The organism is Paenibacillus sp. sgz302191 (assembly GCF_057749925.1).
In genome coordinates this window covers 230,686-288,356 of the sequence record NZ_JBYLHY010000009.1, presented here as the reverse complement: position 1 = coordinate 288,356, position 57,671 = coordinate 230,686, and the positions used below count along the sequence as shown (strand labels likewise).

General features: G+C 54.2%; 49 protein-coding genes and 2 riboswitches (2 of these 51 only partly in view). Of the genes, 15 read left to right on the top strand and 34 right to left on the bottom strand.

What is annotated here, in order from left to right; all coding sequences use genetic code 11:
* The 3 genes from AC3G2T_RS15980 to AC3G2T_RS15970 all read right to left on the bottom strand — a co-directional run.
* Positions 1-437, bottom strand: the 5' portion of a protein-coding gene (locus AC3G2T_RS15980; RefSeq protein ID WP_488436120.1) for an ABC transporter ATP-binding protein. It extends 1,384 nt beyond the left edge of the window; only the first 437 of its 1,821 coding nucleotides appear in the window; its start codon is at positions 435-437; its stop codon lies off the left edge, out of view.
* Positions 409-903 (bottom strand): TlpA family protein disulfide reductase, encoded by a 495-nt coding sequence (locus tag AC3G2T_RS15975; RefSeq protein WP_488436119.1) that lies wholly within the window; start codon positions 901-903, stop codon positions 409-411. The genes AC3G2T_RS15980 and AC3G2T_RS15975 overlap by 29 nt, the downstream gene beginning before the upstream one ends.
* Positions 904-1,389: 486 nt before the next feature.
* The gene (locus AC3G2T_RS15970) at positions 1,390-2,055 is read right to left on the bottom strand and encodes a helix-turn-helix transcriptional regulator (protein WP_488436118.1); all 666 of its coding nucleotides are present in this window, start codon (positions 2,053-2,055) and stop codon (positions 1,390-1,392) included.
* Positions 2,056-2,232: 177 nt separating this feature from the next.
* Between AC3G2T_RS15970 and AC3G2T_RS15965 the strand changes: the two genes are divergently transcribed.
* Together AC3G2T_RS15965 and AC3G2T_RS15960 are read left to right on the top strand one after the other, a co-directional pair.
* Positions 2,233-2,430, top strand: coding sequence for a hypothetical protein (locus AC3G2T_RS15965; protein ID WP_474684234.1), 198 nt, complete (start codon positions 2,233-2,235; stop codon positions 2,428-2,430).
* A 125-nt stretch (positions 2,431-2,555) separates the two neighbouring features.
* Positions 2,556-2,750, top strand: a complete 195-nt coding sequence (locus AC3G2T_RS15960) for a transposase (RefSeq protein ID WP_474684233.1) — start codon at positions 2,556-2,558, stop codon at positions 2,748-2,750.
* A gap of 762 nt (positions 2,751-3,512) precedes the next feature.
* Here AC3G2T_RS15960 and AC3G2T_RS15955 read toward each other — a convergent pair.
* Genes AC3G2T_RS15955 through AC3G2T_RS15945 form a run of 3 tightly spaced genes read right to left on the bottom strand, consistent with a single transcriptional unit; the run spans position 3,513 to position 6,623 of the window.
* On the bottom strand, positions 3,513-4,049 hold the full coding sequence (locus AC3G2T_RS15955) for a 3'-5' exonuclease (protein ID WP_488436117.1): 537 nt from the start codon (positions 4,047-4,049) through the stop codon (positions 3,513-3,515).
* Between the two features lie 10 nt (positions 4,050-4,059).
* The gene (locus AC3G2T_RS15950; protein ID WP_488436116.1) at positions 4,060-5,763 is read right to left on the bottom strand and encodes an ATP-binding cassette domain-containing protein; all 1,704 of its coding nucleotides are present in this window, start codon (positions 5,761-5,763) and stop codon (positions 4,060-4,062) included.
* A complete protein-coding gene (locus AC3G2T_RS15945) occupies positions 5,760-6,623 on the bottom strand; it encodes an ATP-binding cassette domain-containing protein (protein ID WP_488436115.1) in 864 nt (287 codons plus the stop codon). Before AC3G2T_RS15945 ends, AC3G2T_RS15950 begins: the two co-directional genes overlap by 4 nt.
* 120 nt (positions 6,624-6,743) lie before the next feature.
* On the opposite strand from AC3G2T_RS15945, the gene AC3G2T_RS15940 reads away from it, so the two are divergent.
* Complete coding sequence (locus tag AC3G2T_RS15940; protein ID WP_488436114.1) at positions 6,744-7,355, top strand: biotin transporter BioY; 612 nt, start codon at positions 6,744-6,746, stop codon at positions 7,353-7,355.
* Positions 7,356-7,627: 272 nt separating this feature from the next.
* Here the strand turns inward: AC3G2T_RS15940 and AC3G2T_RS15935 are convergent, their stop codons facing one another.
* The 4 genes from AC3G2T_RS15935 to AC3G2T_RS15920 form a co-directional block, all read right to left on the bottom strand.
* Positions 7,628-7,717 carry a putative holin-like toxin gene (locus AC3G2T_RS15935; RefSeq protein WP_488436113.1) on the bottom strand — a complete coding sequence of 30 codons (90 nt, stop codon included), beginning with the start codon at positions 7,715-7,717 and terminating at the stop codon, positions 7,628-7,630.
* Between the two features lie 379 nt (positions 7,718-8,096).
* Positions 8,097-8,186, bottom strand: coding sequence for a putative holin-like toxin (locus AC3G2T_RS15930; protein ID WP_474684228.1), 90 nt, complete (start codon positions 8,184-8,186; stop codon positions 8,097-8,099).
* 818 nt (positions 8,187-9,004) lie between these two features.
* Positions 9,005-10,120 carry a hypothetical protein gene (locus tag AC3G2T_RS15925; protein ID WP_488436112.1) on the bottom strand — a complete coding sequence of 372 codons (1,116 nt, stop codon included), beginning with the start codon at positions 10,118-10,120 and terminating at the stop codon, positions 9,005-9,007.
* A 180-nt stretch (positions 10,121-10,300) separates the two neighbouring features.
* On the bottom strand, positions 10,301-11,029 hold the full coding sequence (locus AC3G2T_RS15920) for a ThuA domain-containing protein (RefSeq protein WP_474684226.1): 729 nt from the start codon (positions 11,027-11,029) through the stop codon (positions 10,301-10,303).
* A 207-nt stretch (positions 11,030-11,236) separates the two neighbouring features.
* Here AC3G2T_RS15920 and AC3G2T_RS15915 point away from each other — a divergent pair, with 207 nt between their 5' ends.
* Complete coding sequence (locus AC3G2T_RS15915) at positions 11,237-12,181, top strand: helix-turn-helix domain-containing protein (protein WP_488436111.1); 945 nt, start codon at positions 11,237-11,239, stop codon at positions 12,179-12,181.
* A 77-nt stretch (positions 12,182-12,258) separates the two neighbouring features.
* Here AC3G2T_RS15915 and AC3G2T_RS15910 read toward each other — a convergent pair whose 3' ends face one another.
* The 3 genes from AC3G2T_RS15910 to AC3G2T_RS15900 form a co-directional block, all read right to left on the bottom strand.
* A complete protein-coding gene (locus tag AC3G2T_RS15910; RefSeq protein ID WP_488436110.1) occupies positions 12,259-13,014 on the bottom strand; it encodes a hypothetical protein in 756 nt (251 codons plus the stop codon).
* A gap of 165 nt (positions 13,015-13,179) precedes the next feature.
* Positions 13,180-14,403 (bottom strand): multidrug effflux MFS transporter, encoded by a 1,224-nt coding sequence (locus AC3G2T_RS15905; protein WP_488436109.1) that lies wholly within the window; start codon positions 14,401-14,403, stop codon positions 13,180-13,182.
* Positions 14,404-14,689: 286 nt separating this feature from the next.
* Positions 14,690-17,653 carry an OmpL47-type beta-barrel domain-containing protein gene (locus tag AC3G2T_RS15900; RefSeq protein ID WP_488436108.1) on the bottom strand — a complete coding sequence of 988 codons (2,964 nt, stop codon included), beginning with the start codon at positions 17,651-17,653 and terminating at the stop codon, positions 14,690-14,692.
* A 209-nt stretch (positions 17,654-17,862) separates the two neighbouring features.
* Here AC3G2T_RS15900 and AC3G2T_RS15895 point away from each other — a divergent pair, with 209 nt between their 5' ends.
* The 3 genes from AC3G2T_RS15895 to AC3G2T_RS15885 all read left to right on the top strand — a co-directional run bounded on the left by AC3G2T_RS15895 (position 17,863) and on the right by AC3G2T_RS15885 (position 19,993).
* Positions 17,863-18,411 carry a hypothetical protein gene (locus tag AC3G2T_RS15895; protein WP_488436107.1) on the top strand — a complete coding sequence of 183 codons (549 nt, stop codon included), beginning with the start codon at positions 17,863-17,865 and terminating at the stop codon, positions 18,409-18,411.
* Between the two features lie 169 nt (positions 18,412-18,580).
* Positions 18,581-18,829: a hypothetical protein gene (locus AC3G2T_RS15890; RefSeq protein ID WP_488436106.1), complete on the top strand. Its 249-nt coding sequence runs from the start codon at positions 18,581-18,583 to the stop codon at positions 18,827-18,829.
* Positions 18,830-19,720: 891 nt separating this feature from the next.
* Positions 19,721-19,993, top strand: coding sequence for a hypothetical protein (locus AC3G2T_RS15885; RefSeq protein ID WP_488436105.1), 273 nt, complete (start codon positions 19,721-19,723; stop codon positions 19,991-19,993).
* On the opposite strand, the gene AC3G2T_RS15880 is transcribed toward AC3G2T_RS15885, so the two are convergent.
* The 8 genes from AC3G2T_RS15880 to AC3G2T_RS15845 form a co-directional block, all read right to left on the bottom strand.
* A complete protein-coding gene (locus AC3G2T_RS15880) occupies positions 19,990-22,176 on the bottom strand; it encodes an alpha-galactosidase (RefSeq protein ID WP_488436104.1) in 2,187 nt (728 codons plus the stop codon). The two genes, AC3G2T_RS15885 and AC3G2T_RS15880, sit on opposite strands and share 4 nt — an antisense overlap.
* A gap of 22 nt (positions 22,177-22,198) precedes the next feature.
* A complete protein-coding gene (locus AC3G2T_RS15875) occupies positions 22,199-23,020 on the bottom strand; it encodes a carbohydrate ABC transporter permease (RefSeq protein ID WP_488436103.1) in 822 nt (273 codons plus the stop codon).
* Positions 23,020-23,886 carry a carbohydrate ABC transporter permease gene (locus tag AC3G2T_RS15870; protein WP_474684217.1) on the bottom strand — a complete coding sequence of 289 codons (867 nt, stop codon included), beginning with the start codon at positions 23,884-23,886 and terminating at the stop codon, positions 23,020-23,022. The genes AC3G2T_RS15875 and AC3G2T_RS15870 overlap by 1 nt, the downstream gene beginning before the upstream one ends.
* Before the next feature lie 87 nt (positions 23,887-23,973).
* Positions 23,974-25,236, bottom strand: a complete 1,263-nt coding sequence (locus AC3G2T_RS15865) for an ABC transporter substrate-binding protein (protein ID WP_488436102.1) — start codon at positions 25,234-25,236, stop codon at positions 23,974-23,976.
* A 268-nt stretch (positions 25,237-25,504) separates the two neighbouring features.
* Positions 25,505-26,527, bottom strand: coding sequence for a LacI family DNA-binding transcriptional regulator (locus AC3G2T_RS15860; protein ID WP_488436101.1), 1,023 nt, complete (start codon positions 26,525-26,527; stop codon positions 25,505-25,507).
* A gap of 127 nt (positions 26,528-26,654) precedes the next feature.
* Entirely contained in the window at positions 26,655-26,858 is a 204-nt protein-coding gene (locus AC3G2T_RS15855; RefSeq protein ID WP_474684214.1) for a polysaccharide deacetylase family protein, read from the bottom strand.
* A 21-nt stretch (positions 26,859-26,879) separates the two neighbouring features.
* Positions 26,880-28,064 carry an MGDG synthase family glycosyltransferase gene (locus tag AC3G2T_RS15850; RefSeq protein ID WP_474684213.1) on the bottom strand — a complete coding sequence of 395 codons (1,185 nt, stop codon included), beginning with the start codon at positions 28,062-28,064 and terminating at the stop codon, positions 26,880-26,882.
* Positions 28,061-28,834, bottom strand: coding sequence for a phosphatase PAP2 family protein (locus AC3G2T_RS15845; RefSeq protein WP_488436100.1), 774 nt, complete (start codon positions 28,832-28,834; stop codon positions 28,061-28,063). Before AC3G2T_RS15845 ends, AC3G2T_RS15850 begins: the two co-directional genes overlap by 4 nt.
* 500 nt (positions 28,835-29,334) lie before the next feature.
* Between AC3G2T_RS15845 and AC3G2T_RS15840 the strand changes: the two genes are divergently transcribed.
* Positions 29,335-29,910 (top strand): BsuPI-related putative proteinase inhibitor, encoded by a 576-nt coding sequence (locus AC3G2T_RS15840; protein ID WP_488436099.1) that lies wholly within the window; start codon positions 29,335-29,337, stop codon positions 29,908-29,910.
* A gap of 227 nt (positions 29,911-30,137) precedes the next feature.
* Here the strand turns inward: AC3G2T_RS15840 and atzF are convergent, their stop codons facing one another.
* Genes atzF through AC3G2T_RS15820 form a run of 4 tightly spaced genes read right to left on the bottom strand, consistent with a single transcriptional unit; the run spans position 30,138 to position 37,019 of the window.
* A complete protein-coding gene (gene atzF / locus AC3G2T_RS15835) occupies positions 30,138-31,955 on the bottom strand; it encodes an allophanate hydrolase (RefSeq protein ID WP_488436098.1) in 1,818 nt (605 codons plus the stop codon).
* Between the two features lie 21 nt (positions 31,956-31,976).
* A complete protein-coding gene (gene uca / locus AC3G2T_RS15830; protein ID WP_488436097.1) occupies positions 31,977-35,615 on the bottom strand; it encodes an urea carboxylase in 3,639 nt (1,212 codons plus the stop codon).
* A 5-nt stretch (positions 35,616-35,620) separates the two neighbouring features.
* A complete protein-coding gene (locus AC3G2T_RS15825; protein ID WP_488436096.1) occupies positions 35,621-36,271 on the bottom strand; it encodes an urea amidolyase associated protein UAAP2 in 651 nt (216 codons plus the stop codon).
* A 28-nt stretch (positions 36,272-36,299) separates the two neighbouring features.
* Positions 36,300-37,019: an urea amidolyase associated protein UAAP1 gene (locus tag AC3G2T_RS15820; protein ID WP_488436095.1), complete on the bottom strand. Its 720-nt coding sequence runs from the start codon at positions 37,017-37,019 to the stop codon at positions 36,300-36,302.
* Positions 37,020-37,091: 72 nt separating this feature from the next.
* Positions 37,092-37,203, bottom strand: a riboswitch (guanidine-I (ykkC/yxkD leader).
* A 194-nt stretch (positions 37,204-37,397) separates the two neighbouring features.
* A riboswitch (guanidine-I (ykkC/yxkD leader) is annotated at positions 37,398-37,498 on the top strand.
* A gap of 67 nt (positions 37,499-37,565) precedes the next feature.
* Between AC3G2T_RS15820 and AC3G2T_RS15815 the strand changes: the two genes are divergently transcribed.
* The gene (locus AC3G2T_RS15815) at positions 37,566-38,921 is read left to right on the top strand and encodes an APC family permease (RefSeq protein ID WP_488436094.1); all 1,356 of its coding nucleotides are present in this window, start codon (positions 37,566-37,568) and stop codon (positions 38,919-38,921) included.
* A 52-nt stretch (positions 38,922-38,973) separates the two neighbouring features.
* Here the strand turns inward: AC3G2T_RS15815 and AC3G2T_RS15810 are convergent, their stop codons facing one another.
* Entirely contained in the window at positions 38,974-39,447 is a 474-nt protein-coding gene (locus tag AC3G2T_RS15810) for a VanZ family protein (protein ID WP_488436093.1), read from the bottom strand.
* Between the two features lie 200 nt (positions 39,448-39,647).
* Between AC3G2T_RS15810 and AC3G2T_RS15805 the strand changes: the two genes are divergently transcribed.
* Positions 39,648-39,740 (top strand): putative holin-like toxin, encoded by a 93-nt coding sequence (locus AC3G2T_RS15805; RefSeq protein ID WP_474684204.1) that lies wholly within the window; start codon positions 39,648-39,650, stop codon positions 39,738-39,740.
* A gap of 185 nt (positions 39,741-39,925) precedes the next feature.
* Here AC3G2T_RS15805 and AC3G2T_RS15800 read toward each other — a convergent pair whose 3' ends face one another.
* Positions 39,926-41,065: an N-acetylmuramoyl-L-alanine amidase gene (locus AC3G2T_RS15800; protein WP_488436092.1), complete on the bottom strand. Its 1,140-nt coding sequence runs from the start codon at positions 41,063-41,065 to the stop codon at positions 39,926-39,928.
* Between the two features lie 576 nt (positions 41,066-41,641).
* Between AC3G2T_RS15800 and sdaAB the strand changes: the two genes are divergently transcribed.
* From sdaAB to AC3G2T_RS15785, 3 genes are all read left to right on the top strand, one after another.
* The gene (gene sdaAB, locus AC3G2T_RS15795) at positions 41,642-42,313 is read left to right on the top strand and encodes an L-serine ammonia-lyase, iron-sulfur-dependent subunit beta (RefSeq protein ID WP_488436091.1); all 672 of its coding nucleotides are present in this window, start codon (positions 41,642-41,644) and stop codon (positions 42,311-42,313) included.
* A 13-nt stretch (positions 42,314-42,326) separates the two neighbouring features.
* The gene (gene sdaAA / locus AC3G2T_RS15790) at positions 42,327-43,202 is read left to right on the top strand and encodes an L-serine ammonia-lyase, iron-sulfur-dependent, subunit alpha (RefSeq protein ID WP_488436090.1); all 876 of its coding nucleotides are present in this window, start codon (positions 42,327-42,329) and stop codon (positions 43,200-43,202) included.
* Between the two features lie 280 nt (positions 43,203-43,482).
* Entirely contained in the window at positions 43,483-43,719 is a 237-nt protein-coding gene (locus AC3G2T_RS15785) for a hypothetical protein (RefSeq protein WP_488436089.1), read from the top strand.
* A gap of 439 nt (positions 43,720-44,158) precedes the next feature.
* On the opposite strand, the gene AC3G2T_RS15780 is transcribed toward AC3G2T_RS15785, so the two are convergent.
* The 5 genes from AC3G2T_RS15780 to AC3G2T_RS15760 form a co-directional block, all read right to left on the bottom strand.
* Positions 44,159-45,253, bottom strand: a complete 1,095-nt coding sequence (locus tag AC3G2T_RS15780) for an S-layer homology domain-containing protein (RefSeq protein ID WP_488436088.1) — start codon at positions 45,251-45,253, stop codon at positions 44,159-44,161.
* Between the two features lie 265 nt (positions 45,254-45,518).
* The gene (gene galU, locus AC3G2T_RS15775; RefSeq protein ID WP_488436087.1) at positions 45,519-46,418 is read right to left on the bottom strand and encodes a UTP--glucose-1-phosphate uridylyltransferase GalU; all 900 of its coding nucleotides are present in this window, start codon (positions 46,416-46,418) and stop codon (positions 45,519-45,521) included.
* Between the two features lie 23 nt (positions 46,419-46,441).
* Positions 46,442-48,481 (bottom strand): ArnT family glycosyltransferase, encoded by a 2,040-nt coding sequence (locus AC3G2T_RS15770; RefSeq protein ID WP_488436086.1) that lies wholly within the window; start codon positions 48,479-48,481, stop codon positions 46,442-46,444.
* A gap of 209 nt (positions 48,482-48,690) precedes the next feature.
* On the bottom strand, positions 48,691-49,986 hold the full coding sequence (locus AC3G2T_RS15765; protein ID WP_488436085.1) for a S1C family serine protease: 1,296 nt from the start codon (positions 49,984-49,986) through the stop codon (positions 48,691-48,693).
* A gap of 41 nt (positions 49,987-50,027) precedes the next feature.
* Positions 50,028-50,192, bottom strand: a complete 165-nt coding sequence (locus AC3G2T_RS15760) for a hypothetical protein (protein WP_474684195.1) — start codon at positions 50,190-50,192, stop codon at positions 50,028-50,030.
* Positions 50,193-50,516: 324 nt separating this feature from the next.
* On the opposite strand from AC3G2T_RS15760, the gene AC3G2T_RS15755 reads away from it, so the two are divergent.
* The gene (locus AC3G2T_RS15755; protein WP_488436084.1) at positions 50,517-51,557 is read left to right on the top strand and encodes an LLM class flavin-dependent oxidoreductase; all 1,041 of its coding nucleotides are present in this window, start codon (positions 50,517-50,519) and stop codon (positions 51,555-51,557) included.
* Between the two features lie 97 nt (positions 51,558-51,654).
* Here the strand turns inward: AC3G2T_RS15755 and AC3G2T_RS15750 are convergent, their stop codons facing one another.
* Both AC3G2T_RS15750 and AC3G2T_RS15745 read right to left on the bottom strand, forming a co-directional pair.
* On the bottom strand, positions 51,655-52,848 hold the full coding sequence (locus AC3G2T_RS15750; RefSeq protein WP_474684193.1) for an MFS transporter: 1,194 nt from the start codon (positions 52,846-52,848) through the stop codon (positions 51,655-51,657).
* A gap of 312 nt (positions 52,849-53,160) precedes the next feature.
* On the bottom strand, positions 53,161-53,604 hold the full coding sequence (locus tag AC3G2T_RS15745; protein ID WP_474684192.1) for a MarR family winged helix-turn-helix transcriptional regulator: 444 nt from the start codon (positions 53,602-53,604) through the stop codon (positions 53,161-53,163).
* A gap of 331 nt (positions 53,605-53,935) precedes the next feature.
* Here AC3G2T_RS15745 and AC3G2T_RS15740 point away from each other — a divergent pair, with 331 nt between their 5' ends.
* On the top strand, positions 53,936-57,671 hold the 5' portion of the coding sequence (locus AC3G2T_RS15740; protein ID WP_488436134.1) for an NTTRR-F1 domain. 269 nt of this gene lie beyond the right edge of the window; 3,736 of the gene's 4,005 nt are visible here — the first part of the coding sequence; it begins with the start codon at positions 53,936-53,938; its stop codon lies beyond the right edge, outside the window.

The following is a 57,671-nucleotide window of genomic DNA, read 5'->3' as shown; positions in this document are numbered from 1 at the left end:
TGTAAATTATTCAGAAAGGACGGGTGTTCTCGATCGATTAATGGCATTCCGCTTATAATGGTAAGAATTTTATCTTCTTTGTATATATTGAAGTCTTCACTCCATTTTTGAAAAAAATATCTAGTGATAAGCCCCGATACTTCCTCGATAAACTCTAAAGTTAGTAATATGACAACAAATATCATTGCCTGTTTAAACTGTGATGCTGTCAAATTATCGATTATGTATTTATTAATATATACCGTTAGGTTTGCTTGAAAAGCAAAATAGAAAGTCGTGAAGACCGTGATAATGACATACTGCGGCTTGTATTTCCAAATAAATGAGATTGAGTAGATTATTAATGACAGTATAGATGAAGCTTTGTTGATTATACGAGAGAAGGAAATTTTTTTTTTCATAAGCTGCTTATTTAGTTTTCCAGTTATAGAAAACATTAAGTAAAGGCCACATTTTCTCTTCAAGCGAAACGATATCATTATAAAAATTACCGCAGGAGATGACTTGTCCCTTTTTGTTTAGCACGATGACGAAAGGGATTAGGTCGAACTTAAAAACCCGTCTAATCTCAGTAAGATCTGAAGCTACAACCGAAAACCTGAAGGAATGCTTACTTAGAACATTATCTATCGATATTGAAGTACCACTTAAAAACATAAAATACGAAAAGGCCGGATACTTTTGAACAATTTCTTCTATTGCTTCATATCGGCATGCCCCACAACCCTCACTCATTACAAAAATGACAGTTCCACACGGTTGATGGGCTACCCATTCAAAATCAATCGGGTCTTGACCTTCAAAAGCTCTAAGTTTCAACGGATACTGAAATCCGATCTCATAGGACCATTGAACCGGAGTTTTTAGAAATTTACTTCGTAAGTTTCTCTGTTCTACGAACATATATCTTCACCTCAAACCATCCTAGTAGAAAGGCGCTCGATAAGAGCGCCCCTCCCAATTCATGACAGTTACTAATACTTGATTAGCACTTGCCTTCAAACTCTGTTTTGCAATACTGATTAGTGCCATCATAGCAAACGCTGTAAACATGGCGATACCATTGTTTACGATCAGCGTGGCAATAATATTTTTTAACTCCATTTTGTTCAGGCGGGTCGTATGCCCAACCTGAAGCTCCACCAGGACATGTAACTTGGCACATAGAATAAAACCTCCATTTAAATGAGTTCGAATATTGGAACGTTGTAGAAGAGGTTCTCGGCTTTTGATTTACGGTCTAACAGTAATGTACCTATTCCATGGATATGCGCGCATTAGGTTACCTTACTCTCTTGGACTATAAAACTCTGCTTCGAAATATAGATACATCAAGCCCCTCTTCCCATAAATATCATATCATACCCATATTTTGTGTCAATCACCCAGTTATGGTATTTTACGATTGCTCTCTAACTTTTTTATTAGATCAATTTTATTCCTCACACCCACTTTGGAATATATTTTTTTAAGATGTGTGCGTACGGTCTCGACAGAAATGCACAGTTGAACTGCAATTTCTTTTATCGGTATGTTCTCATACAATAATTGGGCGATAACTACCTCTTTTTTTGTCAGTTTATATGTATGGAGTCTAGTACATACCCCCTGTTCAATTTCATTAGATGCTACTAATTTCTCTATACTTTTAGCTAAAGTTCTCAACATCATTGTCAAGATGTGCTCTTGATCCTTTGATTCATATGCTAGGCAGATATACAACTCTTGGGAGTCTAACAAAATAGGGCAGCATTGCAATACCCACCCCGCTCTGCTCTCTTTTTGACCTACGAACGCTCTAGTCGATAGTTGACCATCCGCCATGTTAATTGCTTTATATTGTTCCAGTGTATACTTTTTTTTTATTAGCAAGTCCTGGCCAATAATCCCATGAGTTGGGTATACTGTGTTGTCGTATACTAGATCACCCTTTCCATTTATAATCAGAAATAAATATTCACCATCTACTTCTTGGTAGTTCTCTATTATTTCGTTAATAAACAAATTAATGTATTGATAAGTGTTCAAAGAGTCTCTAGAATCAAATGATAACATTGTATCCCTACCCCAATTTATTAATTAAATTAAAGAAAGAAGATCACCAATAACATTATTAATTAAGTTTTATACGACATAAATATAGAGGCTGCGTCGCTATAGTCCATGGCTGAGGTCTGTTTAATGGAGGTATTGTCAATACTGCCGAGTAAGAACATTACTAGGGCGGGATGAATGATGTGGACCTCATTAAGCAGCAAGGATAATCTGATTTACGAAATGTTTAAAATAGCGCTCCAGATTGAGGAACCGTGGAAATTAATGCACGTGGAATTCGACGACAAGGAAGACGCCTGGCACTTGTTTATCGACTTCGAATGCGGATCGACGTTTGCTTGTCCGGTTTGCGGAGCCGACTGTACCGGCTGGTGAACGAAGCCGTGGACGATGTGCGAATCACCGAGCAAAGCAAACACCGGAACTCAAGCACACGAAATACATTTGGCTTAAGAACGAGTTAAACTTAAAAGCAGAGCAGAAGGAAACGCTGACGCGGGTTGAAAGATAGCAACCTGCAGACGGGCCGCGCGTATCGCTTAAAGCTGGCGATGCAGGATTTCTGGACGACGCCGCATATTCTCGCGGATGTGTACCTTCGGGAGTGGATTGGTTGGGCGAATCGGTCACAGCTTACACCTATTGTGGATCTGGCGAAAACGATAAAGAGGAACGAGGAAGGCATCTTACGATAGTTCCACAGCAAAATGACCAATGGCTTTTGGAGGGCATTAACGGCCTCGTCCAAGCGGCCAAGCGCAGAGCGCGTGGCTAACGCGACGTCGAGAATTTGATCGCCATGGTGTACATGACGGCCAATAAGCTTCGTTTGCCCGTGCTTGAAGCACGGCGGTCACATTAACCATATACCCAGACACGAAAAAAGAACTGGCAACAGCACGGAGCCACGCATCGCTCACATCTGTACCAATTCCCTTTTCCAGCAACAAGTCTGTCCATTTAGGCACCTTTTTATGCTACAACAGAAGGTGAATGCGGAGCGAAGCATCTATACCAATTCCCTTGTCCGATTTTAAACATATCGCTCTATCTAGGTGGTGATTACCCACCTAATAGAGCGAAGAGACAAATAAAGATAATCACTCTCCTTTAATTTCATACTTTTACTATATAAATTATTATATACAATAAATGGCGAATAAATGCAATATCTACCGAATTCACCATCAATTAAAGTGGCTGATGACAATATACGAGTTATTTGCATTTACCAACTTAAATAAAAGGCACTATTGACGATTGCATATCTTTTAAATAAACAAGTGCTCGATAATCTCTATTTGGGTTGCCTAAAATGCAGCGAAATCATGGGCGGCAAATTAAAACATGGTGTATTTAATTCTATTTTAGAAGTTGCTTAGGAACGGGGAATATGGCTATTTTACAGACTCTCCTATCATTCCCGCTAGCTCAAGTTACTGTCGAACCAAGGAATTCTATTCAAATTTTAATCTATCAAAAATGTTCACGAAAATTTTTGCAATGTTTCGGGCATCGTCAATTCCTCTATGATGAGTGCCTTCATGTACAATGCCCAGTTGTTGCAAGGCATGCCCCATGCCTACTCCCTTTTCAACTCCGATCATTTTCCCGTGCTGATGTTTGATGCTGATATGCTTGTTCGTCCACCCGGCATTGATTTTGTTCAATTCACAATCCTTTTTCAGCTGAGTTTTATCGTAAAATCCCCACGAACAAAGAAAGTAGTCTTCTTTCCCGATCCAATCCCGAAAAGCCTCCGCCGCTTGCGGAAAATATGGCGCTGCAGCGACATTTTCCTGTTGTATGGAGGTAAGTTTTTTGCAAAAATCCGAGAGAACGGGATTTAATTTGGGCTTAATGAAAATTTGAAATTCATCAATAATGTGCAAGTTTTCATTAATTTTTACCGCACCGATTTCAATAATTTCGTTTTGCTTCATTCTGTCATTTTCCCAACATGTAGCTTCCAAATCAAATACGATGTAATTCATTTTCTCCTCCTTAACTCCGCCACACGGCCAACAATCCGAAGCATATAGCTCCGGCGAAGACCGCGAGTGTGTCCCTTCTAGTCCAACTGAGCAAATTTCGCTGAACGGTCAGCGGCTGGCCGCCCATTCTTTTCAATTCCATCGCGATTGTCATTTCTTCCGCTTTGTAAAATAGCGCGAGCAGGAGCGGTACGATCAACGCGGGGATGTCTCGCATTCTGACGGCGCCCGGGCGCAGCGAGGCTTTGCCTCTGGCCCGTACGATTGCCGAGAACCGCTGCCATTCACGCAAAATGAGCGGCAAAAACCGGAAGATCAAAGAAACGGCCAGCGCAAACGAATCAACCGGAAGCTTGAGCTTTTTGAAATATTTGAGCGCCCAGCCGAGGCCCTGCACCATTTGGCCGTACGGCGTCGTCGCCGCAAACCAATAGCCCGCAAGGATAACGATAAAAAGGCGCGATACGTTCAGCATTGTGTCCAACGCCCGCGGCGCGTTAAATCCTACGGCAAACGGCCCCGGGCCAGCCGAAAACTGTAAACCCGCCAGCACAACGGACAAAAGCATAAAGCAGCCAAAAGACCGGGCCACTTTGGCTCCGCCCCGGATAGCCGCGCGCGGGAGACCCGCGAAGCCGAGCAGGACGGGGACGGCTGCGGCGGCAAGCCCCGTCCATTGATGCTGCAGCATCGTTGCGATGACCAGCAGCAGGTAGAGCAGCCACTTCGCGCGCGGGTCGATGCGGTGCCATGCCGCCTGCGGGAGCTGCGCGGCTGCGGCGGGCCGCTCCGCGGCGTACGGCACAGCGGCCGCCTCCGCGCGCGCGAACGCCGCCGGGCGCGGAGGCGGCGCGGGCGCGGAGGCGGCGCGGGCCTCCAGCGCCTCGGCAATCGCGGCTGCGGCGCGCTCAGGCGTGAGCGCATCCGGCGGAATCCCGATTCCGCCGATGCGCCTCATCGCCTGCGCCACTTCCACGCAGCCGGGCAAGCCCACGCCGGCCTGGAGCAGCAGCTCCGGCTGGCGGCAGATCGCCTCCGGCGTGCCATCGGCTGCGATGGAGCCGCCGGCAAGGACAATAACACGATCCGCCAGCGGCAGGAACGTGTCCAAATCATGGGTGGCGATAACGAAGCCACCCCGGGGCCGCGCGCTCCGGCGGATGAGCCGGAGCAGCTCACGCGCCGCCGCCGCTTCCATGCCGGCGGTCGGCTCATCCATGAGCAGCCAGTCGGGTGCGGCTGCGAATGTCGTTGCCAGCGCAAGGCGCCGCTGCTGGCCGCCGCTGAGCGTGAAAGGCGAGCGATCCATGGCGAAAGCGCCGGGCGGATCGAAATCGCCGCAAGCGGAGCGAATGCGGCGCTCGCGCTCCTCAGCGCCTAGCCGATACGGGCGCAGCGAGTAGTTGAATTCCTGCTGTATGCTGCGGGCGAACAACTGCTGCTCGGGAAACTGAAACGTCAGCCCGAGCCGGAACATGAGTGCATGATCGACTTTCCCTTTGTTCCACATCGGCTGTTCATCCAGCAGGATCGAACCGGACGAAGGCTCAATGATTCCCGCGGCGGCCTGCAGCAAAGTCGACTTGCCCGATCCCGTATGGCCGACTAGCAGAGTAATGCTTCCGTCGTGCAAAGTCAATTCGATATTTTTCAGCAAAAAGCTGTTCTTGTCATCCGGTGCGGTTACGCAAATGTTCTGTAAACGGATCGTCATCCGGCATTCACCGCCTCTGCGAGCTCGTCAGCGTGCAGCGGGAGCGGATCGAGCCGCAGCCCCCGCTGCCGCAGCAGCAAAGCGGTCCGCACGACGAACGGCGGCTCCAGCCCTAGCCTCTCGCACGGAGAAAGCGTGCTTTCCCCGAACGCCTCAATGCTGCCCGTATCCGCCGCCGAGGCCTCTCCGTAGAAAAAATCCCGCGGCGGCCCGTCAAAAGCGATCCGGCCCCCATAAAACGCCAGCACGCGGCTGGCCTCGGCCGCTTCCTCCAATCGGTGCGTGATCCACACGATGGTCATCCCGCGCGCGTGCGCTTGCCGCACAGCACGCAGCACCTCCTGCCGGGCTGCCGGATCGAGCATCGCTGTCGGCTCGTCGAGCACCAGCAAATCCGGCTTCGCCGCCAAAGCTGCGGCGATGTTCAGCAACTGCTTCTGTCCGCCGGACAAGCTGCTCAGCGTTCGCCCCGGCGGCAGCGACAGGCCGACCCGCCCAAGCGCCGCCGCATAGAGCTCCGCCCGCACTTCAGGCACAAGATCGGGAGCCTGCGGCACATGCTGCAGCTCCTCCTCCACCGTATCCCCGACGAATTGCGCATCGGGGATTTGCAGTACACCTCGGGTGACCGACTGCTCCCCCCCACCGCGAATAAGCTGACCGTCCGAGAGCGGGCATAGGCCAAGCAGCACGCTGGCCAGCGTGCTTTTGCCGCTGCCGTTCGGTCCGGCGACAACGATCCATTCCCCTGCGCGAATGTCGATGTTAACATTGGTCCACACCTGCCGGACTTGCCCCGCCTCGGCTCTATAGATGACAGACGCCTTTTGTAAAGAGGCTGCGATGCTTGTATTAGACATATGAAAAAAGTTCCTTTCACTTTCTGAAAGCTTGTGCTATAATCCTGAATTGTTAACCAAACATTCGTAAATTTGGTTGACAATAAGTTAAGAATACCAGAATCGGGAGAGATGAACAATATGAAACTCACACTTCGAGGCATAGTTTTTAGCGCATTGTTTGCCGCACTTCTTGTATTATTCAGTTTTGTAAGCATCCCGCTCGGTTTCACCCCCGTGCCGATCACACTGCAGACTTTGGCTGTGATGCTGGCGGGCGGCCTCCTCGGTGCCCGGTACGGATTTTTAAGCATGGCTTTGGTCGTGATTTTGACCGCGATCGGCTTTCCGATGCTCCATGGCAACGGCGGAATAGGCGTACTGACCGGGCCTACGGGCGGGTTCATCTTCATGTGGCCCTTCTCGGCCCTGCTGATCGGCCTCATATTGCCGCGCATCCGCATGAAAGGGATTATGGGATATTTGGGCGCATTTCTCGTTCTTGAAGTATTTGGTTCCTTGATCCTATACGTCTCCGGTGTACCGTGGCTGATGTACAAAGTGCCGACACTTACGTTCTCCAAAGCCATGTTCAGCGCCTGCTATCCGTTTCTGCCCGGAGACGCTATCAAAGCGGCTGTCGCCGCACTGATTATCGCGCCGGTGCGTCAGGTGTTCCCGCATGAAAGGCTGACAGGCGCGTCTGCGCGCGGTGTTGTCCGGCAATCGCAAGACAGTGGCGCGAAGGCGTAATACGGCAGTGATGAAATTCGCACCGCACGCAGCTCCCAGCGCGCAGTGTTGCGCTGCATGACGGCGGTCGGTCGACCACCCATTAAGCCAAGGCGAGCTTGGAGAATATTGGCGTAAGGTGGTTGCACGTATAAAGTGTTAGTATTATAATGAAAATAAATAAAGGGGGGTCGGTTGCACCCGTCCCCCCTGCGCAATAGCCGCTTTTAAGGGCGGTTGGCTTTTAAAGGTGAAACAGTCAAGAATAGACCGCTACCTTTGACCAGGGCGGTCTATTTCTTTTTCATGTAGGTAAGCAGCGCAAGAATAAACATTCCGAATAGGAACATTAACTGGATCGCTTGAAATACCTCCACTGGCATCACCTCCCTTCCGGGAGATTAGCCGACCGCCCATATCAGCCGTTCTATTGTGCAAGCCATATTATAGCACGATAGGCCCTCTGCCTGAAGGCCTATTTTTCGTCAGATTGAATCTCATACTGTCTTTTCAATATTTCCGCCATAATTATTTGCAGCTTCATCAGAATAGCGTTCAAACCCGGCGTGCCGTTCGGCCAAGCTGAACGTAGAGGGTATTTTGTATAAGGTAGTTGCGCGTATAAAGTGTTGATATTATAATGAAAATAAATAAGGGGAGTCGGTTGCAGCCGTCTCCCCTGCACGATAGCCGCTTTTAAGGGCGGTTGGCTTTAACAAAAGGTTGATCCGAATGGACCGCTATCCTTTGCGAGAGGGCGGTCTATTTCTTTTTCATGTAGGTAAGCAGCGCGAGAATAAACATTCCGAATAGGAACATTAACTGCATCGCTTGAAATACCTCCACAGGCATCACCTCCCTTCCGGGAGATTAGCCGACCGCCCATATCAGCCGCTCTATTGTGCAAGCCATATTATAGCACGATAGACCCTCTGCCTGAAGGCCTATTTTTCGTCGGGTTTGATTCCCATATCAAGTCTAAAACTTCAGGCTTCCCGAGAAAGTCGCGGTACTTTGTTAGGCAGCCAGAGATAGCCCTGATCGGGGGGCAGCCACTCATAAAGCAGCTACAACCCGAAAAACCTGCAATTGTGCTTTCTTCGTAAAAGCAGCTTAGTTTGCCGAAAAGCCTGCGATTGTGCAGGAATTTTCAGTGAAAACGGGTCTGAGCCCAGATGCTCGATGAAAAACCTGTATTTTTGCAGGAATGTTTCGTTATTAGCGTATGAGCCTACAAAAAAACTGCACTTTTGCAGGTATTCTCCGTACTACGAAGCAGATGCGCTGCCCTGGTGGGGGATTTTGCAACTGTCTCACTTTTTTACGAACTAGTTTCCAACTGTTACGCTTTTAAAGCTTGAAACTATAGCAGTAGAACTGATTATTTTCAATCTGTGTGGGGACGTCCACGGGTCGTGCGGGTTTTGCGGGTCGTGCGGGTTTTGCCGGTTTCGCGGGTTTTCTCTACGTTGTTACGTTGTTAAGCAATGCGCTGTCTCCTAGCAAGCAACTGGAAGACCGGCTGCCAACGAGAACAAAATCAGGTCTGCACGTTCAAAACTATCACACAATCACCCATATTTCAGGCCTGATGCTGGGCTAGCGCCCCCCCGATCAGCCTGCGTGGTTCCCATCAAATCCCAGGCCGCCTTATCATTATTTCACCATATTTACTCGCTAGCCTTACCGGAATAGCGCTCTAGCAGCTGATGTATGCCCGTTGGCAATTGGCCCGCTTCCTCGATATCCATTACGGCTCCGGGACTTAATTTGTAGCTTAAATTCCGCAAATCCTTCCCTGTGGCGATGCCTTCGATTTCAGTAAAGACGAAGGACTTAAACTGATACTTCTCCATCGAATCCGGATAAATCGGACTTAGGGCATTCGGATCGGCGTTGAACCAGCTTACCGTGTACTTGTCCCCTTGTTCTGTAGTGCCTTCGCCATAAATTTGAGCAACGGACAGGTTGTTTTCCTCAAATAAACCTTTCAATCCGCTCGGAATCCCCGCTTTATCAAAAGTAATCGCAAACGGAATGTTTACATCCGGCGAAGCCAGATTAATCAGCCGTTTCCTTTCTTTCTTGAATTGCTCCAGCGCCTCTTTGGAATCAATTTTCATGTAACTTTTCACTTTACTACCCTTGATGAAAGCCTCTTCCGCTTTGCTGGTAAAGAACCCGCTATTATTGGACGTATCGTCTGTGTTGCGGGTTTTGAAGTCGAAAGCTTTCAACTGCTTCCACTCTACGCTGGCAAGCGTATCTTCGGTTTTTGTCAAATCGTTGACCGTGCCGTTTCCGGGCTGCACAAAGCGCTGAAGCGACTGGAGGGTAATGGCCGGGTTATCTTTTTTGCCGCCCGCGTAAGCCCATGAAGTGGAAAACGTGTAGGACTTGTCTTCGGTAAGTTCCTTGCCGTCCAGGGCCGTTACTTTGATTTCGACCCCCCGGCCGTCGTCCACCAGTTTTTTGTTAAATTTCGCGCCTGGCAAATTAGTCACCACGACTAGGGGCTGCAGCAGGTCGGAGCGGCCTGCGATCACTTTTAATGCAGGCACGTAAAATCTCCGGTTGGAAATGCCGAGTTGCTCCCTGCTCCATTGCACATCGGCCGATGTGTACAAGTATTTATCATCCGCTTGAACAGCTTCCAGATGCCCATTGGCAGGGCTGTCCCAATTCGTCTTGTCCCCGTTTGTAAAATCCATCTTACTGGCAGAGGCGGACGTCGCCACAAACAGCTGCATCGCCAAGATCGCTGCAATCGCTTGCCATTTCCTCATTAAGTGAATCCCTCCCTCCACCAGAGTAACATTATTTTCCTTTCCGTACAAGAAAACGAAGTACTCCGCACGGTTGGAAGCTGCACACGGCGAAATAGCGGCTGCTAAAAGAAACAGCCCCGCGGCGTTCTGCACAAGGCAGCTGCCGCAGGGCTAATCGTTTTTTTAAGATCGAACTTCCTAAGCTTTCGCTTTGATCGTTTCCAGCGGCTTGTGGTTGCCGTATTTCGGATATTCGCGCGTCGTCGGAGCCGCCCAGTGCGCAGCATTGCGAATCACACGGCGAACTTGCTCGTTGTAGTAAGTAGGGTACGTTTCGTGTCCCGGGCGGAAGTAGAAAATTTTGCCCTGGCCGCGATTGAATGTGCAGCCGCTGCGGAACACTTCGCCGCCTTCGAACCAGCTGACCATGATCAGCTCATCAGGCTGCGGAATATCGAAGTGCTCGCCGTACATTTCTTCTTCTTGCAGCTCGATGTACTCGCCGATGCCTTCGACGATCGGATGTCCCGGCGCTACGACCCAGATGCGCTCCTTCTCGTCGGCTTCGCGCCATTTGAGGTCGCAGCTTGTGCCCATCAGCTTTTTGAACACTTTGGAGAAGTGTCCGGAATGCAGCACGATAAGCCCCATACCATGCAGGACGCGGTTTTGAACGCGGTTTACGATTTCGTCCTGCACTTCGTCATGCGCCTTATGTCCCCACCAGATCAATACGTCCGTATTGTTCAGCACTTCCTCGGTCAGCCCGTGCTCGGCATCATCAAGCGTTGCATACGTAACTTCCACATCGCCAAGACCTTCGCCAATGGCCGTATGGATGCCGTTCGGATAAGCCGCGCGGACGATTTCGCTTTCTTTTTCATGACGGAATTCGTTCCAAACTGTAACTTTCAGCTTCTGGCTCATTTGCAAATTACCTCCATGGGGTAGGAATTGATTTATTACCTTGAGTATAGGCTTCCGGCTGCCGAATAAAAAGGCGTGATCCTGCCTATTTCTTATTCAAAAATGTCTATCCGCTAAAAAGCATGCTATACTTGTACTGGGAAATCCCCGTTTGTTGCCGTCTTTCTTCTATTCAAAATTGTCTTTCCGTTAGCGAGGTATGTACCTATGACGAGTGCCGCGAGTACATTTACAGAGCTTGTCAATGAGGAAGTCGTTTATCAGAATCCGCTGCTATTTTTGAAAGTATGGGAAATCGCCAACGAAACGGCCGACTGCGGCATCCGCCATCCCTGGCCCTGGCATTACCATAAGCAGGTTGAATTTCTGGCCGTCACCCACGGGCATCTGGGCATTCAGACCAGGAACGATTTTGCTGTTCTCGGCCCCGGCGATGTGATCGTACTGGGCTCTTCCCAGCCGCACCGCACTTACAAGCACACCACAGATCCGCTCTCTTACGTCGTGTTCCAGGTCGATCTGTCGCAGCATTTTGACCCCAGCACCATGCCGTATTTGCACTGTTTTTCCGAGTTGACGCAGCCGCTCGAACTGTTTAATTATTTGTTTCGGGAAAATGCCGCGGTCAAGCAGTCGGCCTACGATCTCATTATGGACATTTTCGAGGAGTCCCAGTCGCGCAAGCTGGGTTACGAATTGGCCATTACCGCATCCATCAAAAGACTGCTGCTGCTGCTTATGCGCAGCGATAACCGCAATCTGATCGGCACCGCCGAGGAAACCGGGCTTATCCGGCTCCGTCCAGCGCTTGACTACATCGAGACGCATCTGAGCGATAAAATCGCCGTCGAGGACGTATGCTCCCTGCTCAATCTGAGCTATCATTATTTTATCAAATATTTCAAAAAAATAATGGGTATGTCCTTCGTCGATTACGTGAATTACAAAAGAATAAAAAAAGCCGAGCGCCTGCTTCTGACCGGCGATCTCAGCATGATGGACGTGAGCTTTGAAGTGGGCATTTCAAATATGGCGCAGTTCTACAAGCTGTTCAAGCGCCATAACGAATGCTCGCCCAAGGAATTCAAGCGGCGCATGAGAAGCCAGCGCGCCATCGGCTCGGCGCTGCAAGCGCCAGGCGGCACGCCGTAAGCCCGGCCCGCCCGCCAACAAAAAAAAGGTTGTCCGACAGTCTGCAAAAGACATGCCGGAGCAACCTTTTTTCGGGTTTATGGCGTCGCCGTTGGAGCAGGCGTGGCGCTTGGGGCAGTGCCGCTGTCCGCTTTTTTCGCATGCGGCCCGCCTTTGTGCTCAACGAACTTTGTAAGCTGATCGGTCAGGCTGTCTTTCAGCTTCGCAATCAGTTGATCTTCGCTGATGCCTTTTTCCGCGGCGATGTCGGCGATGGATTTGCCGGCTTTGCGCTCTGCCGCCAGCTCTTCCTTGGTAATGCCGAGCAGGCTCGCGATTTTGTCCGGGCTGCCCCACTTGGCGGCCTGCTGCTTGCCTTTGAAAGCCATCGCCTTCGGCTTGCTTTCGACAAGTTTTTTCAACCGGTCGGCGAGCCCGGATTTTTGCTTGTCGGCTTGTGCTTGCGTAATTTTGCCGGCGCTGAGGGCGTCGTCGATTTTTTTCGTTTGCGCATCGGTCAGCTTTTGCAGCACCGCATCCTCGCTGAGCCCTGCTTTTTCCTGTGCGATTTGTGCGATGGTTTTGCCCTGCTTGAGCTCTTCTTTGAAAGTGCTTTGGTCAATGCCAAGAACCGCTGCTGCGTCTAAATAGCTTTTGCCGAGAGCGAAGCCGCCGCGGAATTGATGATGGCTGGCCAAATGTTTGGAGTTGTTGGAAGCCGGCTGATTCGCAGTTGTCGAAGTTGTTCCCGCCTCATCGGCAAAAGCCTGATTGTGCTGCGCCACGATTCCGCCGCCAATCATCAGCCCGGCTGCCAATGTGCCTGTGAGCATTGCTTTGTGAAGTTTCTTCATGAACCTTGTCTCCTCTTCAATGAATTCGACTACGATTCAAAGTATAGGAAATAAATGTGAAGGAACTTTGACGCAAGGCTTAATACAGCTTAAATGTTTGATGAAATGAAAATAAAGGGAGCCTGAACGGCTTAACCGGAAGCCGCCGCTCTCCCAGCCCAGGCCCTAGCTCCGCTGTCTGGCCAGCAGCAGGAAGGATGTGACGGCTCCCGCTTCCATAAGCGCTATAATAATCCCGAGCGGTACGGCGGTCTGGCTGCCGCCGATTCCGACAAGCGGCGCGACAATGCCGCCGATAATGAACATCAGCAAGCCCAGCAGCGCGGACGCACTGCCCGCCGTTTTCCCCTGATTCTGCAATGCGAGCGAAGATGTCGAGGTTGAGACGAGCCCGACGCTGGACACGACCAGGAAAAGCGCCGGCAAAATAACGTGCAGTCCGGCACCGGCCAAAACCGCAACAAGCAGCAGCAGGCTGCCGGTGGCCGCCATTCCCAGCCCCCAGGCAAGCATCTTGCGCAAGTCGACTTTGCCGGCCAGCCGGCCCGTAATTTGACCGGCAATAATAATGCCGAGAGCGTTGATGCCGAACAGCACGCTGAACATTTGCTCGGAAACGCCGAAAATGTTTTGCAGCACAAAGGGCGACCCGGATATGTAAGCAAACATAGCGGCCATCACCAAGCCCTGTGTTAAGGCATACCCCATGAACGAGCGATCCGTAAGCAGCACGCGAAAAGTGGCCAGCGTATTGCCAAGCCCGCCCTTGGAGCGACGATGGGCCGGCAGCGTCTCGCCGAGGCCGAACAAAACGGCGATCAGCATCGCGACACCGATCAGGCTCAGCGCTACGAAGACGCCCCGCCAAGATGCGAATTGTAAAATTTGCGCCCCTAAGATCGGTGCCAAAATCGGGGCAGCGCCGTTAATCAGCATGAGCAGCGAGAAAAACCTGGTCAGTTCCACACCCGAGTACAAATCGCGGACTATCGCTCTTGAAATGACGATCCCCACCGCTCCGGCGAGCCCTTGAATGAAACGCAGTGCGATGAAGACCCAGATCGATGAAGCAATCATGCATAAAATCGAAGCAATGGCATAGACGACAAGTCCCAGGAGCAGCGGCTTGCGCCGTCCCCGCACATCGCTGACCGGCCCTGCGGCCAATTGTCCCAGGGATAGCCCCAGCATGCAGGCCGTCAAGCTCATCTGGGTGAGCGAGGTGCTCGTATGCAAATCGTCGGCCAATACGGGCAATGCGGGCAAATACATATCCAGCGACAGCGGTCCGAATGAGGCAAGCGCTCCTAAAACGGCCGCAGTTCCCAGCCGCCGCGACGGACTCAAAGAAGCCGGAGCCGCTGCGTCGGCATGATTGTGTTTATTCATCGTATATCACAAACTTTCTGTACTTTTTTTGCTGCTACTATTCCACTGTCGAAAAATAGTTGCTACGGCAACTGTTTCTCATCCATCCTACCATTTGACCGGCTTGTCTGTCCAGCACCAAACAACCTAATCCGAGCATGTTTTCTTGTCTGGATAGAGCGCTTTCAAACAGGCCGGATTTCATCAAAGATCCCAGCATGCCGCGATGCCCCGGGCAGCCTTTCAGACAACCCAAAAAGCCCGGCATCGCGGGCTTCTCGGGTACTATTTTTACAGCAGCATTGCCTTACTTCAATCCGTTTAAAATCGCTTCAAGAATAGTCTGCACCAGTTCTTTCGAAGCTTCGGCATTGATGCTGCCCTTCGAAACTTCTCTGTTTACGGAGACTTGCAGTTCCACCATTTTGCCAAACGACTGATCCAAATGACCTTTATTGTACTGATCTTCGGCCTGATTCAGCTTCGCTACGATAGAAGTGTAGGTGCCTTCATTTTTGAAGAACCCGCCATCATGCAGCTGTTTCAAAATTTCCCTGATGATATCGAAGATGCTTCTCACTTTGAACGTTTGGCTTTGCTCGGCTTTATTTCCCGCTGCATCCGTAACCGTATACTGTACCGTATGTGCGCCTAAGCCCAGTTGCTTCGCTTTGATGCTTTGACCGCTGGCGATTTCTTTTCCGTCCAGGAGCAGCTTTTGTGCCGCTACCCCCGATACTGCGTCGGAAGCGGACAGCGTGAAATTCAGCGTTTCAAAAAATGACACATCATGAACCGGCTTGCCCGATTGCGTCAAAGTGACGGAAGGCAGCGTCTTGTCGAGCTTGAATGACAGGGATTGCACCGCTTCCGCATTTCCGGCGGCATCGGTCGAATAGTACTGGATCGTATGAGTGCCTTCCGTTTGAATAACCGCAGGTGCCGTATAAGCCGTCCATGCGCCGCCGTCCAGGTTGTACAAAATCGATGCCACGCCGCTGCCTTCATCGGATGCGGTCAATGTCAGCGTCTGATCTTGGTTGAACCAGCCCTCTGTGTTCGGAGTTCCCGACAGTGCAGCTTTCGTCACCGGCGGAGTCGTATCCGCTGGCACCGCAAAATCCGATAAGCCGCGAGGTTTCAATTGATAAACACCTTTGAAAATCGATGCTACGCCCGTAATCGTTACAACTTTTCCCTCTTGATAAGGGAATTGAGTCAAAGTCAAGCCTGTGCGTCCGTCCACGCGAATATGGTTGCTTACCGAACCGGTTGCCGCGTCGAATTCGAAAGAACCTGTCGGTGTCGCGCTAACGATATTGTGAATGGTGACGGAGTCAAGCTGCACCAGCTGCCCTTGGTTGGCGTCATTTACCGCCGCTGCCGATACGGCTTGCGGAACGGCCGCTGTGCCGGTTTTGGCGATTTCAACCGGGTTGGTCAGCTCCAGCTCCGTGTTGTAAAGCGCCGTCGACGCGGTCACTTTCACCGTATCTCCCAGGTGGAAGCCGCTCTGGCTTTGGAAAACATAAATGCCGCCTGTCGCATCCTGCAAATAAAACGCCTGACCGCCAAAAGCGCCCGGCTCGGTCGTAACGGCGCCTTCCAGCGTCACAAGCGATCCTTCGGCTTTACTGCGCGCTTCTGCGACAGTAATTTTGGCCGGGATCGGCGATTCCTCTTCCGGCAGCGGTTCGGCCGGTACGCTTGCGATCGTCACCGCTTCTGTTTTCAAGTTGCCGCCGTTTTGTCTGAGCCGCAAGCTCGCCGCACCGCTTGTACCGGGCTTGATGCGGAATGTCAGATCTTTGGAGGCGTGGCCCTTGAAGTTGGAAGTCACGCTGAAAGCGGAGCTGTAGCCGTAAGCCGTCGGCCATGTGCCGTCGGCGTTTTGCACCATCGCGACCTGCGTGCCTCCGGCCAGATAGATGCCCGCGCTGAAGCCTGAAACAGTCGTGTTCGCAGGCAGATTATCGACGGTGACGCGAACCTGGAAGTCCTGCGCGTTCGGCAGCGTCGCCTGGTGAACCAAACCGTACGTCGCGCTCGCCGTAGCCGCCGGACCGCCGTAGGAGCCCGCTTTGAACGTAGAGCGGTCCCACCACTTGTAGCCCGCATCCGGAGCGGCCCATGGCTCAGGCTTCGGCTCCGTGGAAGCTGCCGGCTCTTCAAAAGGCAGCAGAGCCGTCGGCTGGTCAAGCTGCAGCCCGTCTACTTGCGTCAGGCTCGTGTAGCTTTCCTTTTGCCCCAGCCAGTTGACGAGGTTCACGAGCAGTTTGCCGTCATTCTGTTCTTTAAAGCCGTCGTAAGTCGTTTTCTTCTGTCCGTTGTCTTCGCGCACATATTTCGGAGTGGCGTCCTCTACCGGCGAAGAATCGCCGATAAATGCCGCTTTGCCCGCGCCCGCCTTGGCGATTGCGACATACGGCCCTTCGGCGATGCCACCGCCGTTGTACACGCCCTGATCCACGGCGTTCGCCCAAGCCTCATTCGTCTGCGGCAAATAGACGATGCCTTTCGCTTTCGTCGGATCGACGATTGCTAGCGTAGAGCCCGCGTGCATGGCAACGTTGTATACGGAATCCGTAATGCCAAAAGCTTGCTCCGGCGCAACGATATTGTTGGCGGTAATATCGCCGAGAGCGTTATAGCGGAACTTGACGCCGAAATTCGTCGCCAGCCAGTCCGAGCTGGCTACGTCCTGCATCGCCGCCGAATTGCGCTCTTCGTCGCTCATCCCTTTGGCAGGATCTTCCCATGCGCCCCGGCGGTATCCGTTCATAACCTCGGAAGCGTCCCAACGGTTTTTGTTGCGGTCCGCGTTGTAGTGGTCGGCGATGAAGAAAATGCTGCCGCCGCCCTCCACATACTGCTTCATAGCGGCCTGCTCGCTTTGTTTATACGGAATGTTCGCCTCTCCGATCACGAACACGTCGTAGCTTTGCAGATCGGTCAGCGTGATCGGCGTCGTTTTGCGAAGTTCTTTTACATAAAAGCCGTTATTCGCCAAAGCATTGGCAAAGTCCGAAAACCCGCCGTCGATCACCCAATCCGCTGCCCCTGCCGTCTGTGCGTGCGTGTTGTCAAACAGCACCTTCTTGCCGGCATTCCCATTCACAACCTTAGCTTCGATGAAAGGTGCGGGATCGGTCGGACCCTCGGCTAACGCCTGCTGCAAACCGCTCGTAGCCGCAAATTGCAGCGGCAAGGCCAACGATAGCGCCAGCGCCGACTTTACCCATTTCGCTTTCCACCCTGCCATCTTACTCATTATATTCCTCCTCTAGACAAGTGAAGTATGGTCTACCGCCCCCATTCTAACATGTCCCCATCCGGAGCGGTGATATTTTTTTGTAAATGCGGCGAGATTTGTGCAAGCTTCCAAATATCGTTGGAAAAATAAACCTTTGTAAAACGAAACATACGACCGTCAACGTTGTATAAATTGGCATACCGGCAAGTAAAGGAGCTGCCTTTCCAATGAAAAAAATGATTATCGGCATATGTATAGGAGTTTCGCTATCATTTTCCACACTTGTTTTCGCTTCGCCAAACACGCTGGAAGTTCTCTCGTTCCCGGTAAAATACGTAATCGACGGGGCCGAATTGCCGCTGGGCGAAGAATACGTCTCCCTGTACTATCAGGGACATATTTACGCGCCGGTTCGCTTCATAGCCGACAGCCTGGCCGCCAAAATCGAATACCGCTCGGACACGAACACGCTGACCTTCGATACCCCTCCTGTCAGGGGAATCGGCGCCCCCCACGTTAATCCGGACCAGGCGAAACTCACAGCTTATGAGAAACACCATTTGAAGCATGTAGAGGACGACTACACCGTGCGGCTGCTAACCGATGACGAAAAAACGCAAATCCCCGAAGAAGCAAAGAACAAAGCCCCCGTGTACTACTTCCTGAAAGGACAAAACGAAGCCGGCGAAACAGTAACCGTCTGCGTCTGGAGCATGAACCGAGCGGTGAGCTTCCTGTACCACCACCCGGAAGATGAGCGGGAAAAGACCGAGTAAGCCCCGGCGGGCACCTACACAAACGCTTTCACGCTGGAACCCCTCGTCTTTAGAACAAAATCCGGCTTAAACGGGGGCCAATTCTACTCCTTTGCCGGACCGAGACGGTGCAACTGGTTGCGAAGTAGGTTGCCGACCCACAAAGCCTGCAAAAGTGCAGGCTTTTTCGATGGAAACGGCCCGTTTGGAGCAAAAACCTGCGATAGTGCAGGAATTTTTGCCTCTGATCGCTCAGAAGCCCGAATTTAGCGAAAAAAACTGCACATTTGCAGGAATTGTTCGAGGCAAGCGCAGTAAGGTGCAAAAAGATGTACTTTTGCAGGTTTTCTTCGCTAGCAAGCTTTTCGGTAGTATCCTTCGCAGCGCTCGATGGCCGCTAGAGAGCATCGCTCATCGTTGGGAGCAAGAGCGATGCTGATACCGCTGCGGACCCCGTCTGCCGAACGACTCACTGCTCGAACCTCAGTAGCACAATTTTTGCGCCTACCCAATCGTTTTCGCACTGCCCCCTCGTCTTAAGAACAAAATCCGCTCAAACGGGGTCTGACTTGTAAATTTTTCCTTTCTTTAGCCACAGTTGTTGGATGGGGTTTGTTACTCGCAGGGCGATTCTACTCTTTTGCCGGACCGAGACGGTACAGCCGGTTGTGGAGTTCGAACCTCAGTAGCACAATTTTTGCGCCTACCCAATCGCTTTCGCACTGCCCCCTCGTCTTAAGAACAAAATCCGCTCAAACGGGGTCTGACTTGTAAATTTTTCCTTTCTTTAGCCACAGTTGTTGGATGAGGTTTGTTACTCGCAGGACGATTCTACTCTTTTGCCGGACTGAAATGGTGCAGCCGGTTGCGGAGTTTGAACCGCAACAGCACAATTTTTGCGCCCACCCAATCGTTTTCGCACTGCCCCCTCGTCTTAAGAACAAAATCGGCACAAACGGGGGCTGACTTGTAAATTTTTCCTTTCTTTAGCCACAGTTGTTGAATGAGGTTTGTTACTCGCAGGGCGATTCTACTCTTTTGCCGGACCGAGACGGTACGGCCGGTTGCGGAGTAGATTGCCGATCCACAAAGCCTGCAAAAGTGCAGGCTTTTTCGATGGAAACGGCTCGTTTGGAGTAAAAACCTGCGATAGTGCAGGAATTTTTGCCTCCGATCGCTCAGAAACCCGAATTTAGCGAAAAAAACTGCACATTTGCAGGAATTGTTCGAGGCAAGCGCAATAAGGTGCAAAAAGATGTACTTTTGCAGGTTTTCTCCGCCGGTGAGCTTTTCAGGAGGATCAATTGCCGCTGGAGAGCATCGCTCATCGGTGGGGGCACGAGCGGTGCTTATACCGCTGCGGAGCTGTCTGCCGAACGGTGCTCTGCTCGAAGCGCCTTTGGGCGCGGCGGGGATGAGCACAGTAGGGCTGGGGCGCGGTGGGGGCGAGCACGGTAGGGCGCACGGTGGCGGCGAGGCCGGCGGGCGGCAAGCGCGGGCGCGGCGGCGGAACGCGTTCGCCCACGCCCGCGCCGCGAGCACTCGAAAAATAACCGGCCCCCCGGAAGTATCCGGGGGGGCCGGTTATTTAAAGCCGCGCTAGGCCTTCAGCCTGTACCACAGGCTGGAGTAGTCCTCATGCGGCGCCGGGATCGGCAGGCCGATTTGCATCAGCCGGTCTCCGCCGAATCGGCCGTCCATGCCCTCCACCGCGTAATCGGCCTGCGGGTCCAGCCCTTTCAGGACGAGGCGGCGCAGCGGCGCATTCGGCTCCGCCAGCACCTGAAAGCGGAACACCAGCGCCTCCTTCCGGTCGGCGGAAACGAACATCCAGGCCGTTACGTTGCCCTGGAACGGGCTTTGCAGACGGTACATGTCGCCCGTCTGCACGAGAGCGCGGATGTCCTTGTACATGGCGACCTGCTCCTTGACGGTCCGCTTCTCCTCCGCGGACATCTGCGTCAAGTCCAGCTCGTAGCCGAAGTTGCCGGACATCGCCACATGCCCGCGGGTCGCGAGCGGCGTCACGCGCCCGACCTGATGGTTCGGCACGGCGGACACGTGCGCGCCCATAGAACTGACCGGATACACGATGCTCGTGCCGTATTGGATTTTCAACCGCTCCATCGCGTCGGTGTCGTCGCTGGTCCACGTCTGCGGCATATAGTACAGCATGCCGGGATCGAAGCGGCCGCCGCCGCCGGAGCAGCTTTCGAACAAAATATGAGGGAACGCCGAAGTCAGCCGTTCCATCACCTCGTACAAACCGAGCATATAGCGGTGCGCGGTTTCCGTCTGGCGTTCCGCCGGGCTTGCAGCGGAGCCGATCTCGGTCATGTTGCGGTTCATGTCCCATTTGACATACGCAACCGGCACGGAAGCAAAGATCGCGCCAAGCGACTCCACGATGTAGTCCCTGACATCAGCCCGCGAATAATCGAGAATCAGCTGGCTTCTCGCTTCCGTGCGCCTGCGCCCCGGCGCATGCAGGCACCAGTCCGGATGGCTGCGGTACAGCTCGCTGTCAGGCGAAACCATCTCCGGTTCGACCCAAAGGCCGAACTGCAGCCCGAGCCTACCTACCCGCTGCGCCAAATCCTCCAGCCCGCCGGGCAGCTTGTTCTTATCGACGATCCAATCGCCCAACGAGTTCGTATCGTCGTCCCTTTTACCGAACCAACCGTCGTCGAGCACGAACAATTCGATGCCGAGCTCGGCTGCGGCCGCGGCGATCTGTTCGATTTTGTCCGCGTTAAAGTTAAAATACGTCGCTTCCCAGTTGTTGACGAGAATCGGCCGAACCTTATCGCGGTGAACTCCCCGTGACAATCGCGTGCGGTAGAGGCGGTGATACGTCCTGGACATGCCCCCCAGCCCTTCCGCGGAATACACCATGACCGCTTCCGGGGTCTGGAAGCTCGCGCCCGGTTCAAGCAGCCAGCCGAAATCGAACGGATTGATGCCGATGGAAACCCGCGTCGTATGGAACTGATCGACTTCCGCCTCCGCCATAAAGTTGCCGCTGTATACGAGACTAAACCCGTATACATCCCCATGATCCTCGTCCGCATGCGGCCGCAGCAGCGCCATGAACGGATTGTGCTGATGGCTGCTCGAGCCTCTGCGGCTTTCGATCCGCGTGGCGCCGGGCGCGAGCGGCCGCCTTTGCACATGGCGCTCGCGCACCCATGCGCCGGATAAATACAGCGCCTCGTAATCGGCGTCGTGAAAATCCACGCTGGCGCTGAGCACGCGCCACAACCGGACAGGTGCGTTTCCGTTGTTCACGAAACGCACCGAACGGGCAATGGCCGCGAAATCCGCGAACACGGTATACGCCACGTATACCGTGATGTTCGCATACGCGTCCACCAGTTCCAGCTCCAGCGTCTGCGCTTCGCCGCCGGACTCCGCATACACAGCGGGCAGTCCCTCCAAAGCGGGCTTCCCGTCAAAAATCCTGTGCCCCCGGTACGTCAGCTCCGTAATCCGGGTGCCGTCTTCCAGTTGCACCTGGTAGGCCGGTTCGCGAAAATCGCTCGTGCCGTACTGCGGATACTCCTGCGGCATCGTATCAAGGGAAATGCGCTTATCCTCCGCAACCGGATTCGGGCAAAACGAAGAACGCTCCGTGAACGTCAGGATGCGCGACAAGTTGCCGTCGTGCCGCAGCCTTTTGCCCCAGTAGGCATGAGCCGGGTACCCTTGCACCAGTTGAATGATGTAGCTCATATCCTTGGACTGCAAATGAAACAAGCCCTCTGTGTCGTTATAGTAAATGGCCATGATGGTCTTCCTCTCAACTTGGTTATTTCACTGCGCCCCGCAGCACGCCGCTGATGACCCAGCGCTGGGCGAACAAATAAATCAGGACAAGCGGCAGCAGCGCCATCAGATACGACGCAAAAGCGTAATTGTAGTTGACTCCGAATTTCGACTGGAACACGTATTGCGCCAGCGGCAGCGTAGCCATCGTCGGCTTGCTCAAAATTATGAGCGGCAGCAAAAAGTCGTTCCAGGCCCAGATGCAGGTCAGAATGCCGACGGTCGCGTTGATAGGTGAAAGCAGCGGGAAAATAATTTTCCAGAACGTGCCCCATACCGTCGCGCCATCCATCGTAGCCGCCTCTTCCAGCTCCCCGGGAATGCTTTTCAAATAGCCGACGTAGACGAACATATTAAAAGCTATGCCGTAAACGACGTAAAGTATGATCAGCCCCGCGTGATTGTTCATCCCCAGCTTTGCGGTTTCTTTGACAATCGGCAGCATAATGATCGGAAATGGAACGAACAAGGCGCTCACAAAATAATAGTACAAGCCTTTGAAAAACTTTTTATCCATATTTCTCGCCACCGCGTAAGCGACCATGGAATTCGTCAGCAGCGTGAATACGACTGCGCATACGGTCACGACCAGGCTGTTTTGAAAAGCGTGGAAAAAATTCGTCATGCGGATCGCTTCCGAGAAGTTGCTCCAGTGCCATTCGGACGGCCAGGCCAGCACGGACGCGGCGATTTGCTGCGGGTTTTTCACGGCGATCATCACGGCCATATAAAGCGGAAACAGCACGATAAGCGAACCCGCGGCAATGAAGAGAGTCGTGATCCAGTTCGTACGCTCGAATTTCATTACAAGCTCGTCTCCCTTCGCTGCAAAAATTTAAGCTGCATGACGGATACAAACACAATAATGATGAAATAAATGACGGAGTTGGCGGATTGATAAGCGAAAGAGCCTCCCTGGAACCCGTCCGTAAAAATCAGGTAAGAGATAGACATCGTCGCTTTAGCCGGTCCTCCCCCGGTAAGCGCGACAATCTGGTCGAATGCCATGAGAAAATTTTTCATCGCCAGCACCATGTTGATCGTGAAAAACGGCGCAATCATCGGGAAGGTGATGTGCCAGAATTCTTTCCATTTGCCCGCGCCGTCCAGGCTTGAAGCCTCGTACAAATCGGCGGGTATCGTCTGCAGGCCGGACAAATATAAAATGATGTTAAAGGCTGTCGCTTGCCAGACGGTCACGATGACGACCCCAAGCCAGGCCCATTCTTTTCTGCCCAAAATATTAAAGGCCAAACTATCCATATGAAGATTCGCGAACAAATCGGGCAGCAGGTGGGAGAACAAATAGTTGAAAATAAATCCGACAATCAGCATGCTGAGAATGTTCGGGAGAAAATAAATGGCACGGAACGTATTTTTCAGCTTGATTCTCGAATTAAGGCCTATCGCGACAAGCAAACTGACGATATTGACGACAATCGTGGTGAGCACGGCGAATTTAATCGTAAACCAGTACGCCTGGTACACATTTTTGTCCTGAAACACATTCAAGTAGTTTTTTAACCCTACAAAATGATACGTTTTGGCTAATCCGTTCCAGTTGGTAAAGCTGTAGAAAATGCCCATAATAACCGGAAACGTATGAAACGCAAAAAACAGAATCACGGCAGGAATAACCATCATGTAAAACGCGCTCATGTTCTTACGCATCTCGGAACTCCTTTACGAAATGAGGGAATGAAACATTCGAAAGCGATCCGCCTTCTGTTTCATCCCCGCATGTTCGGTCATTTTAAATTATCTGGCCTGCGCCTTGTTCCACTCGTCGTCCATCGATTTCAGCAGAGCGCCTGAATCTTTTTTGGATACGAATTCCTGAAGAAGCTGGTCGAGCTTCATGCTGCTCGGCACGTAGTGGTCCGGGAAGTCCGCGACAAGACCTTTATCGAACACGGTTTTCAGATCCGCGACCGAAGCGTCGTCCTGGGAAATTCCTTTGATCGCCGAGAACGTATTCACGCCTTTCACATACACTTTCGCATTGTCCGCATCAAGCAGGAAGTCGATGAATTTCTTCGCTTCCGCGGCATGCTTGGTCGTAGCGGACATCGTCAACAGCTGGTCGACGCCGGATACGAGTTTGTTTTTGGCCGGGTCGTTCGTAACCGGGTAAGGGAATACGCCGACCTCGATATTCGGGTTCGCTTTTTTGATCTCGGCGATCGCCCAGACGCCCTGCGCGTACATGAACGACTGTCCGCCCGCAAAAGCTACGTTGCCGTCATTATAGCCTACGCCGAACGTATCCTTTTGTCCGAACGAGACAAACTGCAAATACTTGTCCGCCGCTTCTTTATATCCGGCAGCGAAAGTAGCCTGATTGTCTTTGCGCTTTTTGAAAAATTGGTCCTCCTGCGTGCTCGCGCCAAAAGCGTTGAAAGCCGGTAGCGTCGTCCACGCATCCTTGAACGTGAAGTAGAACGGCAGCTTGCCCATGTCCTGAATTTTTTTGTTCAGCGCCACAAATTCGTCCCAGGTCGCCGGAACCGACAAATTGTTGTCTTTAAACAATTTTTTGTTGTAAATGATGCCGTTGGCGTTAACGCCGTAAGGAATCGCATACGTTTTATCCGTTCCCGCGATATCGCTGAGCATCTTCACGTAAGCCGGCTGGATGTTAGCCAGCTCCGGCGCGTTCGTGAAATCGGCCAGAACGCCGGATTGCGCGAGAGTGGCGTATACGTTGTCGCCGCCGTTGGCGATAACGTCGGGCACTTCGCCTGCCGCGACCTTCGTTTTGAGCACTGTCGAAGCGTCCGGCGGGTTGTCCTGGACGACATGAATGCCCGGATTTTGCTCTTCGAACTTCTTGATCAGCGCGTCGAACGTGTCGCGCGCTTCCGGTTTATATTGCAGAAACTGCAGCTCTACCTTCGCCGTTTTCGTTGAAGCGTTTTCATTAGTGGCAGTGCCGTTCGACGCGCCGCTGCCATTGCCGCAACCGCTGATCAGAGATACGGCAGCGACGGAAGTTATAAGTACGGATAGCATTTTTTTCATCTGTTGAATCCTCCAGGTCTCAAGTTTCCGAGTTTGTCGATTTCGTTTGAAACTCTTCTCTTTTTGTTTTACAATTACTTGCATAGTTGTTTTTTTCTTTGACCCATGGCCTTGCGGCTTGGGTTCTTTTTTTGGTGTTCCCTTGCCCGATTGCTCCCTCGACTTACCATTCCCGAACGCTCATCAATGAATGCGTCATCACCTCCCTCAATTGATCTCCGCCGGCTTGGAGCCTGTCCGAAGGTGTTGCTATTGTGCGGACAAACTCCTAGCCCCCGCAGCTTTCGCGCACGACAAGCCCTGTGCCGATCACAACGTGCATAGGCACTTCCCTTCCCTCAAGCCGTTCAAGAAGCAGTTGTACGGCAGTTTTGCCTATTTGTTCCGGATACACCTTGACGGTAGTAAGCGGCGGATTTACGTATGCGGATACTTCGATATCGTCAAAGCCGACAATCGCCATCTCCCCGGGCACTTTCACTCCGTGCTCGTGCAGCGCTCTCAGCGCGCCGATCGCCATCGGATCGTTGGCAATAAAGCAGGCTGTCGGACGATCCGGCTGCCGCAAAATGTGCTGCATCGCTTCATATCCGGATGCCGTCGACCAGTCGCCGATCTGCACGAACTCGGGCCTGAACAGCTGTTTCGCTTCCATGATCCGTTCAAAATGATGTCTCCTGGCATCGGCAACGGGGCTGCCTTTTTTATTCGGAGCCAGCTTATACAAATATTCGTGCCCGCCGATAAAGCCGATGGATGTGTGGCCCAGTTGAAAAAAGTGATCCAGGACGTTTTCCACGGCTTGCTGAAAATCAAGCTTGACCGAATCGTACTTGCGAATGTCGAGCGAATGATTTACTAAAATAATTTCCTTCCTATTACTAAAAATCCGCTCGATATCCTCCACGTCAACGGATCCGACAATGATCAGCCCGTCCAGATCCTGCAAAGCGAGATGATCCGCATTGTTGCCCCGGATCACTTTGCCGATCGCGACGCCAAGCTCCTCGCAACGCTTTTCGATGCCGCGGCGGACGGAGGAAAAGTACGGATCTTCCTTCTCTTCGTCCGGCGATATCCAAAGAAGAAGGCCGATTTCCTTGCTCGCTAAATCGTTTTCTTTTTTCAGCCGTTTTACGCGCGACGGCTTATAGTGGATATCCTCAGCGATTTGAAAAATCCGCTCCCGCGTCTCTTCGCTGACCGATAAAGAAGGATCGTTGTTCAGAACGCGGGAAACGGTTGCCGACGATACTTTGGCACGCTCGGCAATATCCCTTATTGTAGCCATCTCATCACAACCTAGTTTTAGTTAATATTTTTACTTAAATTTAGTATAACAGAGCAGTACCCATTTTACAAATAAAAAACGATCCTCCCCGCTGCCGCATCCGGGTCGAATCGCTATCACTGCCTTTTTATGAAACGGAAATTTGTTTCTCCACGCGAATGTCCGCCGCCGAACGGTTCATTTCGTCGATGCGTACGTACTTGTAATTCCGGGCCCACAGCTCTTCCAGCACCTTCTGCAAAGCTTGCAGCATATAGGCCGGCGCATCGGGATTCGCCCCGAAAGTCTCGCCGCAGTCGTGAAGCAGAACGACCGAACCGTCTGTGCTCATTCCGTACGCGTGCCGAAGCGATCATGCATTAGCATATGTAACCGACCGGCTCTCGTGTGTCGGCACGTAATGGTGCCGCGTTTCCAAAATTGCATTCAGCGTGTGAAACGCGCCATGCTTCGAATGAGAAGACTTCACCTTCTTCTTTAAGGAAGCAAGCAGCGCCCTGTTGTCGATTACTTGCAGCAGTTGTCTTTTCAAATCCGCCGCATTTTTAGCTTCGAGCGCTGCGCCAAGGCCGACAAGATAGGCCGCATTGTCCTGCTCCTGCCCGGGAATCGGTTTGTACAGCATCATCGGCAGCTCAAGCGCCAGCGCCTCCGATACCGTCAGGCCTCCCGGCTTCGTAACGATCAGATCGGATAAAGCCATAAGCTCGTGCACGTGATCCACAAAACCTGTGATCAGCACCCGATGGCGGGTTTTGTCACCCCCGAGCTCGGCTTCAAGCAGCTGCTTCAGCTTTTCATTGCGCCCGCATACGAAAATAAATTGAACCGTGGAAACGAGGTCTTCCGATTGCAGCACCGACAAAAATTGCTTGCCGATCAAACCGTGCCCCCCGCCCATCACCAGCACCGTAGGCAGCTCGCGGTCCAACCCGTGCTGATCCCTCAGCGAGGTCCGGTCGTACTGCTGCATAAAAGGCAGCCGGATCGGAATTCCCGTCACAATAATTCGCTGCTCCGGTATGCGGTAGCGCAGAAGCGCTTGCTTCACATGCCCGGCGCCTACCAGATAGCGGTCCGTACAAGGGTGAATCCAGTAGCTGTGCGCCGTATAATCCGTGATGACCGTAACCGTAGGAACCTCCGTCAGTCCGTTCGCTTTCAAATAAGACATCGCCGCGGCAGCGCCGGGAAACGTGCTGACCACCTCAGTCGGCCTGACTTCGCGAAGAAGCTCCAGCATGCGGTCGGTGCTGAACGATTTCATCCGTTTGAACATGTTGGAAAACGTATTGTCATCTCTCGTTTTGCGGTACAGATAGCCATACAGCGAAGGAAGGCTTTTCACCCATTGCATGTAGCAGTACTTCCCGACCGAGTGCAAATAAGGATGCGTCCATTCCAGAAAATCCACCACTTCCACTTCTACGTCAGGGCGGTAATGACGAACCGCCTCTACAATCGCCTGAGCCGCTTTATTGTGTCCGTCACCCAGGGCGCCGGTAAGAATCAAAATTTTCTCTCTCTGCGTTTTCATCGTTTCCTAGGACCCCCTTCAAATGCTTTTGCAGTACCCGCTGTACCCACAGAATGTATGGTTCTTGCAGCCGCTGCCAGCTTCTCTGTTCCCATTGTGCCCATTAATCCCGCCGTTTCTACAGGAAAAGCAGGAGATTTGCCGGCAAAAAATTTGCCGAGCCAACCTTTGCACCAACGATTCACCACATAAATGACACCTTCCGCAACCAAAACGGCGCCAACGATATCCAGCAAAACATGCTGCTTCACAAATTGAGTCGAAATGATGATTACAACAGAAATCACCGTGACAATAACCTTGTAAAGCTTCGGAATCACCGCCGAACCGACAAACGCTTTCATCATCAGATAAGCCGTAAGCACATGCGTGCTGGGAAAACAATTCAGCGGTTCATCCGTGCTGAAAACAAAGCCCACCAACCTGTCCAGAAAGCCATCCCCCGTCAGCGCCGGGCGCGGCACATAAGTCTGATACACGGCATACACGCCGTAACAAATCAACAAACCAAGCAAAAACTTCACCAACGTTTGGAAATAAAGCTCCTTATGCTTGACAGCAAGGTAAACAAACGTGACGAAAAGGAACGCGTACCAGCTTAAATAAGGTACAATAAATATTTTGAGAAAAGGGATCTGACGGTCCATGTCGGTAACCAGATTGTGCGCCGGTCCGCCGGCATGATTCAGATAAACATATATCATTCCCACCAAAGGAATGGAAAGCAGCCAGCTTAATGTTCGCAAATACAATCCCAACGATTCCTTCACCAGCATCTCCTCCTCGAAAACAACTCCTTGCACCCGGCTCCCGGATGCGTTTCCCGTTGTTATTTGTTTTCATCATAAAGGAGAATCACGATCGCCAAAACGCACTTTGGTTGTGTATTGTCTTAGACAAAGGTCCGAAGGAATCCCCGACCTAAGACCAGCTTTATGGAAAAAATGGGCAAAATCAGCGGGACAGGCCTACTTTCATTTTACAGTTTCATATATGATAATACAATTTTTAACAGGCATTTTAATTGGTAAAAATCCGGCTCTGCAAAATAAATATCCACAAAACTGATAGCTGTGGACAAGAGAAGTTGTGGATATGTGCATAGGATTATCCGAACTTATACACAAGAGGCTTTTGGGATATGTTGATAATGTGTATAAATTGTGAATAAGTCATTTTAGGGGATAGAATTGCGGGAAGCTTTTTCGGCGAGTTGCAGGTGGAACATTTTCCAATATCGCACCGTCTAACCGTATTGAGGTGAAGCGCTATGAAAAAACCGCAAATTTTGTGGGGAATCATGCTAATTCCATTGTTGGCCGGATGTTCAGTCATCGTAATCAAAGAAAATCAAGCATTGGAAAACCGCCGGGAACCTGCTGCGTCCATCGAAAGCGGAACGGTTAACGGACCAAAATTAGAGAAAGGCGTTCCGGAAATGAAAACAATGAAGCCCCAGCCCGTATCCGGACTTTTTAAAACTTCGCTGGAATTGAAACAAGAGAACGGGAAAATAAAACTGGACTTTTCTTTGCAGAACGTTTCAGGGAAAGACCTGCAAATTTCATACGGTTCGGGACAAAAGTATGATATTGGGGTCTATAACGATCAAAATGAAGAAGTTTACAAATGGTCGATCAATAAAGCATTTACCCAAGCTTTGATCGTGAGGGGTTTCAAGGATGCGGAGAAGCTTACGTTCAACGAGGAATGGAATCTGAACGACAATCAAAACCATCCGGTTCCGCCCGGCAAATATACAATCGCCGTCAAAGTGATGATCGGATTAGACTCCGTGTCAATTAGCAATGACGATCTGACAGATAAAATAACAGTCGAATTATAGAACGCCGCGGCGCGTACAACTTCCAGCGCGCGGTGTTGCGCCGCATGACGACGGTCGATCAAGCCGGGAAAAGGGAACGAGAAGAGGCGCGGCGGGAAAACGTTCGGGAAGGCGCGTTGATGCACGTCAAAGAGCATGGAGCAAGTTCAAACACGCCGAGGAACAGGGAGCGCGATCAAGAATACCAAGGAGCAGGAAGCCGCTTGGGCTTTCCTGCTTCTGGTGTATTATGCGGTTGCATTGCGCCAGCCGCCTGAGGCGGTAATGTCTTCCGCGTCCGCAGCCGCGTAAGCTTCGCATACGAATCCCGGCACCTCGGTGCCGTCGAGCAGCTCCACCCGGCCGATGCCCAGCGGTGCCGGGATCGAAGCGACAAAAGCGCCGAACGCCTCAAGCGGCATCGCCCACAGCTCCAGCCGGATGGACGCCCCGCCCTCCGGCCGCTTAATGAGACCGGGCTTGGCCGGAACCGTCGGCAGCTTCACCAGTTGATACTTCGCCGCGGTCAGCGCCTCGCTGAGAAATGTCGCGCCGCAGCTAAGCATCTGCCGCTCCAGCGGATAGCCGCGCATGTGCAGGCCGCAGACTGCAACGCGGACCGTCGTTTCCGCCGCAGGCGCAGATGCAGGTGCAAGTCCAGGTGCGGATGCAGATGCAACTGCAGGCGCAAAAGCGGAGGTATCCGGCGTCGCAGCCGGTTGCGCGCCAAACCATTCCGCCGCGCCGCCGAGCAGCCCTTCGTTCTCCGCGAGGGCGAACAAACTGACGCCGAACGGCGTCCGCTCCGCCGCTTCCCCCGCAGGGAGCGCAACCGCGCACAAATCGAGCAGATTGCAATGATTCGTGTAGCGACCCATATCCCGGTTCGTCCCGACCGGGTCCTGGCGCACCTGCTCGCGGGTCCACGTCCCGCCGCAGGTCGGCATGACCAGCACCGCGTCCTGCAGCAGCTTCCTCGCTTCCAGCTTGAACCGCTGGAGCCGGTGCAGCGCTTTGAACACGGAGGCCGCGTCGTACTCCGCGGCGGCTCCCGAGCGCAGGATGCGCTCCGTCACCGGGAAGGCCGTGCCCGGGTTGGCCTCGATGAAGCTGCCCAAGGCAGCCCATCGCTCGGCCACCCAGGGGCCTTCGTAGAGGATCGCCGCCGCCTGCGCGAACAGCTCCGCATCCACATACTCGATGTGGATGTCCAGCCTTTCCAGCCGCCGGACCGCCGCGTCCCAGGCGCTGCCGTACTCGCCCGCGTACGGCCCGTAGAACGCGAGCGGCCCCGCCGGCAGGCACACCTTGGCAGGCCGGCGGGCCACAGGCTGCGGCAGGCTGCGCGACCACGGGTCCGCCTCGTGGGCGCCCCGCGCCGCAGCATCCACAGCCAGCGCATCCGCGAGGCTGTGGGCGAACACCGTGACGCAGTCGAGACTCGCGCACGCCGGCACTACGCCTTTGGTCGGCCACGCGCCAAGACTTGGCTTGTAGCCGACCAGGCCGTTCAAAGCCGCGGGCACACGGCCCGAGCCCGCGGTGTCGGTGCCGAGGGCGAACGCCGCTTGCCCGCGCGCCACAGATACGGCGGAACCCGCGCTGGAGCCGCCGCTGATCCATTCGGGGCGAAGCGCGTTGTGCGTTTCGCCGTAAGGGCTGCGCGTGCCGACCAGGCCTGTGGCGAACTGGTCGAGGTTCGTTTTGCCGACGGGGATCGCCCCGGCGGCGATGAGCCGTTCCACCACGGCGGCGTGTTCTTCCGGCGTGTAGGCGTACTCCGCGCAGCCCGCCGTCGTCGGCACTCCGGCCAGGTCGATGTTGTCCTTGATCGCGAAGGGGATGCCCCAGAGCGGCGCGTCCGCCGGATCGAGGGACGCCAACCGGTCCAGGTACGGCCGGATCCGCTCCATCGACGGCGAAGTGATCCATATATTCATATCGGCGTCTTCATCGGCACGCCGGATTATTTCCCCGACAACTTCCGCAGGAGTAACCGTCCCGCTTTCATACATGCTCCGCAGCGCCGAAATGCTCAGCTCGCGCGGAAGTTCAACCTTTTTCATAAGCGTGGCACCTCTTCCTTATTATTGGGCAATGCCGACAAGCAGTTGTCCGGCGTGAACCTGATCTCCAGGATTCACAAATACCGTCGATACGCAACCGTCGCAAGGGGCGTGCTGCGGGAACTCCATTTTCATGCTTTCCAAAATGGCCAGCTTGTCGCCCTTCTTCACCCGCTCGCCTGGAGCGACAAGCACTTTCCAGACGCTTCCGGGCATAATGCCGCGCACACCGACCGTTCCTTCGGGAAGCTCGTCTTCCGCGGGCGGTTTTGCCGTCTCCTGTTCCGCGACGTACTCGGCCAGCCCTTGAGCTTTCCAGTTTTCGCGTTCGGCCTGGAAGGAAGCCTGCTGCCGCCGGCGGAACGCCCCGGCACTCTCTTCAATCGAGTCGAGGAACTGCAGGTACTCGCCGAGATCGAATGTCGTCTCCGTAATGTCCGCTTCATACCGGCCGCGCAAAAAATCTTCCCGCAGCCGCAGCAGCTCATCCGCCTCCACGGGATAAAACTGGATCTGATCGAAAAAGCGCAGCAGCCAAGGCTTGCCGGGCTTGAAGCTCGCCGTCGGCCGCAGCCTGTTCCACATTTGAATCGTGCGGCCGACGAACTGGTATCCCCCCGGCCCTTCCATCCCGTAGACGCACATGTATGCGCCGCCGATGCCGACGGCATTTTCCGGCGTCCATGTGCGCGCGGGATTGTATTTCGTCGTTACGAGCCGGTGGCGCGGGTCGGTCGGTGTCGCCACCGGCGCCCCCAGATACACGTCGCCCAGACCGAGAACGAGATAGTTGGCGCTGTACACGATCTCGCGTACGTCTTCAATGCTGTCCAGGCCGTTGATGCGGCGGATAAATTCCAGATTGCTCGGACACCACGGTGCGTCAGGCCGCACGCCCTGCTGATAGCGCTGAATCGCGAGCTGCGTCGCGGGATCGTCCCACGATAGCGGCAAGCGCACGATCCGGGAAGGAACCCGGAACGATTCCAGCGGAGGAAGCGCGGCGTCAATATCCGCGATCCGCCGGCAAGCCTCTTTAACCGTCATTTGCGACGGATCGATATGAACCTGCAGCGAACGGATGCCCGGCGTTAAATCCAAGACGGGAATCGCATCGCTATCGGCAATGGCTTGCATAAGCGCCTGCACCTGAAAACGCAGCAGCAAATCCAGTTCCATTGCGCCGTATTCGACGAGCAGGTTTTGATCGCCGCAGCAGCGGATCGTCAGCGGGAACCTGCGGCTTGCCGCAAGCTCCATGAGCTTCGGGTACTCCGCGGTCAGCGCTTCATCTGCCAGCGGCAGCGCATCGCTTCCATAACGCGGGGCCTGCCCGCCGCCGACGGCTTGCAGTTGCTCTTCCTGCCGCTGCCGCAGCGCTTCCGCCTGCTCCAGCGTCAGCAGGCGGAAGCGCACGCTGTCACCCGGGTGCAACTGGCCGATTTTCCACAGTTCCGCCGTCGCCGTCGTCACCGGACATACGAATCCGCCCAGACTCGGACCGTCCGGCCCGAGCAGGATCGGCATGTCGCCCGTCAGGTCAAGCGTGCCGATCGCATAGGCGTTATCGTGAATGTTGGACGGATGCAGCCCCGCTTCCCCGCCATCCTCCCGCGTCCAGAGCGGAGCAGGGCCGATCAATCGGACACCCGTTCTCGAACTGTTAAAATGCACTTCATAGCTAATTTCGGTCAGCTGCCGCAAATACTCGGGCTTAAGGAACTCTCCGGTGCAGTGCGGGCCCGGAATGACGCCGATCGTCCATTCCCGTGTCATGGCAGGGCGATAGACAAAATCAGGCTGAGTGACGGCGGCAGTATCGCTAGCTGCATCACCGTCCGCTCCCTTTCCGCTTTTGCTTACCCCGAGCACGTCACCGGGACGCAGGGCGCGGCCGCCGTGACCGCCGAAGCCCCCCAGCGTAAATGTGGCGGAGCTGCCGAGAATGTGCGGCATATCGAGCCCGCCCGCAACGAGCAGGTAAGTCCGCATCCCCTCCTTGGCCTCGCCGAAGCGCAGCACCTGCCCCCTGCCGGCAAAAACAGGCCGGTACATAGAAACCGCGGCCCCGTCAAGCTCGGCCTGCATGTCGGCCCCGGTGAGGCAGAACCGCATATCGCCGCGGAATTTGTAGGCGCCGCCGCGCAGCGTCAGTTCCACGCCGGGCGCGTCGTCCCCGTTGCCGAGCAGCCTGTTGCCGATGCGGAAGGAGAGCGGGTCCATCGGTCCGCAGGGCGGCACGCCCACGTCCCAATGGCGGATGCGTCCCGGGTAGTCCTGCACCGTAGATTGAATGCCGCCGTCCAGCACTTCAAGGGCATGCTCCGACGGCTCAAAACCGTTCAGCAGCCGGGTATGCACATGGCCCTCCGCAACTTCCCGCTCCTGCAGCAGCGCTTGCAAATACTGCAGGTTCGTCGTGATGCCGTACATCCGCGTCTCTTCCAGCGCGCGGATCAGCTTGCGGATCGCATCAGCGCGGTCGGCGCCGCGGACGATAATTTTCGCCAGCATCGGGTCGTACAGCGTCGTCACGGTAATGCCGTCCCGCACCCAGGTCTCATTCCGCGCGCTGTCCGACATAACCACCCGGTCCAACTGCCCCGCGCTCGGACGGAACTGCTGCAGGCAGTCCTCGGCATATATCCGGGCCTGTATACTGTGGCCGACCGGCTCCCGCAGCAGCGACTGCAAATCCTGCAGCCCGCCCTCCGCTTCGCGGACCATCCACTCGACCAGGTCGATCCCGAGCACTTCTTCCGTGACGCCGTGCTCCACCTGAAGCCTGGTATTAACTTCCAGGAAATAAAATTCGCACGTTTCGGGATCGTACAAAAACTCCACAGTGCCCGCGCTGCGATAGCCGACTTCCGCAGCCAGCCGCCGTGCGGCGGCGAACATCGCTTCACGCACTTCCCCGGACAGGTTCGGCGCCGGGCTTTCTTCGATCACCTTCTGGTTGCGGCGTTGAATCGAGCAATCCCGCTCGCCAAGGGCGACAACTTCGCCGAAGCCGTTGCCGAATATTTGCACCTCGACATGCCGCGCTCTGGCGATGTATTTCTCCAGGAACATGCCGCCGTTCCGGAAATTCGTCTCGGCAAGATGACGCACGCCGTCATAAGCGGCGCGGAGCTCCGCCTCGTCGGCGCAGACGCGCATTCCGATCCCGCCGCCGCCGGCAGTGCTTTTCAAAATAACCGGGTAGCCGATTCGCCCGGCCTCCCGCAGCGCTTCTTCGAGCCCGGTGATGAGCGGCGTTCCCGGCAGCATCGGAACCCCTGCCCGTTCGGCGATCTCCCTGGCGGAATGCTTGAGGCCGAACATTTCCATCTGTTCCGGCGTCGGACCGATGAACACGATGCCCCGCTCGCGGCATGCACGTGCGAAATCCGCGTTTTCGCTGAGGAAGCCGTAACCGGGATGTATCGCCTGAGCGCCTGTTTCCAGCGCCGTTCTGAGAATGAGCTCGGCGTTCAAGTAGCTTTCTTTGGCCGGACCTTCGCCGATCAACACCGCTTCATCCGCGTGGTCGACGTGCAAGCTGTCCTGGTCGGCGCTCGTATACACGGCAACCGAAGCGATGCCCAGCCTGCGCAAAGTGCGTTCAATCCGCACTGCAATGGCTCCCCTGTTGGCGATCAGCACTTTGTTGAACATATGCGTCACCCCTCCCATATGAGCAGCCGAATCGGCGTCGGGTTGTAGGCGTTGCAAGGATTGTTGAGCTGCGGGCAGTTGCTGATGAGCACCGTCGTGCGTCCGTGTGATTGCATCTCCACATATGCGCCGGGCGACGATACGCCGTCGTCGAACTTTAACCCCCCGTCCGGCGTTACCGGAACGTTCATGAAAAAGTTCACGTTCGGAGCCAAGTCCCGCTTCGTATAAGCGCCTTCCCGCTTCCCAAGCTGCAGCATGAACGTGTCCCGGCAGTTGTGCATCGATAGTTTGTCGTGGGAATACCGCACGGTATTGCTTTGAGCGGAGCAGGAACCACCCACCGTATCATGGCGTCCGCACGTATCGGCGACAATCGTCACCAGTTTTTTGCCGGACTCGGCTCGAAGCACCGAACCTGCGGTCAAATACATGTTGCCTTGACCGGCGATGGTCGCCACCGCACTATAATGATCTTCCGGATGATCGGCGTCATAAAACAGCGTATCCGCCGCCTGATTGCCTTCCAGATCGACGATGCGTAGCACTTGGCCCGGCTCGAGATCATGCATCCATCCGTCTCCGGCCAACACCACCGCGTCATATATGGCATCTTCGGCCTTGCGGGGACTTTCCACTCGATTAAAAACCGTCATAGGGACTCCTCCTCGAAAATAATGTTCATTAAAAACCGGATAACTCGTGGTATTCCCAAGTATTTTCAAAAGCCCGGCGATTTTCCGGCCGGTAATTCACACAGTAATCCTGCACATCCACGGGCTCTGCGGCCTGAACTTCAAACTTTACGGGAACCGACGGATACGGGGTTCGCGGATCAAGCGGGTTCGGCGTATTGGACAGCACAAGCAAAATGTCCATTTCCGTACGCAGTGTCACAGTCGCACCCGCCTGGCAGTGATTCTCGCTGAAATGCAGCACGCCCAAATCATCGCAGTATACTTTCGAGAACAAATTGACGACAGGCATCATGTCGCGCATGCCGAGACCATTGCGCACCAGTTCCACGGCGAAATTTTCCTGGCCGCTGCGAAGCCAACCGTTCCGCAGATCCTGGTAGTTCGTCGCCCCGTATTTGACATCGGTCGCCGCCCGACTTGTGTATCCGCACAGCGGATCGTGCCATCCGAGGCTGTCCTCGACAAAGCTGGCCAGCGCCCGCCCGTTATCGCTCATCAGCACGTTCCCTTTCGTCAAATGCGCCGTATGCTGCGCTTTCAGCGTATCCGGCATATTGTAGCGCTCCGTCAGCTCCCTGGCGTTAAACATCATCATCGAAACGTTCGCGCCCGATTCGAGCGCCGTAAAGCGCAGCAGCTTCCTTTTACCGATGACTCCCGACCATTTCCCTCCGGCATTAAGGGTCGTACTCCAAATGCTCCTCATCCTGACCAGCTCCTTTTCGCTTATGCGTGTAAACAAAAAGGAGACATCACGAGACTTTGACGTCTCCATGATATCTCCCAGGTTTTTATCCTTCCGTGGCACTCTTCCTGCGAAGAGCGGTTTACTCTCGGACCAGCCTGACATCCTATCTTTGGCAGCCAGCGGAACCCTAGTAAACAAAGCTATGCGGTTGTGTTAATTAAAGTAACACCATATCAAGCGATTGTCAATGAGGCTGGCGAAAAATGAGTAAATTTTGTCCGAACGCTTCTCAAACTGTTTTATTTGTGTTATATTAACTAACATAATTTTCTGATGCCTCATAATTCTTATGAAATAACAGTCAGTTCGAATTTTAAAGTCATGTATTGTGACATATATTTTGTTTTCTAGGGTTCCGCGGAAAAGCATCTCCGGCCAGGTCCGAGAGAAAACGCACAGCGCCGCTGTGTTCACGGAGGGACAAAAGCCCGGGAGGATATTCTTTTATGGATATCGCCCGGGCTTTTTCTTATGAGACTAACAACAAGGGAGAGTGCTGCTATCATGAAGTCCGAAGTCAAGCTTCGCCAAACTTTGAATCTGCGCCAAGTCGTCTATATGGGTTTGGCCTGGATGACGCCGATGATTTATTTCTCGATCTACGGGATCGCTTACGAAAATTCGCAGGGCATGCTGACCCAGGCGTATTCGCTTGCTTTTATCGCCATCTTTTTCACGGCGCACAGCTATGGCATTATGTCCAAAACGTACCCGACCTCCGGTTCCGCCTATACGTATACCGGCAAAAGCATCCATCCTTACCTCGGATTTCTGGTAGGCTGGGCGCTGCTTCTGGATTATTTGTTCTCGCCGATCATCGCCTGCCTGACGTTCGGCATTTATCTTCATGCGCAATTCCCTTCCGTGCCCGCTTATGTATGGATCGTCTCGCTAAATATCGTTTTGGCGGCCGTTGCGATAATCGGCATCCGCTTTTCGGCCAATCTCAGCAAAATTTTCGTATGGCTGCAAATTGTCTTCATCGCCGTGTTCTGTTTGTTCCTCTTTAAAAATCTTACCGGTTTAGCCGACATTCATCCGCTGCAGCCCTTTGTTCAAACGGAGATCCCGTTTTCGGCTATTTTGGCGGGCGCAGCGCTGATTTGCTTCTCTTTTCTCGGTTTTGACACCGTCACTACGATGTCCGAAGAAACGATTGATTCACAAAAAACGATTCCAAGAGCCATTATGATCATCATTATTGCGGCCAGCATTCTTTATCTGGCGCCGTCTTATTTGACCCAGCTCGCCTATCCGAATCTGACTTTTCAAAATACGGACTCGGCCGGCTTTGAAATCGTCAAGCTCGTCGGCGGCGCGGTGCTTAGCTCCATTTTCATCACGGTGCTTGTACTCGCCATCTTTACCCAGGGATTATCATCCGTGACCAGCGTCTCGCGCCTTCTGTATGCGATGGGGCGGGACTCCATACTGCCCAAACGGGTATTCGGCTCGTTGCACCCGAAGTTCAAAACCCCCGTCGTCAACGTCCTCATCGTTAGCGCAATTTCCCTGCTTGCCTTGGTCATCAGCCTCGATACGGCGGTGAAATTCGTTAATTTCGGCGCGCTGACCGCCTTCTTTTTTGTCAACATATCCGTCATCGTCAAGCGTTATGTCAAAGACCGGCAGCGTTCGTTCAAACAAACGGTCCTTTACCTTGCGCTGCCTTTGGCCGGAGCCGGATTTATCGGTTATTTGCTCTCGCTCCTCGACAAAAACGCCCTGTGGATGGGGCTCGCCTGGGTCGCTTTCGGCATCGTCTACCGACTGTTGACCGTCAAGCTTCCCGGGCATTCCCCAACGGGCGGAAAAATTAGAGCGGACATCCCGGCCGGACCTAGTTGGGGCCGAAGATGAAAGGCGGATCGACCTGCCGGGCCGCTAAATCGGCGGACGGGCAGTCCGTCGTTCAGCTTTTGGCGTACTGCTTGCCGCTGTAATCGCCTGGCTTGTTCCAGGAGGACGGAGTCCGATTTTTCAAGGAAAACACGGCGCGAATGACAAAATAGGACAGAAGCACTCCGGCGGAATCGATCATCATATCATACAATCTGCCGTCCCGATTGAAGAAAAGCTGGAGAATTTCGGTAAGAACGGCGAACAGGATCGCAACCAGCATTGCCGGTTTTTGCTTCCGTATTAAGTAAAAGGCCAAAACGTCAATCATGCCGAAGCCGAGAAAATGGCCTGTCTTCACGATAATCCAAGCGGGATGAATTTCGGTCAAATCGAACAGAAACAGCTGTGAAAAATCCGGATGCGGATCGAAAGCAAACCGGACCGTATGGTTGTAGAACAAAGATTCGAGATTACTGGTGCATGTTAAAACGACAAGAATGACGGACCACAAACAAACCAAAAAAAGCCGGTATCGAACCTTCATTCCGTTCACCTTCCTCATCATTTTTTTATCCGTGGGATTAATAAAATGATAAGATCGTGAACTGAAGCCAGGCTGATAACCAGCTGAATAACACGTTAATATTCGCTTAAATATTTCTGAAAGTTCCAATATATGCTATAATCGGTGTGCAAATAGAATAGGCTTGCAAGGGCGGTCGGCTAATCCTCTGTGAAAGGAGGATGATGCCTGTGACAGTATACGAGGCACTTATGATCATGCTTACGTTCGGACTACTTATCGTAGCTCTGCTGTCTTTCAGAAATAAGAAATAGACCGCCCTACCCAAGGTAACGGTCTATTTCTGATCGTGTTAACCTATCTAAAGCCTACCGCCCTTAAAAGCGGCTATTGCGCGGAGAGTCGTGTTACCAGCACGGCTCTCTTAGCATTGTACGCATGTCTTGAATCCAGTATACCACAAGGGCAACGAAAATATAACCCACTATCCAATGACTTCTTACACTTCCGCCGCTGTCCTGACCCACATTTCTCCCAGCCAGGTATCGATCAAATACCACTCGTTCCATTGCTCGCGGGCGTTTACCTTTTGCGAGGATAGCCAGCCCGCAGGCTCCACATCAAGCGGGCTCCGGTAGATTGCCGTGTTTTCCCGCAGTTCAATTTGCTTGTTCACCGGCTGGATCGGGGTTAAAGCATGCCCAAGGAACACCCACCGCTCTCCAAGCCAGGTATTCACTTTTCCCCAGCCACCCCTGGCGGCGGCAACTTGCAAAGGCTGAGGCGACAAAGCAGACCGGGTACGGGTCATTTTGCCCTTGGAAAATTCATACAGCCAGGTTTGGATCGGCATGTAGATCCGGGATTGCCCCTCAACCTCCGGCTCTTCCACCCGGGCGGCCAAAGCCGAATTAATGCCCGCCGCGATCCCTCCGGTCAGTTTATTTAAGTAACCGGGATCCGACAGCTTCCTGTCTTCCTGCGGATTTGTCATAAATCCCATCTCGACCAAAACCGTCGGCACCTTGGACCAATTGAATCCGGTCAAATCGGAGCGCGGCACGGCGCCCCTGGATACGGCTCCCGAAGCTGCTGCCGCTTCCCTTAAAATGATTTCCGCCGCTTCCTTGCTCGGGGCGTAAATCGCTTGAGTCCCCTCGCTCCATGCCGGATACAGCACAGAGATGCCCTGCGTCGCTGGAGAGCTGTCGCCATCGGCGTGAATCCGCACGGCCAAATCTGCGTGAGCTTCGTTGCACATTTGTGCTCTTTCCGCATTCGAAATGTCGACGTTGTGGGACTCCCTGGTCATGACCACCTTGTAGCCCAGCAGTTCCAGCTCTTTTTTGAGCAGCAGCGAAGCTTCTAAGGTCAGCACATACTCCGGCTTTTTCGTGGCTACTCCCGTTGTCCCGGAAGACACTTTCGCTTTCATTTCCTTTGAATTCGGAGCGACGGGCTCCGGATCATTGTTTCCGTGCAGTTGATGCCCGGGATCCAGGCAAATAAGCTGCTCGCCCTGAGCTTTGGCGCTAACCGGCGCCGGCACTAGCGACCCGAACAACAGGACGAGTGACAAACAAATAAAACCAAGACTGCTGCTGCAGCGTAAAAGGCGACTCCCCGATCTGTTCCGCATGTAAGTTTACTCCTGCCTTCAGCCTCCGCTTTACCCGTTTTCCGGATCGGGAGGGACTCCGATGATTGATTTTTGCTCGAATTGAGCTTTAAGCACTTTACACATGCAAATTATAAAATTTTTCTCGTAAAATGTCACTGCTGCTATGACCGCGGCTGCCCGGTGGAGTAAGGACGCCTCCCATTAACAGCTGTCCGGCCGAAGAAAGCACTGCAGCAAAATGGTGCGCGAGGGGCTGTTCGGAGATACGGATGCGGATGCGGCATTTCCGGGCATCTGCTGCGGATCAAGCGGGCAAATCGCTTGCTGCTCAGCTCGCGAAGCGGCCGATTCCTGAATTTATTGCGCGTTATACGCATAAACTGTCCAAAACGGCTGGTTCGACCGACGGCGTTTACGGACGCCGGGCTATCGGCTCAGGCCAAAACGGAGCTGCCCGGACGGCTGGACGGCGAGTCCTGCGATTGTCTCGTACCGGCCGGCGTGTCCCCGCCCCAAACGTCCATGTCCGTTCAAGCCGCGGCTATCCAGCTGTCCTTTGCGGATTGTATATCCTTGTCTCGGAGACGATGGCTCATGCGATTTAAAGACGTTTTTTCCATTATCGGTCCTGCTATGGTCGGACCGTCAAGCTCCCACACGGCAGGAGCCGCCCGGATTGGCCGGGCGGCTCGCCAGCTTTTCGGCGGACAGCCTGCCGATGCGCACATTATTTTTTTCGGCTCGTTCGCCGCCACCTATGCGGGCCATGGCACCGACCGGGCGATTGTCGGCGGGCTGCTCGATTTCCGGCCTGATGATACCCGCATTTCGAATGCGCTTGAAATCGCCGGACAGAGCGGGCTGCACATTGCCTTTGAAATCGGCAAAGGCTTATATCCGCACCCGAACACAGCCAAGCTGATTCTTTCCGGCCCAACGAAACAGAAGCAGCTCACTGTAGTCGGCACGTCCATCGGGGGAGGCAACATTGAGATCGTCGAAGTGAACGGATTCAGCGTCAAAATGACCGGCATTTACCCGACTCTGGTTTTGCAGCACCGCGATTGGACCGGTGTCATTGCCGATATCACCCAGCTGCTGCGCCAGCATGAAACGAATATCGGCTACATGTCTGTCGACCGCAAAAGCCGCAGCGGAGATGCCCTCACCGTGCTGGAACTGGACGGTCCGGTGACCGCTGAGCTTATGGAGGAACTGCGCCATATACCGGCATTGCAGTCGATACAAATCGTAGATTTGCAATAGGAGGTTGGACGTAATGAATTTTCGCACATTAGACGAGCTAGCCGCGTTAAGCCAGTCCAAGGCAACCGGCATTGGCAGGCTCATGCTGGAGGAGCAGTCCGCTGAATCGGGACGGGATTCCCGGCTGGAATTCGCCAAGATGGCGGACTATTACGCCGTTATGAAAGACGCGGTGCAGCGCGGGCTGCGGGAAGATACGACATCGCGCAGCGGCTTGACCGGGCTGGACGCCCAGCGCGTCATGGCTTATCGGAGCCAAACCGAGCCCAATCTTGGCGGAGATGCGAGCCTGGCCATGGCCTACGCTCTGGCCGTCTCGGAAGTGAACGCGTCCATGGGGAGAATCATCGCGACGCCGACGGCCGGCTCGTGCGGCATTATTCCCGGCGTGTTCGTCAGCTGTCAGCAAAGGTTCGGCTGGAGCGACGAACATTTGGTGTACGGCTTATTCGCCGCAGGGGCTATCGGCTACGTGATCGCCAACAACTCTTTCGTCTCCGGCGCCGAAGGCGGCTGCCAGGCTGAGGTCGGCTCCGCCATCGGCATGGCGGCCGGCGCGCTGACCGAACTGCGCGGCGGCACGCCCGCACAAGCGGTTCACGCCGTCGGCCTCGCGCTGAAAAACTCGCTCGGACTCATCTGCGATCCCGTAGGCGGGCTCGTCGAAATCCCCTGCATCGTCCGCAACGGCTTCGGCGCCGTCACCGCCCTCGCGGCAGCGGATATGGCGCTCGCCGGCGTGCGGAGCGTCATCCCGTCCGACGAGGTCATCCAGGTGATGCTCGAGGTAGGATCGGCGATGCCGGAGCAGCACCGCGAAACGGCCGGCGGCGGCCTGGCCCAGACGCCGACAGGCCGCCGCATCATGAACGACTTGAAAAAACGCTGATCATGAGCAGCGATGGAGGGCCTTGAGAAAGCGCGAGAGCGTTGAAACTCGCCCGCTAGAATCAGCACGGACAACGCGGGGAAAGCCTGCGAAAGCGCAGGTTTTGCCCGTGGATACGCTTGAAGTGAGAGGGCACAAGGTGGTTGGCAGGGAGAACCCTGCGAAAGTGTAGGTTTCTCCCGTGGATACGCTTGAAGTGGAGGGCACAAGACGGTTGGCAGGGAGAATCCTGCGGAAGTGTAGGTTTCTCCCGTGGATGTGCTGAAGTGGAGGGAACAAGGTGGTTGGCAAGGGAAAGCCTGCGAAAGCGCAGGTTTTTTTCATAAAAGTGGTTCATTTTGGCGAAAAGCCTGCAATTGTGCAGGAATTTTCGATGAAAATGAACCTGAGCCCATGTTCGCGGCGAAAAGCCTGCACATTTGCAGGAATTTGTCGTAGCCAGCGCATCAACCGAGCAAAAACTGCACTTTTGCAGGTTTTCTTCACGCAACCGGGCGGATTGGGCGACCTCCCTTAGCATGGGTTACTGGGCGGCCTGACAGGCGCAGGTTTTGCGTGCTCGGTGTTGTGCTGGGAGGTATTGCACCGGGGAGATGTTGCGCCGAGGGCTGTTGCGTCAGGAGATGTTGCACCGGGGAGATGTTGCGCCGAGAGCTGTTGTGCCAGGGGCTGTTGCGCCAGGAGCTATTGCGCAGGAGCCACGCCCAAGTGCGGCACTTTTCGCAGAAGAAGCCTGCATTTTTTCAGCTTTTCAGGTGCCAGCCGGGTCCCGCCCGCCTTCGGCGATGAGATAAACCTCTATCGAGGTCTTTCGAAGATGTGGGGCTGCACTCAGAGGCAGATTTATTCGCCAATCAGAACGATTGTCCTACTGCCCCACGCGCTTAGCGCTGCATATGGCAACAAAAAAAACGCCCCCACACCTAAAAGGTTTGGGAGGCGTCTTTTTTATCGGCTCATTGGCTGCTATCGCTGGTGAGACAACGATCGAGCAGTGTCGCTACTTCAGCGCGGGTAATGGTATGCGTAGGTGCGAAGTTTCCTTGCTCGTCCCCTTGAATTAAGTTATGTTGAACCGCAGTTGCGATATATGGACGGAGAGCGGCAGGAATGCTGTCGGCATCTTTGAATTTCTCTTTAAGCAGTTTGTCGGCGGAAGCCGTGTCCATCAAAGTAGTCGAAGGCTTGTTCTTCAAAAGTATTTTTACGAGGCTGACCGCTACATCTTGCCGCTTCGCTCCGTCGGTCGGATTGAAGGCCGAATTGCCGTTAGCGTCGGTTTGCGGATCGAGGTAATCTTTTACCGCGGCAATGTTGTTGTAGGACCATCTGTTTTTCTGCACATCCGAGTAATTAGGAGTTTTCGAAGTGTCCGCAGTTAAATTAAAGCCTCTGGACAGCATCGCAGCCAACTCTTCGCGTGTGACGGTCGAGTCCGGGTTAAAACGCTTGTTCTGGTCCCCCTGAAGAACGCCTCTGCCTACCAGATCATTGATGGACTTGTTAGCCCAATGATTTTTAATATCGATCAAACCTTTATCGTCGTTGGATGGAGAGTTGGTCGCTGTTGTCGCTGTGTTATTGTAGACAGGGTCGGTCTTTTGCGTTTGCCAATTCCAATTCGCCAATGTGTTTGCGAGGTTTGCGTTATCGATTTGCTGGTTCAAACGGTCGGGAAAAGCGGCTTTTTGCTTGTCGGCCTGATCCTTGGTAAGCGTGCCGGCATTAACGTCGGCGTCGATGGAAGTGTTAACGGCATCCTTCAGCTTTTGTAGAAAAGCGTCTTTGCCGAATCCTTTATCAGAAGCTATTTGCGATAGCGTTCTGCCTTTTTTCAATTCCGTAGTCATTGCCGCCTCGTCGACCCCGAGCAGCTTGGCGCCTTCTTTGACCATTCTGCTGTCCTGATTTGCGGATGTGTCGGTTGCTGCGCTGTACTTCGAAGTCGGCGTTGCCGCGTAGGCTTGACTATTGAGAAGGACGCTGCCTGAGCTGAACAGGCAAGTAGTAAGAAGAGTGCCGGCGATGATTTTTTTGCTTAGTGCTTTCATGATGTAGTTCCACCTCTCGGATAAGTTATTGTTTCTTACAAGGACAAGTATAGACCCCTAACCTGAATATCCCCTGAGCTTGCCCTTAAGAGACAATGAGAACTGCCTGAGAATCCCCTGAATGCGGCAAAAGCGCCAAACCGCGCTGAAGAGGGCCAAATGACGGTAAAAAAAGAAAAAGCATCATCGGCGGCAAGGTTTACGGGAAACCGCTGCGATCATGCTTTTTCAATCCATGCGTATCGCTCTTGTACTGGGCAAAGCTTCATACGCTCTTCTTCATATTCTCTTTACCGCGTTCCTTCAATATAAGCATCTCCAGATAATCGAGCAGGCGCGTACGGAGGCTTTTTCTTTGCAGGCCCATTTCTACGAATGCCTTCATATATCCGAATTTGTCTCCGATATCATATCTTTCTCCGTTCAGTTGGAGCGCGAGCAGCCCCTCGGTACGGCATACTTCGCGCAGCGCGTCGGTAAGCTGGTATTCGTTGCCGGCCCCTCTCTCGATCGTTTGCAGCGCGTCAAACACCGATGGCTTCAAAATATATCTGCCCATCACCGCCATATTGGACGGCGCTTGATGCGGAGCCGGCTTTTCGATCATGTCGCGCACGGAATACGTTCGGTTGAGGTTTCTGACCGGATCGATGATGCCGTATTTGCTCACCTCGTCCGGCGGGACGGGCTGTACGCCTACAATATTCATATCCGCGGTTTCGAACAGCCGGATCATCTCCTGCAGCACCGGGGTATCGCTGACCATGATGTCGTCGCCGAGCAAAACGGCAAACGGTTCATTGCCGACAAACGGCTGCGCGCAAAGGATGGCATGGCCCAATCCGAGCGGTTCCTGCTGTCGGATATAATGAATATTCGCCATCTGATTGATGTTCTGTATTTCTGTGAGCAGCTCGCTTTTGCCTTTTTCGCGAAGAATTTGTTCCAGTTCAACGGATTTATCAAAATGATCCTCGATCGACTTCTTATTACGCCCCGTCACAATCAAAATACTTTCAATTCCCGATTGAACGGCTTCTTCCACAATATATTGAATGGCCGGCTTGTCGACGATCGGCAGCATTTCCTTAGGTTGAGCTTTGGTAGCGGGCAATATGCGCGTTCCCAAGCCTGCGGCAGGAATAATAGCTTTCTTGATTTTCATTTTGATACACTCCTTGTCTCGGATTAGGATTGAATTTCGTATAACGTCATCGAACTGCCCATGCGCATTGGCGCGCCCTGGCCCTGCGTCGTGTCTTGAGTTGTGCTCGAAGTTGAGTTCGAAGCTGCCGCAGCCGAAGTCTGCCACTCATCGCTCGAAACCACGCTTCCGTTTTCTTGAATCCAATTCGTCAGCTCGGAGCTGTCGCTGCCCGGGGAACCCGATCCCTCAAGCAGGAAGTATTTGACTTCTTTGTTTTTCACTAAAGTTTTGAGCTGAGCCAGCGTCAAAATCGGGTCGGACCCCGAAAAGCCGCCCATCGCCATAACCGGCTTGCCGGATTCGATAATATAAGGCGCTGCCGATGTGGCGCGCATTGTGGCGAATAAATATTTTTCGCCGGTGTTGTGCTCGGTCAAATATTGCAGCAGCTTGGCGTTCACTTCTTCTTGCCCCATGCCTGCGCCCTGTGACGAGGATTTCAACTGAGGCCCCGCTTCAGGCAGCATGCTGTTGCCGCCGTACATAAGCGGCGTAGCGGACCAATACAGCGGAACGACCAGCAGGACGAGCAGCCCGGCAGCGGCGGCGATCCGGTTCCATTTCGCTTTTTGCGTGCGCAGACCGAGATATGCGGATACCAGGACGCCCGCTGCGCCGATCCCTATGGACCAGCCGATACCGATTTGACTCGTATAATCGGACATGATGTATAGCTGAAGCGCTGTCGTAGCGAGAATGCCCGTCGGCAGCAGCCACATCCGCCAGCCGGCCTTATCGCAGTAAAGCCTCCACATTTCGACCCATCCTGCTCCTACAAGCGCTGCGATCGAAGGAGCGAGCATGATCAGGTAGTATTGATGGAAAAAGCCTGCGACGCTGAAGAATGCCATGGCGGGAAGCAGCCATGCGAGCCAGAACAGCGTTTCTTTCTGTTTGTCCGTCAGCGGCTTTCTGCGGTGGATGCCTGCAAGCAGCCCGGCGGAGCCAAAGGCTGCAAAAGGGATCAGCCAACTGATCTGCCCGGACAGGCCGGATTGGAACAGCCGCAGCGGTCCGGCACTCCCCGTGCCGAATGCGCCGCCGCTGCCGCCGCCCATCGGTCCGCCGCCACCATCGCCGGCCTGCGGTCCGACCGCGCTTCCGTCGGCTGAAGCGCCGGTGCTTGCAGCGGAGGCTGTGCCGTCGCTGCCGGTTTGCCCCTGCTCGGTGGCGGTGCCTGCCGTCGCCGGAGCTTCTTTCGGCGCGCCCCCGCTGCCGCCACCGACTATCCCGGAGCCCGTTAAACGGGATACGCCGTTATACCCGAAGGCCAGCTCCAGGACGGAGTTGGTCTGGCTGCTGCCGATATAGGGCCGGCTGTCTTTGGCAATCGAGTCTACCGTCACCGCCCACGAGACGGATATCGCGACGAGCAGGACGGTTGAGGCGGCAAGAACGGCCAGTTTCTTTTTCCAATTGGCGCGAAAAGCGATCAAGTACAGCAAGTAAAAAGCAGGTACAACCATATACGCTTGAAGCATTTTTATGTTGAAAGCGAGGCCGACCGTGCCGAAGGCGGCTGCGACCCACCCCCACTTGTGATTGCGGATACCGCGCAGCAGCATCCAGACGGCGAGCAGCAAAGTGAATACAAGCAAGCTGTCCACGTTGTTCGTTCGGGCAACCGCTACCGCAATCGGCGTACAGGCAAAAACGAACGCGGCCATGCGGGCGGCAATCTTGCCGTAAGTCGGCTTCACCGTAAAATAGATCAGCAATACGGAACCGATACCAGCCAAAGCCTGCGGAAGGATGACGCTCCAGCCGCTAAGCCCGAACAAGTAGGCGCTGGCGGTCTGCAGCCAAAACGTAACAGGCGGTTTATCGACTGTAACGAAGCCTCCCGGGTCAAACGATGCGAAGAAAAAATTATGAAAGCTTTGAAGCATGCTGGTAACCGCCGACGTGTAATAAGCGTTGACATAGGTCTGGTTCCAAATATTCCAGACGTTTAAAAAAGCCGATAACAAAACCGCTGCAACCAAAAAATAGTCCAAATTCCGCAAAGATTTTGCGTGCATATTGCCCACCCCTTTGTGCCAAATCGTTGTCTCTTTCGTTATGTATACTGTAACGAACGAAACTGAATCGGCCCTGAGGGCGGCCTGAGCATTTCTTGATAGCCTGCTTAACATTTACTGAAAAGAAATCCCGGGCTCAGGAAGACAAAAACCCATTGACGCATAAGTCAACGGGTTTGCATTTGTCCTGGTTTCCTGCACAATCCGGCTTATTTCCGGGTGGAAGCAGTGCCTGCGTTATTTTTATCCCCGACGGTAACCGTCAGATCTTGAGATTGGCCATTGCGGGAAATCGTCACTTTCATCTTATCCCCGACTTTGGCCGCCTGAACCTGTTTGGTCAGCTGCTCTGCGCTCGAAATACTCGTTCCGTTGATGGCCGTAATGACATCATACTGGCGGATACCGGCTTCGAAGGCGGGCGATTTTTGCTGTACGGCAGCGACAAAGGCGCCATCGGTATTTTTCAATTTAAAATCGGACAGCATATCTTGCGTAACATCCTGAACGCTGACGCCCATGTAAGGAGAAGCTTCTTTCGGAATCGCTTCGTTGTTTTTCAATTTATCCAGAACGGAATTGATTGTGCTTGTCGGAATGGCAAAGCCGATGCCTTGAGCTTCCGAGCTGACAGCCGTGTTGATGCCGATCACTTCGCCGTTCATATTGAGCAGCGGACCGCCGGAGTTGCCGGGGTTAATCGCCGCATCCGTCTGAATCAGATGCTTGTAGTTTCTTGTGCCCTGCTGGTCGTCGATGCTGATCGAGCGTTCTTTGGCGCTGAGCACGCCGGATGTAACTGTATAGTCGAAGTCGTACGGATTGCCGATGGCGACAACCCCGTCTCCCGGTTGAGCATTATCCGAATTGCCGATCGGCAAGGAGGCGAACTCTTTGTTTCCGGAAATTTTGAGCACTGCCAGATCCAGATCGTAGCTGTTGCCCAGCAAAGTCGCTTTGAACGGCGTATCGTAGCCTTGTACGTACACGTCGATCTCATCGGCGCCGTCAATTACGTGCTCATTGGTTAAAATATAACCGGAGGACTCGAAAATAAATCCGGAGCCGAGCCCGCTTTCCTGCAAGCTGCCGCTGTTGTCGCCCTGGGACTGGCTGCCGCCACCGCTGCCGTCACCAAGAAACTGCCGGAAGAACGGGCTGTCGTATAGCGGGTTGCTGCTTTTCGTCTTGGTCGCTTTCGTTTTCGTCTCGATTTTGACTACGGCAGGACTGGCCTGTTTGGCAATAGCAGCTATGCTGTTCGTTCCGGTGGAAGCGCCCAGCGATGCGGTCTGTACGCCGCGGCCGGTCGTCGTTCCCGCTGCCGCGGCGACCGTTCCGCTTGCAAGCGGCTGAACGCCGCCGGTAAACAAATTCAGCTTATCGGAAGCGAACATAAGACTGCCGACTACGACCGCTCCGGCCATAAAAGCCGCGAAGACGCTTTTCATGGAAGTTTTGCGACGTTCCTCAGGTGTATGATTGGTTGGAATTAATTCGTTCATTGGATATACCACCTTTCTTTTATTTGCAATCTATAAAATGTTTAAGCTATAACGGACCAATTGGAGAGCGCGGATACGATTTTCCGAATGCGTTCATCCAGCTTGATCTGGCCGACAGACCGGGAAACGGCATTGTCTGAAGCTGCGGCGTAAATTTTGTTGTATACGATAGCTTCGGCCGAACTATGGCTTGGTTTAGCGCTCATGTTCATTCCACCTAACTGTGTTGGATTAACTTTATGTTTTGAGTATAGATGCCTAACCTGAAACGCTCCTGAAGCTATGCTGATAAGAACATAAAAACTATCTGAAAATACGCTGAATTTGCGGGCGGCAAAAAACCTCTCCCACAGCGGCAAACCGCTGCAACAGAGGCTTTTATAAGGAAATTTAAAAAAGTATCCCTAGCTGGTATAAAAAAGATACTATACTACAAATAAGTTGGTACTTGCTTTAATTTGCATAATATCTAATAATGAGAGCATGGTTATTATCGTTGGATTTTACTTATCGAGGAGGTTGACGACTTTATGTTCGAAGATAGTAGTACAACCAAACAAAACAAGCGATTTGATGAGGTGCCTGTTTCCGTTCTGGACCTGGCCCCTGTCGTTGAAGGCAGCAACCCTGCCGAATCTTTTCGTCGGACGCTTGATCTTGCGCAGCATGCCGAAAAGTGGGGCTATCACCGGTATTGGCTGGCTGAGCACCATAACATGGCCGGCGTTGCCAGTTCGGCCACTTCGCTTATTATCAGCCATGTCGCGGCAGGCACTTCGAGAATCCGCGTAGGCTCAGGCGGCATCATGCTGCCCAACCACGCCCCTCTGGTCATTGCCGAGCAATTCGGCACGCTGGAATCGTTGTATCCGGGGCGCATCGATCTGGGGCTGGGAAGAGCCCCCGGATCGGACCAGCTTGCTTCCCGCGCTCTGCGCCGCGGTCTGGGCAGCGACGGGCATGATTTCCCCGAACTGCTCAGCGAGCTGCGCGGTTACCTGGACCCGTCCTTGGGAACCAACATGCCCGGCGTGCGGGCCGTTCCCGGCGAAGGGCTGAACATCCCGATCTGGCTGCTCGGCTCAAGCGGATTTAGCGCCCAGCTCGCAGGCCAATTGGGCTTGCCGTTCGCTTTTGCCAGCCATTTTGCCCCGGACTATTTGATGCCGGCCCTGGAACTGTACCGCAGCAGCTTCCGTCCGTCTAAAGTGCTGGACAAACCTCATGCTATGGTAGGCATCAGCGTCGTTGCCGCCGATACCGACGAAGAAGCGCAAAAATTGTCCACGTCGCAGCAGCAGCTGTTTCTCAATCTGATCCGCGGCCGGCCCGGCTTGTTGAAGCCGCCTGTGGACAGTATGGAGCCGCTCTGGCTGCCGCAGGAAAAAGCCCACGTCCTGAAGCAATTGAGCTTCACGGTTGCCGGAAGCAAAGAAACGGTACGTGAGCGGCTGCAGCAGATCCTGAATAAAACGGAAGCCGACGAAATCATTGTGGCCGGGCAAATTTTTGATCACAACGCCCGTCTGCGCTCCTACGAAATACTTGCCGAAATCGTGCAAGGAAAGTAAAAATCAACAATGAAACCTCCGACTCCACTTGATTGCCGTGGTTTCGGAGGTTTTTTTGCTGCGCCTCGCTTCTATATAAAATGCACACCTCAAAGATTTACTTCTTCTCTGTGGCGAAATAAAGCAGAGCAATGACCGGAAAGATTATTCCTACCCATAATGCTGCACTCCATCCTCCTAATGCGTATACCCATCCGCCGATAGCGGATCCGACGGCACCGCCCAAAAAGAAAATAGCCATGAATAGCCCGTTTAATCGGCTGCGGATTTCTGGCCCTAACGAGAAGATTGACCGTTGTCCAAGCACAAGATTTGCAGATACTCCAGCGTCCAATAGAATGGCTGATACGACTAAAACAGCTATTCCGACAGGCGAACTTGTCTGGATGATGAGTGGCAGCAAAACAGAAACGACGACAATCGTGAGAGCTATCCCTGTAGACGATCTGGTCAAGCCGCGATCAGCCAGTCGGCCGGCTATAGGTGCCGCTATAGAACCCGCGACTCCGACAAGGGCGAACAACGCAATGGCTTTTTGAGAAAAATGAAAAGCAGGACTGGTCAACAATAACGGAACTGTTGTCCAGAACAAGCTGAAAGTCCCAAACAAACACGCATGATAAACGGCTCGACGGCGTAAGATCGGGGTAGTCCGAAGCAGATGCCACATTGAACCAAGGAGGACTACATAGTGCGTGTTTGCCGTGGGCTTCCTTGCAGGAAGGACCTTAGCCAGCACGATCGCCAGGAGAACAATAACTGCGGCTGACAGGGCGAATATCGCATGCCAGCCTAAGAAGTCAGCCACCAGGCTCGATAACGGACGTGAGAGCATGATACCAAGTAACAGACCACTCATGACATTGCCTACAACACGGCCGCGTGTTGCTTCCGTTGCAAGGTATGATGCAAAAGGCACGAGTACTTGTGCAGCTACCGACCCCAACCCGATGAAAAGTGAAGCCGCTAAGAAAAGCATAGCGTGTTTCACGACTGCAGCGGCAATCAGGGCGACTGCGCTGAGCAGTAAAGTGACGACTACCAGCCTTCGATTTTCAATAATATCCCCCAAAGGTACGACAAACAGCAAGCCGACAACATACCCAATCTGGGTTAACGTTACGATCAAGCCGGCACTTCCGGCAGACATCCCAATTGAAGAGCTGATTAAACCTACCAAGGGCTGTGCGTAGTAAAGATTAGCTACAATGATACCGCATGCGGCCGCCAGAAGTATGGCTAACCATGCCGGGAGATCCTTTTCGATGGCTTGTTTTTTTGAAAAAGTCATAGTTACAACTCCTTATTTGGAAATCATATTGACATATGGATTTTATTCAAGCGCCGCGATGATCCCCCCTTCTTTACCGATAACGCAATTAAATACTGCACTTAATGTTCACTAATTAATGATTAAATAATATACTGAACGTATAGTTTTGTAAATAGGTGATTTCATTAATTTATACTTTTCAGTTCGGATACATGCGTGCGAAAGTTGGGAAGGTAAAATCATTACGGAGTTATTAGGCGAGGCGCTGCATCTTCAAATGCAAAAAAGCCCGAACAAACATCTTCGGGCAAAAGTTACTCTGCAGCAGATTTATTTATCCGCCGTTTTGCATTTTTGGATTAAAGACTGCAGCTCATTCTGGAGGCCGTCCTCTAAAAAGGCAGACTGAATAATTTCGTTAAAAGTTACCAAGGCTCTTTTAAATTTATTTTCGCCGAGCTCCGTCAAATGGGTGTAGATCCCTCTCCGATCGTCTTCACAAACGTGCCGCTGCAAAGCACCGCAGCTTTTAGCTTCCATTCTGCCTACCAGTCTTGATACGGCGCTTTGACTTAAGCCGACCATTTCCTCCAATTTCTGTAACCTTAATTGTTTATCGCTTGTTTGGGACAGGAAATAAAGAACATAGAATTCTTTTAACGATAAACTATAGTTCTCTTGTAGAGCACTCTCCAATTTATTATTAATGCTCGTTTGTATATTGGTAAAAGACAGCCAGTTATCTAATAGTTCATTGTTGGCGCTAGTATGCATATAAGTCTCACCTGTTCTGTTTCAAATAATATAGTCATCCGGATTATTACAGCCGCTTTTCATTATTTTAAGAATATCATAATGATTATTCCCAAGCTAGACCGCAGCATTCATGTTTATGCTTTTTTGTGCAAATAAAAAAATTGGATTTAGACAGCCTCCCCTCTCGGTAACGGTCTTCATGACCGCCCACATCTTCTTCGCGCGTTCAAAAATTGTGATTCTGACCAGCGTCAAAGGACGTTACTGGAAAACAAAAGCTGCCGTATACTATTCTACGTTTCTCTAACGGGTTAAGGGAAACGCAATTATGAGGAAAGGGGCTTTAAAAATGACTATTCAAAACTTAGTCGTTAACGGCGGTTTTGAAACAGGAACTCTTGTCCCGTGGAGCTCTGCCAATGCTTCGGTTACAAGTACTTTTTCGCATTCGGGTATATTTGCTGCCGATTTGCAAGGCGGTGCAGTTACCTCTTTTATAGCACAATTCGTACCGGCAACTTCAGGAGAATCTTACGAATTCCTTGTTTCGCTTGCCAAGGTCGGGGGACTGCCGGCACCTTCCGTTACGGCCCAGGTGCTTTTTTTTGACAGCCTCTTTAATCTGCTCAGCACCGGACTTTTTATAGACGTTCTACAAGATCGAATTCCTGACGCTACAAACAATACTTGGCTCGAAATCTACCAAACGACGAGCCCTGCTCCCGCCGGCACCACTCAAGCGTTCATACTAATCAACACTATCCCGCTGGCTGGAACAGCGGATATTTTAGTAGACGACGTGGCATTGCTGGCTGCAACCGGAGGCGGAGCCACCGGGCCGACGGGTGCTACGGGAGCTACAGGTGCTACTGGTGCTACGGGGGCTGCAGGAGCCACTGGGGCGACGGGTGTTGCAGGAGCCACCGGTGCGACGGGCGCGACAGGGCCATCAGGCGGAGCTACTGGCGCGACAGGTGTGACTGGGGCTACAGGTGCTACCGGGGCCACTGGAGCCACGGGCGCTACCGGAGCCACGGGAGCCACAGGTGCTACGGGCGCTACCGGAGCCACGGGGGCTACAGGGGCCACGGGCGACACTGGGGCTACTGGGGCTACAGGCGACACCGGGGCCACGGGCGACACTGGGGCCACGGGGGCCACTGGCGACACTGGTGCCACTGGTGCCACTGGCGCTACAGGGGCCACTGGTGACACTGGGGCTACGGGCGCTACGGGCGCTACGGGCGCTACGGGCGCTACGGGCGACACTGGGGCCACTGGGGCCACTGGGGCCACTGGGGCTACTGGCGACACCGGAGCCACGGGCGACACTGGTGCCACGGGCGACACTGGTGCCACGGGCGACACTGGTGCCACGGGCGACACGGGGGCTACGGGGGCTACCGGTGCCACGGGTGCGATGGGTGACACCGGAGCCACGGGCGACACGGGCGACACGGGGGCCACTGGCGACACGGGGGCTACTGGTGCTACGGGTGCTACCGGCGACACGGGGGCTACGGGCGCTACTGGCGACACCGGAACCACGGGCGACACAGGGGCCACTGGAGCTACGGGCGCTACCGGAGCCACGGGCGACACTGGTGCTACGGGTGCTACCGGAGCTACTGGCGACACTGGTGCTACGGGCGCGACGGGTGCCACTGGAGCTACTGGAGCCACGGGCGACACTGGTGCTACTGGCGACACTGGTGCTACGGGCGCGACGGGGGCCACTGGAGCTACTGGAGCCACGGGCGACACTGGTGCTACTGGCGACACTGGTGCTACGGGCGCGACGGGGGCCACTGGTGACACTGGAGCCACTGGAGCCACTGGAGCCACTGGCGACACGGGGGCTACGGGCGCGACGGGGGCCACTGGGGCCACGGGCGCTACTGGCGCTACCGGTGCCACTGGTGCAACTGGTGCAACTGGGGCTACGGGCGACACTGGAGCCACAGGAGCTACTGGCGCTACCGGTGCCACTGGAGCCACTGGCGACACTGGGGCTACGGGTGCTACCGGAGCCACGGGTGACACGGGTGACACGGGCGCTACTGGCGACACAGGTGCCACTGGCGCTACAGGGGCTACGGGCGCTACTGGTGCCACGGGCGACACTGGTGCAACTGGTGCCACTGGCGCTACAGGGGCTACGGGCGCTACTGGTGCCACGGGCGACACTGGTGCAACTGGTGCCACTGGCGCTGCAGGGGCTACGGGCGCTACTGGTGCCACGGGCGACACTGGTGCCACTGGGGCCACTGGGGCCACTGGGGCCACTGGGGCTACTGGCGACACCGGAGCCACGGGAGCCACGGGCGCTACTGGTGCCACAGGTGCCACAGGTGCCACTGGGGCCACTGGGGCCACTGGTGACACTGGTGACACTGGGGCTACTGGCGACACCGGAGCCACGGGAGCCACGGGCGCTACTGGTGCCACGGGCGCTACTGGTGCCACGGGCGCTACTGGTGCCACGGGCGCTACTGGTGCCACGGGCGCTACTGGTGCCACGGGCGCTACTGGTGCCACAGGGGCCACGGGGGCCACTGGTGACACGGGCGCTACTGGTGCCACAGGGGCCACGGGGGCTACTGGCGACACAGGTGCCACTGGTGCCACGGGCGCTACTGGTGCCACAGGTGCCACGGGCGCTACCGGAGCCACGGGTGACACGGGGGCTACTGGGGCTACTGGCACTACCGGAGCCACGGGCGACACAGGTGCCACTGGCGCTACCGGGGCCACCGGCGACACTGGGGCCACGGGCGCTACCGGCGACACTGGTGACACGGGTGCTACCGGCGACACTGGGGCTACTGGCGACACCGGAGCCACGGGAGCCACGGGCGCTACTGGTGCCACAGGTGCCACGGGGGCCACTGGTGACACGGGCGCTACTGGTGCCACAGGTGCCACGGGGGCCACGGGCGACACGGGGGCTACTGGCGACACAGGGGCCACTGGTGACACGGGCGCTACTGGTGCCACAGGTGCCACTGGTGACACGGGCGCTACTGGTGCCACAGGTGACACGGGCGCTACCGGAGCCACGGGTGACACGGGGGCTACTGGGGCTACTGGGGCCACTGGGGCTACTGGCGACACTGGTGCCACTGGCGCTACAGGGGCTACGGGCGCTACTGGTGCCACGGGCGACACTGGGGCCACTGGTGACACTGGGGCTACTGGCGACACCGGAGCCACAGGTGCCACGGGGGCCACTGGTGACACTGGGGCTACTGGCGACACCGGAGCCACGGGAGCCACGGGCGCTACTGGTGCCACAGGGGCCACGGGGGCCACGGGCGACACGGGGGCTACTGGCGACACAGGTGCCACTGGTGACACGGGCGCTACTGGTGCCACAGGTGCCACGGGCGCTACCGGCGACACTGGTGACACGGGTGACACGGGGGCTACTGGGGCTACTGGCACTACCGGAGCCACGGGCGACACAGGTGCCACTGGCGCTACAGGGGCCACCGGCGACACTGGTGACACGGGTGCTACCGGCGACACGGGCGAAACTGGGGCTACAGGGGCCACCGGCGACACTGGGGCTACTGGCGCTACCGGAATCACCGGCGACACGGGGGCTACTGGCGCTACTGGGGCCACTGGGGCTACAGGCGACACCGGAACCACGGGCGCTACCGGAGCCACGGGCGACACTGGTGCAACTGGCGCGACGGGTGCCACTGGAGCTACTGGAGCCACGGGCGACACTGCCACTGGGGCTACTGGCGACACTGGCGCTACTGGCGCTACTGGGGCTACCGGAGTCACGGGTGCCACGGGTGCTACTGGCGACACTGGCGCTACTGGAGCCACCGGCGACACGGGGGCCACAGGTGCCACGGGCGACACAGGTGCCACTGGGGCTACTGGCGACACTGGCGACACTGGCGCTACCGGAGCCACGGGCGATACTGGTGCTACGGGTGCTACCGGGGCCACAGGGGCGTTCCAACAGTTTCAGGTTTCCGAGAATTCGCCAAATACGACGGGGAGTTCAGCAATAGCGATAAGTGCTGTCGCGACTCCTCTCGGGACGATTACAATAACGGGGGTTCCGG

What these genes read in the sequence shown, in the direction of transcription:
- AC3G2T_RS15825 (WP_488436096.1), bottom strand. Translation starts at nt 36,271, where the DNA reads ATGACGGTTTTTAATCGAGTGGAAAGTCCCCGCAAGGCCGAAGATGCC.
- AC3G2T_RS15965 (WP_474684234.1), top strand. Translation starts at nt 2,233, where the DNA reads ATGATGTGGACCTCATTAAGCAGCAAGGATAATCTGATTTACGAAATG.
- sdaAA (WP_488436090.1), top strand. Translation starts at nt 42,327, where the DNA reads ATGAATTTTCGCACATTAGACGAGCTAGCCGCGTTAAGCCAGTCCAAG.
- AC3G2T_RS15975 (WP_488436119.1), bottom strand. Translation starts at nt 903, where the DNA reads ATGTTCGTAGAACAGAGAAACTTACGAAGTAAATTTCTAAAAACTCCG.
- AC3G2T_RS15855 (WP_474684214.1), bottom strand. Translation starts at nt 26,858, where the DNA reads ATGAGCACAGACGGTTCGGTCGTTCTGCTTCACGACTGCGGCGAGACT.
- AC3G2T_RS15745 (WP_474684192.1), bottom strand. Translation starts at nt 53,604, where the DNA reads ATGCATACTAGCGCCAACAATGAACTATTAGATAACTGGCTGTCTTTT.
- AC3G2T_RS15805 (WP_474684204.1), top strand. Translation starts at nt 39,648, where the DNA reads ATGATGCCTGTGACAGTATACGAGGCACTTATGATCATGCTTACGTTC.
- galU (WP_488436087.1), bottom strand. Translation starts at nt 46,418, where the DNA reads ATGAAAATCAAGAAAGCTATTATTCCTGCCGCAGGCTTGGGAACGCGC.
- AC3G2T_RS15905 (WP_488436109.1), bottom strand. Translation starts at nt 14,403, where the DNA reads ATGAATAAACACAATCATGCCGACGCAGCGGCTCCGGCTTCTTTGAGT.
- AC3G2T_RS15760 (WP_474684195.1), bottom strand. Translation starts at nt 50,192, where the DNA reads ATGAGCGCTAAACCAAGCCATAGTTCGGCCGAAGCTATCGTATACAAC.
- AC3G2T_RS15890 (WP_488436106.1), top strand. Translation starts at nt 18,581, where the DNA reads ATGGAAACGGCCCGTTTGGAGCAAAAACCTGCGATAGTGCAGGAATTT.
- AC3G2T_RS15930 (WP_474684228.1), bottom strand. Translation starts at nt 8,186, where the DNA reads ATGCCTGTGGAGGTATTTCAAGCGATGCAGTTAATGTTCCTATTCGGA.
- AC3G2T_RS15800 (WP_488436092.1), bottom strand. Translation starts at nt 41,065, where the DNA reads ATGCGGAACAGATCGGGGAGTCGCCTTTTACGCTGCAGCAGCAGTCTT.
- AC3G2T_RS15920 (WP_474684226.1), bottom strand. Translation starts at nt 11,029, where the DNA reads ATGAGCCAGAAGCTGAAAGTTACAGTTTGGAACGAATTCCGTCATGAA.
- AC3G2T_RS15765 (WP_488436085.1), bottom strand. Translation starts at nt 49,986, where the DNA reads ATGAACGAATTAATTCCAACCAATCATACACCTGAGGAACGTCGCAAA.
- AC3G2T_RS15900 (WP_488436108.1), bottom strand. Translation starts at nt 17,653, where the DNA reads ATGAGTAAGATGGCAGGGTGGAAAGCGAAATGGGTAAAGTCGGCGCTG.
- atzF (WP_488436098.1), bottom strand. Translation starts at nt 31,955, where the DNA reads ATGAAAAAGGTTGAACTTCCGCGCGAGCTGAGCATTTCGGCGCTGCGG.
- AC3G2T_RS15970 (WP_488436118.1), bottom strand. Translation starts at nt 2,055, where the DNA reads ATGTTATCATTTGATTCTAGAGACTCTTTGAACACTTATCAATACATT.
- sdaAB (WP_488436091.1), top strand. Translation starts at nt 41,642, where the DNA reads ATGCGATTTAAAGACGTTTTTTCCATTATCGGTCCTGCTATGGTCGGA.
- AC3G2T_RS15870 (WP_474684217.1), bottom strand. Translation starts at nt 23,886, where the DNA reads ATGCGTAAGAACATGAGCGCGTTTTACATGATGGTTATTCCTGCCGTG.
- AC3G2T_RS15815 (WP_488436094.1), top strand. Translation starts at nt 37,566, where the DNA reads ATGAAGTCCGAAGTCAAGCTTCGCCAAACTTTGAATCTGCGCCAAGTC.
- AC3G2T_RS15770 (WP_488436086.1), bottom strand. Translation starts at nt 48,481, where the DNA reads ATGCACGCAAAATCTTTGCGGAATTTGGACTATTTTTTGGTTGCAGCG.
- AC3G2T_RS15875 (WP_488436103.1), bottom strand. Translation starts at nt 23,020, where the DNA reads ATGAAATTCGAGCGTACGAACTGGATCACGACTCTCTTCATTGCCGCG.
- AC3G2T_RS15940 (WP_488436114.1), top strand. Translation starts at nt 6,744, where the DNA reads ATGAAACTCACACTTCGAGGCATAGTTTTTAGCGCATTGTTTGCCGCA.
- AC3G2T_RS15935 (WP_488436113.1), bottom strand. Translation starts at nt 7,717, where the DNA reads ATGCCAGTGGAGGTATTTCAAGCGATCCAGTTAATGTTCCTATTCGGA.
- AC3G2T_RS15865 (WP_488436102.1), bottom strand. Translation starts at nt 25,236, where the DNA reads ATGAAAAAAATGCTATCCGTACTTATAACTTCCGTCGCTGCCGTATCT.
- AC3G2T_RS15755 (WP_488436084.1), top strand. Translation starts at nt 50,517, where the DNA reads ATGTTCGAAGATAGTAGTACAACCAAACAAAACAAGCGATTTGATGAG.
- AC3G2T_RS15955 (WP_488436117.1), bottom strand. Translation starts at nt 4,049, where the DNA reads ATGAATTACATCGTATTTGATTTGGAAGCTACATGTTGGGAAAATGAC.
- AC3G2T_RS15840 (WP_488436099.1), top strand. Translation starts at nt 29,335, where the DNA reads ATGAAAAAACCGCAAATTTTGTGGGGAATCATGCTAATTCCATTGTTG.
- AC3G2T_RS15880 (WP_488436104.1), bottom strand. Translation starts at nt 22,176, where the DNA reads ATGGCCATTTACTATAACGACACAGAGGGCTTGTTTCATTTGCAGTCC.
- AC3G2T_RS15910 (WP_488436110.1), bottom strand. Translation starts at nt 13,014, where the DNA reads ATGAAGAAACTTCACAAAGCAATGCTCACAGGCACATTGGCAGCCGGG.
- uca (WP_488436097.1), bottom strand. Translation starts at nt 35,615, where the DNA reads ATGTTCAACAAAGTGCTGATCGCCAACAGGGGAGCCATTGCAGTGCGG.
- AC3G2T_RS15820 (WP_488436095.1), bottom strand. Translation starts at nt 37,019, where the DNA reads ATGAGGAGCATTTGGAGTACGACCCTTAATGCCGGAGGGAAATGGTCG.
- AC3G2T_RS15950 (WP_488436116.1), bottom strand. Translation starts at nt 5,763, where the DNA reads ATGACGATCCGTTTACAGAACATTTGCGTAACCGCACCGGATGACAAG.
- AC3G2T_RS15945 (WP_488436115.1), bottom strand. Translation starts at nt 6,623, where the DNA reads ATGTCTAATACAAGCATCGCAGCCTCTTTACAAAAGGCGTCTGTCATC.
- AC3G2T_RS15780 (WP_488436088.1), bottom strand. Translation starts at nt 45,253, where the DNA reads ATGAAAGCACTAAGCAAAAAAATCATCGCCGGCACTCTTCTTACTACT.
- AC3G2T_RS15750 (WP_474684193.1), bottom strand. Translation starts at nt 52,848, where the DNA reads ATGACTTTTTCAAAAAAACAAGCCATCGAAAAGGATCTCCCGGCATGG.
- AC3G2T_RS15925 (WP_488436112.1), bottom strand. Translation starts at nt 10,120, where the DNA reads ATGAGGAAATGGCAAGCGATTGCAGCGATCTTGGCGATGCAGCTGTTT.
- AC3G2T_RS15810 (WP_488436093.1), bottom strand. Translation starts at nt 39,447, where the DNA reads ATGAAGGTTCGATACCGGCTTTTTTTGGTTTGTTTGTGGTCCGTCATT.
- AC3G2T_RS15850 (WP_474684213.1), bottom strand. Translation starts at nt 28,064, where the DNA reads ATGAAAACGCAGAGAGAGAAAATTTTGATTCTTACCGGCGCCCTGGGT.
- AC3G2T_RS15895 (WP_488436107.1), top strand. Translation starts at nt 17,863, where the DNA reads ATGAAAAAAATGATTATCGGCATATGTATAGGAGTTTCGCTATCATTT.
- AC3G2T_RS15860 (WP_488436101.1), bottom strand. Translation starts at nt 26,527, where the DNA reads ATGGCTACAATAAGGGATATTGCCGAGCGTGCCAAAGTATCGTCGGCA.
- AC3G2T_RS15915 (WP_488436111.1), top strand. Translation starts at nt 11,237, where the DNA reads ATGACGAGTGCCGCGAGTACATTTACAGAGCTTGTCAATGAGGAAGTC.